We start from the raw sequence: 51755 nt of genomic DNA, 5'->3' as shown, positions 1-51755 counted from the left end.
GATTATTCGACTCTAACAATCAGTGGGACTATCAGACAAATAGGAATCTCGGATGCAAGCTTGACTGAAAGCTCTAAAGTCAAAGATGTCCATTACTCAATGGTTAGTATCTATCCTATAGTCGGAGTGCATTGGTATCAAGGCAAGTGGCAAGTAGCAGTACTCTATCGGTTTGGTAATTTCATCAAAGCTCAAGTAGAAAGAGGGAGCTATAAAACCTCCTCTTATGGTGGTATCAATGCTGTGTATCGTTTTTAATGGGGGGGGGGGGGGTAAAGTCCCCTCATCTGATTCAAGCTCTTTTTGGAGAGCTTGTTGATTATTATAAAACGCGCACAATCGTTTAGGTTTTGTGATCTTAAGTTCAGTTTTTGTGATTTTTGATAACCCCTTTTTGGGATTAGAGTTTTTAGCTTTTTAGGAAAGGGAAAATGCTGATTGACACAGATGGTTATCAAATACAAATCATTCAATACGCACAAATCGCCTGCTGTATGTTATTTGAATACAATTTATCAAACCCCCTACACTCCACCATCTCCATTTTCTTTTGCATATCATATTCTAAACATTGATACATTATTTTCCTCTAAAGCCATCTATTTTGTAAGTTTTTGTTTTGTTTTTTTGGATATTTTTTTGCATAATTTCTGCAAGCCCCTGATTTGTAAAATTTCCCCATATTCAAAAAGTGGTTCAACTGGTTGGTTTTAGATTTGCTCTATAGTCAAGATTTTTAATTTGTGTTGGACTGATTTTAATAAAAGGAATTGTTTGATGGGGGGGGATATGGGATTGGGTTAGGATTCAGGTTGCATACAAGGCTTGTAGCCATATGATATGAAGTCAAATCAAAATATCAATTTGGTAAAATCTATAAATAAGCAGTCAAAAAACTTGATAAAAATCTAAACTATTGATAAAGAAGCTAGAGAAGGTAAGAGCAGAAAGTTATGGTGCCGAAAGTCGGACTCGAACCGACACAGGGTTGCCCCTACCAGATTTTGAGTCTAGCGCGTCTACCAATTTCACCACTTCGGCATAACTAAAAAATATGGTGCGCTGAGCGAGACTTGAACTCGCACGAGTTGCCTCACCACCCCCTCAAGATGGCGTGTCTACCAGTTCCACCACCAGCGCACAAGCTCCTTGTAAAAAGGAGCGATTGGTTATCCTATAAAAGGATTAGCATAAATAGCAATGATAGCAAAAACCAAAGTATAGATAACTTGAGCTTCAATCAATGCAAGAGCGATAAACATCGTTGTGAGTAATTTCCCACCAATACCTGGATTTCTAGCTGTCCCAGAGATAGTAGCTGCTGCTGCGTGCCCCATACCGATAGCACCACCCAAAGCAGCGATTCCTAGACCGATAACACCCCCTGCGATAGAATATGATTTGATCATATCCATACCACTGATGGGATCACTAGCAAACGCAAAACCGACTAAGCCAAAAAATAATACCAACAAAGCTTTCATATCAACTCCTACAAAAATTAAGCCCGTTCGGATCTGTCCCCTACTTGAAGCTTTTGAAGTGTGATTATCTCTAAAAAATTATAAAGATAAGTTTAAATCAGCTTCTAACAAGGTCAAGTTCAACTTTTCCCTTGTTGTAACCAAGTATCTGGCAGCGAACTTGATCGCCCTCGTGCATATCTTCTTTGAGATGATAATCCCTGCCTTTGCCAAAGCGATTGATGTGCAATAAGCCATCACCCCCTCTTGGCAGCCCAATAAATGCCCCAAAATCAAGGACTTTTTTGACCACACCCACAAAGACTTCGCCCACTTCATATTTGCTCACATCGACCCTTTGACTCTCGATGAGATCTAAAATAAAGCCTTTTGCTCCCTCTGTGTTTTTTTGGCTTTCACCAGAGATTTTGACTTCGCCATTTTCGCGATTGAGATCGATACTGACCTTGAAGCGCTCGATGATTTCTTTGATAGTCTTGCCCCCTTGCCCAATGACTTCTACAACCTTGGCAGGAGGGATACTAAAGACCTCTAGGCTAGGGAGGATTTCTGTGTTGATTATGATGGATTCTCTTGCTTTTTGCATGATTGCAAGGATAGTGTTTCTGGCTTTTTGGGCTTGATAGAGGGCTTGTTTGAGTATCTCAAACGCCACGCCCTCAAGCTTTATATCCATCTGCATGGCTGTGATACCTTGCATGGAGCCTGCTACCTTGAAATCCATATCTCCATCGTGGTCTTCTAGCCCGTTGATATCACTGAGTATAGCATACCGCTCTTTATCGACAACTAGCCCCATCGCCACCCCTGCGATCAAGCCACTGACCTCTATGCCACTTGCACATAATGCTAGCGACCCTCCACACACACTCGCCATCGAGCTAGAGCCATTGGATTCAAGGATTTCAGATACGAGCCTGATTGTTTTGCTCCTATCAAGGATACTCGATTCTAATGCTCGTTTTGCTAGATTGCCATGGCCTAGCTCTCTTCTGTTGGGAGGTGAGATGATACTTGCCTCGCCCACGCTAAAGCCAGGGAAATTATAATGGAACATAAAACTTTCTTTGTTTGTGCTTTTCTCGCTCAAAGACTCTTGAATCTGTGCATCGCCATCAGCCCCTAATGTGCTCACAACCAAAGCCTGTGTCTGCCCTCTGGTGAATAATGCAGAGCCGTGTGCGTAAGGCAAAATATTGGTTTGAATATCGATATTGCGGATATCTTCATACCCTCTGCCATCTGAACGCACCTTTTGAGTGAGGATCTGCTCTCGAATCGATTGCTTTTTGTAGTCTTCTAGGGCAAGGGAGATGTCTTTGAGCGTCCAGCCTTGCTCGATTGATGTGGCTTGATAGATTTCTTGGGCGATTGTTTTGAGCCCAGAACTTCTCTCGCTCTTTGCCATTTGTGCGATGGCTGCAGCGATTGCTTGTGCGTAGTTTGCCTTGATATATGCTTGGATTTGGGGGTCTTTTTGCAAGGTATTTAGCGGCAATGTTAGGGGAGCTTTGATGTGTGCTCCAAAGGCTTGTTTGTATTGTTTGCAAGATGAAGTGATGGTTTTTTGGGCTAGTTCGAGGGCTTGGAGCAGCTCTTCTTCGGGGATTTCATTGGGTTGTTGGTGGGTGTTTAATGCACGCATTTCAATCATCAATAACGCCCCCTCACTCCCAGATACATACAAATCAAGGCTTGATTGGGTCAGCTCTTCTGGAGTCGGATTGATGATAAATTTCCCCTCTATCTGTCCGATTCTAAGCCCAGCTACAGGGTGATAAACAGGCAGACTAGAGAGATATAGGGCATTGGCAGCTGCGTTGAGTGCGCAGACTTGCAAGTCGGCTTGTTTGTCATAGCTAAGCACCATAATCGTAATTTGTGTCGGGTATGTATAGCCTTTAGGGAACAAGGGGCGCAGACTTCTATCGATGAGCCGAGAAGTGAGTGTTTCAAATTCACCGGGCTTGCCCTCGCGCTTGATAAACCCCCCTGGGAACTTGCCGATGGCATAGGATTTCTCGATATATTGCACCGTTAAGGGCAAAAAATCTTCTTCTACAGGCTTTGTATCAACGCACACACTCGCAAGGATCACGCACCCTCCACTCTGATACCAAACAGACCCTGCAGCCTGCTTGGCGACAAAGTCTATGGTATATTTTTCCTTGAGATTTTCCAAACATAACTCAATCGTATTCACATATCTTCCTTTTCCTTATTTTTGTTTCAAGCTTTTTTCTTCGATTTTTCCTAGCGATTTGTCAAGTATCTTTTCGACTTGCTCATCATCAATGGGGGGCAATGTCTTGTAATAATGTGCTGTAGATACAAAATGCTCTGGCTTGAACACACTGATGATACCATCGCAATTCTCTGCTAAAGAATTGGCGACATTTTTAGCAATCACTGGAGTGAGGACATAGACATTTTTTGCTCCCTTAGCGATACAAGTCTGTATAGCGACATTCATTGTCAGACCCGTTTCGACCCCTTGATCGACAATCAACACATCGCGTTGATTCAAAGAGCTAATCATCGAGCCTTTTCTGAACTTATAAATATCTGCCAAAATCACCTCTTCATAGGCTCTTTTGGCTTCACCATAGACATAATCGAGTGTGATTTCAAAAGAATCTATCAAAGCCTCGTTCATTATTATATCCATATTTTCGCTCACGATAGCAATTTCACACTCAGGATTCAAAGGAGCAAGGATAGGCACGGTGAATAAAAAATCTAGCGGGATACCTAGTTTTTGCGACATTTTCTCGCCAAATTCCACGCCAGCTAGGCTTGTGGCTAAAATGATGGAGTTTTTGATATCCAAATGCCACATCAACATCTCGTCCATCAAGCGCAAGAGGGCGTCATCTCGGCTTTCAAATTGTATGTTTTTATGATTTGTAGTCCCCATATTTTTCCTTATTTGTTGATTTTATCAAGCTTGTTGCTGACTCGGTAGGTCAGGGCAGTGTTGGTTAAGGGCGAAAAGCTAAATTCTAGCTTGATATAGGTATTTTTCAAAACACTCAAAGGATTGCCTGGGTCGTTGGTGAGAATCGGTCGCCTTTGATTGACAAATTTCAGTCCGATACCAAAACAACGGATATTTTTAAAAATCCCCACATCCCAATCAAGCAAAATATTGTTTTTGATATCATAGCCTGCTGAAGCGCTTAGACCAAAATAGCCAAAATCATTGCTAAAGCCCCCTTTGAGATAGTTTGCTGAATTTTCAATCACTTTATTGATACTATTGTCATTGAAATTTCTTTTGATGTAGTATGAAAGGTTTGCGACCATATAATTATGCTTGTAAGTCGCATTTAGGGCGATTTCATCGAGGCTATTGTAATAAAAAGAATAAAACACGCTCCCATACACATCAAGCCCTTTGAGGGGGGAGAAGCCGACTTTATTTTCCATAGGGATCCGTGCGATAGAGATGGCATCATCAAAGTTGAGTGTTTGGGAAAGTTTCCAATAAAACAGCTCTTTGCCCTCGAGTCCATAAAAATACTGGATCAGTTTCAAGTCCATCTTTCTGCCTAAGACATTGGAGCTCGTGATACTCAAAGGATCCCAAATATCGCTATAGGACTTACCATTGAGTGTGTAATAATCATAATCGTTGGGCTTGTGGTCTTTTCTGAGTTTGGCTGTGAGGGGATACATTTGTGTGTCTAGCAAGCCATTGGATACTTGAAAATAAGGATCGCTGAAGTCTATTTCAAGCTGTATAGTATGGAAGACTTTGTCATAGTCTTTGGCTAAATCTGTATTCAAAGAGATCATATACCCTGCTGATAAGATATTGCCAAATGCACGAGTGCTTTTCTTGCCTAAATCGGGGATAAAAGTTTCTTCGGGGTTGGTGATGGCTAGATTGCTCATATATAGATTGTTCCAGATACCCAAAGAAATGTATTTTTTGAATAAAGAAAATTGCATACCCACAGGGATACTCAAAGCATTTTGCACATAGCCATAGCCGATATCTCGCGCGGTGTTTTTGAACTGATAATCGATAGAATACAATAGATTTTTGAAAAAAAGCGTATTGAGATATTTATGGTATTGGAGGTTGGGGAGGGATTGGAAAGTCTTGGAGTTGTTGATTTTATTGAGGTTCAAAAAATACTTAAAATTGATACCATAGTAGTGGTTTTCAGTCTGTATGTAGTAGTTGCCTCGGGACATATGCGTGCCATCGGTGATGATTTTATTGATATTTTCAAATCTGACATAATCCAAGTCGTTCATATACAAAAAATCCAGATACAAGCCATTGTCAATAAAAGATTTTAGTCCTAGATATTTCTCAAGGGGGTTTCTGCTAGAGTGCAAAAATTCAAAACCATAGACATTTCTATTTCTCAAATTATATTTTGTGAAATAATCAGTTTCATTATGAAAAAAACGCGTGTTGAAGGTAAAAGTATCTTGCTCAGAGTCGATAAATCTCGCTTCGATATTCCCTCCATAGCCCCTAGAAGTCCTAATTTGGGGGGTAAAGGTCATATCCCAAAAGTCTTGCAATGCCAAATAAAAGGGCTGCATATACACAAAGCCCTCTGTGTTGGAGGCTGCAAACTCAGGGTATAAAAACCCTGAAGTTCTTTTGTTGCTTGTGGAGAGATAGAGATAGGGGAAGTAAAACACTGGCACATCACCGATATAGACTTTAGGATTCCAAAGCGAGAGGGCAGAGTTGCTAGAATTATACCCCCCAGAGGTCGCATCGATATGCCAAATGGGGTTTTCGATACTGCAGCCTGAAATCACAGCATTTTTGAAGCTATATTTTTTGTCTATATTTTCAGCGATATTTGCACTCACCCACATACCACTCACGCTCTCTTGCATATAAAAAGGCTCGATAGCCTCGTATTTTTCGTTCATATTCAAAACAATATGCTCAGCACGGACAAAAAAGCTCCCACCTTTATAGACCTTGATATCTCCATCAATAGTGGCAATGCGATTTTTGGTATCATAAGAGATTTTATCTGCGAGTATATAAATATCGTGATTGAGTAGCACAGCATTGCCAGAAGCGACTACGATACTGCCTTGTGCGCTCACATTATCGGCTAGGAGTTCAAAAATCTTGTTGTTGTTTTTATCAAATTTTTGCACAGCACTCTGACTCCCATAAGCCAAAACACAAAAAATAAATAAAAAAATCAATCGCAACAACGCATACCCTATCCACTTGAAACAACAATAGTTTTTAAGAATTTATCATAGACTGCACGCAAGAATCTATCATCAAAGACAAAAATAAAAGGCAAAAAAAAGGCTATTTCTCCCAAAGTTTTCATCAAAGACCGTGCTAAAAGTATCTTCAGACTCGGTCTATCCAAGCTAGCAAGTGAGAGAACTCGGAGCTTGAATATCACCTTGCCTAATGTAGAACCAAAAAAAAACATCAAAAAAAAGTCATATAAAATAAACAATATAAAATAAAAAAATACAAATCTTTGTATCCAAAAAATCTTAGCTTCTATTGTATTAAGCGTGGCAAGATGGGGATAAAACACACTCAAATACGACCAAGTCAGCCCAAGAACTAAAAAAATATCAAACAAAAAAGCTCCCGCACGATGGGAAAAAGAAGCGATGTGTAAATCCTCACGGAATAATAATGCCTCTATTTTCTCATCTGACCAATTCATAGATATTCCAAAGCCCTATATCCAATATCATCACGATATGCCATACCTTCAAATGCGACTTGCTTGATGAGGCCATAAGCGTGTTTTTGCGCAGCCTTCAAGCTCTCACCTCTTCCCACACACAGCAACACGCGCCCTCCAGAGCTCACAAGCCCCTCTTTTGTCTTGCTCACTCCAGCAAAAACCAGATGTGCATTAGGGGTGGGAGTTGGGGTGATATGGATGATTTGGGGCTGTGATTGGGTATAGGGATAATCCTTGCTTACAAGCACAACTCCCAAACAAAACCCATCAAAAAACTCCACCTTTAAAGTGCGCAAACGATGTTCAATCACCCCATAGCACAGATCTAGCAAGGGAGTTTTAAGCAATGGGAGCAAAACCTCGCATTCAGGATCGCCAAAACGCACATTGAATTCAAGCAAATAAGGCTCTAGCACACCATCTTTTTCTACAACCATCACGCCAGCAAACAGCACGCCCATAAAGGGATTGCCCTCTTGGAGCATTCCTTTGAGCGTGGGGGCGATGATTTTGTCTTTTATCTTTTGTTCTAGTGCGCTATCACACAAGGGCGTGGGAGTATAAGCTCCCATACCACCTGTATTAGGACCTTGATCGCCATTTAAGAGTCGTTTGTGATCTTGGCAAGCAGGCAGCAGCACAAATTCACTGCCATCACAAAGAGCAAAGACAGAGAGTTCATAACCCTCCAAAAACTCTTCAATCACCACGCATTTCCCTGCTTCACCAAAGCTCTCACCTTTTAGCATTTCTTGAAGGGCTTTGAGGGCTTCGTCTTTGCTAGAAGCGATGATAACGCCCTTGCCCGCACACAATCCATCGGCTTTGAGGACGATAGGAGGGGTGAGTGTGGCGATGAAATCTTGTGCTTTTTGTAAATCAGAAGTCTGGATATAGGCTGCTGTGGGGATTTTGAAGCGAGAAACAAAATCTTTCATAAAGGCTTTAGAGCCCTCTAGCTGTGCGGCCTTTTTGCTTGGACCAAAGACTTTGATTCCCGCTTGACTCAAGACATCGGCCAAGCCCTCTACAAGCGGCGTTTCAGGCCCTATAATCACAAGATCTATCTGATGGCTTTGGACAAAATCAATGATATCTTTATTTTCTTGACAGATGATATTTTCACCAATGAGTGCTGTCCCACCATTTCCAGGGCAAAAATAAACCTTTTGTATGCGCGTATCTTCAAGCAGCTTCTTTCCGATCGCATACTCTCTGCCACCACTCCCTATGACTAAGATCTTTTGTTCCATCATATTTCCATTTTTATTTTTACCCAAATGACCGCTACATATATGCGCAGCTCAAAAAAGCTACAAATAGACCAAGAGAGCCTTATTAGGCGGCAGATTCTCACCCTAAGGGCTGCAAGCGAAAATACCGAACACACAAAGACTGCTACAATCAGTCTTTAAAATACTTATCTAACGAACTCGCAAAATTAAGAAACACGAATCATTCAGGCAGTGTGATTATAGTATATCGAGCTTTAAATTACCATATATCCGCACATTAATACACGACTCGGCATAAATACAGACCATTGGGGCTTACAGGACAGCTAAAGACCCTTTTTTGCCCCTCTAGCTGCAGTGTGATATCTTCTAAACGCACTTCACCCCTAGAGTAAGCCAAAATGATTCCAACCATCAGCCGCACTTGTGAGCGCAAAAACCCTCTGCCTTCTAAATAGATGACTTGATAGGTCTGAGAAAATATCTTATGGGGATAGATTCTAGCAGATAAAATCTCGCGCACATCGCTTTTGGTGGGACTGCCTTGCTTTTTGAAATATCCAAAATGATGCACCCCCACAAAGAGCTTCAAAGCTTCTTGTATACGCATTGTATCGCCAAATTTTTCTTGAGAGATGTATTTGGAGATAAAAGGATTGATAAACTGACTCCCAAAGATATAGCGGTATCCCCTAGCTTTTGCGTCAAATCGGGGGTGGAAATCTAGGGGGACTTCTTGGAGATTTTTGATGTAAATATGTGGGTAGAGTTTTTGGTTGAGTAATGAGCGGATTTTGTCTGTTTTTATCTGTGTCAAAGCCTTAAATGAAATGACTTGCCCACTAGCGTGCACGCCTTTGTCTGTGCGTCCTGCTCCGATGATTGTATCATCAATGCCAATATTTTTGAGCACAGATTCGATAGCTTCTGTTACGCTCATGATCCCTGCTCGCCTCTGCCTAGCAAACCCGCTAAATACACTCCCATCATAGGCAATCACTGCTTTGAGTCGTTTCATCAGTAAAATCTAAAAATAAAATGTCTGTAAAGCCAATACGACCCCAAAAGCCACACCAAAGGCAGCAAGCCAATCCCCCAAAAAGGCGCATTTTGACTCATGATATGCATGATTAAAAAATAAATCCCCGTCCCAGCAAGGATATACACATAAGACATATTTTTATGGAATCGTGGGTTGGAGATACCAAATAAAGGGATCAGAAAAATACTCACCAATGGGAAAATCGAAGTAAGGATTGCTTGCGCTAAGCGCCTAGATTGTGAAGAATCGCCCTTAAAAGCACTCTGCCAATAATCAATCAAATCATAAGAACTCAGTTTCAAAGCCCCCGTTTCGTTTTTAAGGCTCATTTGCTTAAAATCAATTTTTTTGATTTCTTTATTTTCTGCAAAATACGCATCGCCATTATAGAGCTTGAGTTCAAAAATCCCTTTATCATTACTCACTGCGCCACTTTGAGCGACGATAAAACTCTCTTTTGAAAGCCCATCGCTTGAGAACAAGACTAGCCCTTCATAGTCGTTGTGATGGGCTTTATCGACATACACTAGCCAATCTCCGAGCTTTTGTCCAAATTCACCGGGTCTGATATTGATATCAACCTTACTTTTTTTCTCTGCGACAAAATCAGAATACGCGCTTTTAGATAAGGGGATCATCACTAAAGAAAACATCAGCAGCACCAAGCTCACAAGCAAAGTGATGGGGACAAAGATTTTTACGATATTTTTAGGGGAAACGCCCAGAGAGAAAAATACGAGCAATTCATAATCATAAGAGAGCCTTGAGAGTCCCAAGACACAAGAGGCAAAAAAAGTAATCGGTATGATAAAAAAGATAGTCCCTGGCAGTGAATACAAAAACAAAACCAAAAGATCCAAAAATCCCATTTTCACAACAAGTGTAACCCCAGCAATCCCAATGAGTAGCACAACAGAGGCGATAAAAAACAGCACCAAAAAAAATGGGAAAAAAATCTGTGAAATAGCCAAGAAAATATATTTTTTGATCATCATAAACCTCTAAAAAAGCCCACGCATAGTCCCAAAACAATAAAGGTAATCAAAGGGATTTGATAAGATTTCTTGCCCTTGAGTCTTAAAATCATCGCCCAAACCACGCCAAGCACACAACCCCAAAACACCCCAATCAAAGCATCTTGTATCCCAAATAAAAACCCACTAGAAGCCACAAAGACAATATCTCCCTCGCCAAGCACCTCGCGTCTAGCTATCATATCTCCAAAGATTCGCAATATCGCAAACAAGCCTGCTAAAGCCAGCCCACCTATGAATTTACTAGAAAATAGCCACGCATAGCCCTCAAAAAACACACTGCCTAAAATCACAAGGAAAAAAACTCCAAAATTTATCCAATCAGGCACGCTCAATAATTTAGCATCCAGTAAGGCCAAAAGCACCATCAAGGTCACAACCCCCATCAGCCAAAACTGAAACAATCCTTTATAAAAGCCCCCCAATACAACCCCCAAAGCAAGCAAAATCACTAGAGTCAAGACATTGAAAGATAGCGTTTTGAATCCATCTGCACAAGGCTTATCAAGCTTACACAGACCAAAAATCCCCCAGCCTAAAAGTATGACAATAAAAACGCTATTATCCCATCTGTGTGGTGTGAGGAAGAAATACAAGAGATTGTCTGGACTAAAAGCTAAATAACTCCAATCCATTAGCGTTTCAAGCCATCCATCACAGGCACAAATAAGCATTTTTCAAGGGTTTCAGGGGCACTCAATTGGTTATTTTTCTTATAAAAACGTTGGATCATCTGCACCCCTCCCTCTAAGACTGGCGCTACGAGCACGCCCCCTTCTTCGAGCTGGTCGATGATAGCAGGGGGGATAGTTTTAAGATAAGCAGAAAATAAGATTCTATCATAAGGGCCAAACGCCCCCCAGCCCTTTTGTCCATCATCTAGCTTGGTGTTGATATTACTCACACCGATTTTTCTGAATCGTTCTTTTGCCTCTAAAAGGAGTTTTTCAATTCGCTCAATAGAAAACACGCGGCGAAAGAGCTTGGAGAGCACCATCGCTTGATACCCACTCCCACAGCCTATCTCTAAGACGCTATCAGCCCCCTCTGGCTTGAGATATTGTGTCATTTTTGCCACGGTGAGTGGGGAGCTGATCCATTGGTCTGCGCCCATTGGGAGGGCTTCGAGGTTATAGGCCAGATGTTTGAGGGAATAGGGCACAAAAAGCTCTCTATCGATCTCAGATATTGCTTTGCGGATATTTTCTTTGAGAGGGAATTGTTTGGCGATTTCATCGCACATCAAATAGCTTTTGATCTTATACACACATCACCTCAAGCCATATAAATATATTTTCTCATTTTCCCCACCTCGCTCAAATCGGCATTGAGCGTGACTAACTCTTTTTTGTCATTGCGATATACCAGACCATAGGGAGTGATGATCCCGCTGCCTTTTGCCATTTGGTCATTGGCACTATTGCTAGCAACAACAAAGCTCTCTGAAGTGATGGCTAGGGCTTTAGAGAGCGTTTCATAGTGATCTTTCCTTGCCTTTGCCCATTGGGCAGGGACAAATATAATCTCTGCTTGATGGACTCTCTGCCATAATGTGATAAATCGCAACTCAAAGCAATTCAATGCTCCACAAGCGATCCCATCGATAAAAAACGGCACGATCTCTTCAACATCTCCAGCACTAAAATGCAAATGTTCTTCACCAAGCAAAAATAACTTGCACTTACTTTGCTTGTGTATCACCTCGCCTTTATGGAACACTTTGAGATTATTGAAAAAATGATTGCCATTTTTTTCTATCATCGTAGTGATGATACTTCGATCTCTTGAAATGGCTAAAAGACTCTCAGTAGCTCGCTTAGAAAACTCACTGGCCTCTTCCATACGCTGATAGCAAAAGCCTGTAAAAACCACCTCAGGTGTCAAGATGATTGCATCAAGGGCTGTCTTTTGGACAAGGGCAGCGACTGCTGAGAGGTTAGAGGCGAAATCTTGCTTGGTCTTAAGCTGCAAGGCACATAATTGTCTAGAAATCATCAAAATTCACACTCCCTTTGGCGTAGTTGGTCACTTTGGCTTCAAAAAAGTTAGTCTTTTGGTCATTGAAACTAGCAAACTGATCGACCCATTTGATCGGGTGGGTCACATGATAGAGCTTGGGGAGTCCTACTTTTGAGAGCCTATCATCAGCCAAATGGCAGATGTATTGATGGATAATATCAGCAGTCAAGCCTAAAATCTGCCCTTGTGTGATGTATTCTCCCCAGAGAGATTCGATTTCTACAGCTTTTTTAAACATTTCGATGACTTCTTCTTCTAAGTCTTTGGTGAAAAGATCAGGGCGCTCGCTTTTGAGGGAGTTGATCATATTTTGGAACAACACCAAATGCGTGACTTCATCGCGCTGGATAAAGCGAATCATCTGTGCAGACCCTAGCATTTTCCCACTGCGTGCGAGCGTATAAAAGAAGCTAAACCCACTATAAAAATAAATCCCCTCTAAAATCTGATTGGCAAACATTGCTTTGAGGAGATTTCTCTCTGTGGGGTTTTGAGCAAGTTCTAAATAGACATTGGCGATATGGTCGTTTTTGCTCCGAAGTTGCATATCACTCCGCCACATATCATAGATTTCATCAGTATTAGCAGAGATAGACTCCACCATCACTGCATAGCTTTGAGAGTGCAGGGCTTCTTCATAGGCTTGACGCACTAAGATGAGGTTGATCTCTGGGCTTGTGATATAGGGATTGACATTATCGATGAGATTGTTGGTTTGGAGGCTATCCATAAAAATGAGCTGCGCTAAAGCTCTGTCATAGCCCGCTTTTTCTTGCGGGGTGAGTCCGCCATTATAATCGCGCTTATCGGGATTCATATTGATTTCTTCAGGGAACCAAGTATTGGCTAACATCAGCTTCCAGAGGTTGTAAGCCCATTGGTATTTGATTTTATTGAGATCGAACATACTTGTGGGATTCCCACCAAATATTCTGCGGTCATTGACCCCCTCTGTGGAATTGGGGTTATAAATTTTCTTACGCTCAACAATATGACTAGGCACAGATATTCCTTACTGATAAATCTTAAAATGTGTTTTGAAACAATATCCAAAATATAATGTGATACACATAAATCCGAAAACTTTGACTCAATCCAAAATTTCACTCAGTCCAAAAAATTTGACTAAAGTTTAAAAATTCACTGAGTTCAAAAATTTTCTCTGCCCCAAGCTGCCTGCAAATTTTATTCCCTAAGTCTTTGTATGTTGTTTTTATGCGGGATAATTTGATTTTTAGACCATAAAAAATAAAAAAATGGCAAAATGAGAAAAAAGGGGAGGGGTTATTTTTGGGATTGCTTGATTGGATTTATTTGTTGGGTTTGTTGTGTTTTGGGAGCTTGTTGGGATTTAAAGATTGTTGCAATCCCCTATTTTTCAGTTGTTTTTAAAGATTATAGCGATAGAATACGGCTTCATTTGACTATTTTATCTCTATTTGAGTCCATCAAGATTTAGAGTGTTTGTTTGCTATTTATTGATAAATAATTTTATAGACACTTGGTTGGATACGCAAGATAGAGGATTCAATGCGGAAGTGGCGAAATTGGTAGACGCACCAGACTTAGGATCTGGCGCCGCAAGGTATGGAGGTTCAAGTCCTCTCTTCCGCACCATCAATTCATATATCTAACTATTCCTAAAACAAACTATCTCTATTGGGTTTTATTTTTTTCATTTTATGTCATTTTCGGAGCTACAAGTCCTTAAAATGTAGCTCCAAGTCTTATTTTGCTCTCTTGTTTTGATATTTTCTCTTACATTTTATTTTTGTGTTGTTGGGCTAGGTAAATCAATCCCAATAGACTGCCCTTGTGTCTTAAAAGTTTGTGTCTTAAAAGGCGAGGGGGTCATTGGAGGATTCCTGCCTCTTTGCTTGGGTGGAGGATTTGCTCGATTTGACTCTGGTCTAATTGCAATGAATAAAATTCCTTGAAATGCTCATAAAGTTCTTTAGAAATATCAATGCCAGCAAAGGTTTTGGGGTGATTGTGCTTAGCTAGCCATTTCAAAAACACCGAGAATTCTGCAGAGGGAGCAAACCATCGGTAAGTCCCTAGTGGGATTTTATAAACGCGTTTATTTTTGACAGCTTCAATACCACTCCAGAGCTTGGATTCTAGGATATCCTGGGGCATTGCTTGGGTGAAGTTGGTGATATAGATGACTTCTGGATTGAGTGCATATATTTCTTCTAAGCTCACTTTTCTGTTGGCTTTAAAGCTTGGGAATATGTTTTGTGCCCCTGAGGCTTGGAGCAAATAATTCGCAAACAGCCCATCAGCGATGATTTCATTTCCCTCGTATCGGTGCAATATGAGGGCTTTGGGTCTTTTTGGGACAGATTGCAAGATTTGGTGGATTTGGGATTCTGTGGCTTCGTTTTTATCAATGATTTTTTGGGCTAGGGCTTCTTTGCCCAAGACTTTTCCGATGATTTCTAGCCAATTTTTTAATGTGAGCTTATAATTATAGTTGCTGATATTGACTGAGAGCGTTATGGTGGGTATGCCTATGGTATTTAGGGCGTCGCAGAGCTTTTTGTTGGCTTGATGGCAAAAGGTGACATCGGGTTTGGCACGCAAAATTTCTTCGATATTGTCTGTGTTGCCATTATGGATTGTGAGTATTTTGGGATAAAAGCTTGCTAAAACGGAGGTTTTGAGGGCATTGGTGCTGGCTTTTGGGATTTGGATCAAGCGATTGGGCGTGCCATCAAGCAAGATAATGATAGAGGGCAAGGGCCACATCCCACCAACTACAGAGATTTTATCAACCTTGCCTTGGATATTGATGGTCTTGCCTAAAGAATCCTTGACACTCATAGCGCTGCTAAAGCCTATCAATAACGCAAACAAAATAAAAAATCGCATCATCACCCCTTGTTTTTGGACTGCACGATATCTTCGTGTATCCATTGCATGAATTGGTCAAAGAAAAACTCCGTTTTGGGCATGAAGCCAAAGCCAAAATGAAAATCTGGATCGAGTGAAGTGACATAAAGCGAGCCTGCAAAGCTCACATTGTCCTTGTAGATGATACTTTCTCCTAGTTCATTGACTAAGATATTTTCACTCCCCTCAGGTGGGTAGAAAACCCCGTGGTAGTGCCATTTAGCGTCTTCGGGCGATATTTTTTGGAATAAGGGGTGGTTTGGGTCTTGGGCGTATAAGGGCAAATCAGAGCCCTCAAAGACCCACCACCAGAAGTTTGTGGGATATTCACGCCATCGTATCCCTTGGATATAAGGCTTAGACATCTCTCCAAAGATAACGAGATTACCGCCATTTGCAAGGTAATCTTGGAATAAAAAAGTAGATTCGAGCAAAAAATCAGCATTGACCCTTGAGGCAATCACGACATAATCAAAGCGATTCAAATCCCAATTTTTCAATTCAGGCACATAAATGCGTGTGTTGAAAAAGTTAGCATATTTATTGTTTTTGTTGGTGAAAAATTTTTGATGGTAGCAGCTGCCCCCTGTGATGATTGCGTTGTTAAGCTCCATAGTCTTCCTTTAGCTTTTGGACTTCTTCTTGAATCCATAAAATCAGGGCTACGCCCATTTTGCGAGATGTGTTGGTATCAAAGATACCAAAGCCTAGCAGATCAGCCCCAGCAGTGCTGAGTATCACGCCATTGCTTGAAGTGCGATCGATATAAGCGACACATCGGTCTTGATTGTCTTTGAGGATAATTTGCGCTTGAGGTGGTGGGTTAAAATAACCACGATTGAAAAACCCCTTGACCCCGCGGCGATAATTCAAGTCATACTCACGCACCCCCTCAAAAATCTTGTGTTTGCAGATCAAGACCTCTCTGTCTTTGATAGGGACTTCGCTAGGGATATAAAACTGATTCCCCACTAACCAAGGGAGGAAATTCTGGGCAAAAGAGACGATGACTTTTCTTTTTGAGAGAAAATCTTTGATGATGGATTGGTGTTTACATAGATGGATTTCATCGATACTAGTAGGGATAATCGCAGCATCAAAGGCGTTCAAATCTCCCTTTTCAAGGCGTTTGTAAATATCGAAGTATTCTAGGTGCGGTGCGTATAAAAAATGGTTATAAAGTCCATTTTTTTCATCATAGCCCTGTGAATCCAAATAAGCGATAGAAATATTTTGTGGCATTGACTTGTCCGAATAGTTGATTTTTGAAAAGGGAGGCATTTTAATGGAAAGATTATTAAAATAATATTAATTATTGTTATTAATAAATATTTAAGTAATTTTTAACTACGATGTCGCACTTCATTCATCTCATACAGATATTAAAGTGAAATATTTTATCTAAGAACAAAAAAAGGATATATATGAAAGCATTGATAGTTATATCTCTGATTGTAGCAATTATTTATGCTCAAGAAACATCTTCAGACAATGAAAATACTCAAAAACAAGCTTACTCTCTAGAAAAGATTGTCACACAAGCAAGTATGTCAGAGCTCCCCTTAGAAGAGCAGAGCAAGAGTATCAGCGTGATTTCTCAAAAGCAAATATTGCAAAATATCAGCACAGGGGGCATACAAAGCCTTTTAGAGAGTGTGCCTGGTTTGGCGTATTCGCGATCGGGTGGTATCAATGGGCAGATGAGCGTGCGTGGTATGAACTCTAATGACAGCCGCTCTGTTGTCTTGCTTGATGGTGTGCGTATCCGAGGGCGCAATACTTTGGAGTTCAATACTTTTGACCCCAACTCTTTAGAATCCATCGAAGTGATCCGTGGCCCTGCGTCTTCACTTTGGGGTTCTGATGCAATGAACGGGATTATCAACTTAAGGAGTCGCAGGTTTTATGGCGATATCCACGCCCCTTTTAGTTTGGATGCTAAAATCAGGGCTTTGGATTTTGCTAGTGTGAATAGCTATGTTGGTGGGCGTTTGGAGCTTGTTGGTGGGGGTGATGGCTGGGATATACTCATTGGGGCAAATGCTAAAGGAGGCAAAGACTATGTCACACCCATTGGTATTGCTAAAAATAGCAGTTTTCAGACCTATGGCGGGGATTTTAATATCGGCTATACCCATACAAATTCTGTGAGATTTTATGCGCAAGGGCGATATGAAAACATCATCTCAAGACGCGCAGGAGGGCTAGGCGCTGCCCCGGGCTATCCTTATACAAATATGCGAGAAGACCCCCTCACAGAAACTTATTTACGCCTTGGCGCAGAGGCCTATGATATGGGCTTTGCTGATAAGTTGGATTCTTATGTGTATGTAAGGAAATATGACACAAATATTTATAATGATGTTTCTGGCACACTCCAACCTGTCATCAATAGCTATATTGTTGGGGGTAGGGTAGCAGCTGATAAGAAATTAGGGACACACTCCCTTGCTTATGGAGCTGATTTTTACACAGAGATAAGCCCACAAGTCAAAGTCTATAAACCCCAAAGGGCTACTGCTAGCAATGTGATAAAAACTCTCTATCGCCCCTCTACATTTACAGATATTGGCGTGTTTATCAAAGATGATTGGACGGCTTTAGAGTCTTGGATACTCTCAGGCTCAATTCGGGGGGATTATGTGCTCACGACCATTGCCAAACACCCGCATTTCTCCACAGAAACTGCTGTAGTGTCTAAAATCCTTGATGCAAACAGCACAATCAATAATGGTGCGCTCACAGGGGCTTTGGGCTCGGTGTATTTTTTTAATGAACTTTTTAGCAATGCCATTAATCTCAGCCATAACTTCCGTGTTGCTAGTGCAGGTGCTCGCATGAATTCAAGTGTAGCAGGGAGCTTAGGGCTAGAAACCATACCCAATCCAACACTCAAGCCCGAATATTCTGACACAGCAGAGATTAGCTTTCGTATGCATAATCCCAACCATTGGGTCGCGCTCACGGGGTATTTCACTTATTATACCGATCTCATCACGACAACAACAACGCAAGCAGGCAATGCCAATCGCTATGAAAACATCGGACAAGTTTATATCGCAGGTGCTGAGCTAGAGGGCAAGCATTTATTTTTGGATAGTCGTTTGCAGCTCTCATATAGTGCGACTTATACCTATGGGCAAGATGTCACACACAACAGACCTTATAAATATATCGCGCCACTTTATGGGAGGGTGTCGGTGGAATATTATGCGAGAAATTGGTTTTTTAGGTTTGTCGAACGCGCCTATTTGGGTAAATTCAAAGGCAGGATTGACCCAGCACAAGAGCGTCCGACAAAGTCATATGCGATGAGTGATATTTATATCGGTTGGGGTTTGGATTCATTATCTGCAAATCTCAAAAATATGCAAGTGATTGTGGGGGTTGAAAATCTTTTCAATGCCATAGGGCGCAATCCCACGACCGTGGAGAGTTTGAAATATCCTAATGATTTGGTGGGGAATCCACTTGTAGAGCCGGGGAGAAATCTAGTGCTCAAATATGCATATAAATATTGAGATTGATGATGATAAAAATGCTTTTTTTGTGGCTTTTTCTGATTGGGCTTTGTGTGTTTTCTTTGGGAGTGGGGAGGTATGCAATCAGTTGGGAGCAGATAGCTTGCTTTGTGATGCAATGGTTTGGTGCAAATCAGTGCATGCAAGGAGGGTTGGAGAATCAGATTATTTTGAATCTGCGTTTGCCTCGGATTGTGCTTGGGGTGTTTGTGGGGCTAGGGCTTGGGGCGAGTGGGGCGAGCTTTCAGTCGGTGTTTAAAAATCCTTTGGCGACACCTGATATTTTGGGCGTTACAAGTGGAGCAAGCTTTGGTGCGGTATTGGGGCTGTTGCTAGGCTTAGGCAAGCTCGGTATGATTGCTACTTCTTTGGGCTTTGGCTTTTTGGCTTTGGGGCTGGCTGTCTTGATTGCTAGGGGGAGTGAGGGGTATGGGACAATCATGCTTGTGCTTGGGGGGATTGTGGTTTCAGCACTTTTTCAGAGTTTTTTGTCGTTGATAAAATATGTAGCTGATCCTCAAGATGTCTTGCCTGCTATCACTTATTGGCTATTGGGGTCTTTGCAGGTGAGTGGATTGAGCGAGATTTATCTAGGGATTATAGGGATATGCGCAGGGAGTGTGCTGATTTATTTGTTTAGTTGGCGGCTCAATATATTGGCCCTAGATGATGATGAAGCTAGGAGTTTGGGAATTTGCTTGAGTGGTTATCGGGCGTTGTTTATTGGGGCTTCTACTTTGATTGTCGTGTTTGTGGTTTCAATGTGTGGGCTGATTGGCTGGGTGGGGCTTTTGATCCCCCATATTGCGCGTTTGCTTTGTGGGAGTAATAATGCTAAGGTGATCCCTTTGAGTTTGGTGCTTGGAGCGATTTTTATGGTGTTGATTGATTTGCTTGCACGCACATTGAGTGCTGAAGAGATCCCTGTTTCTATCTTGAGTGCACTTGTTGGAGCACCATTTTTTATCTATATACTCAAAATCAACAAAGGAATGCGATTGTGAGCTTGTTTTGTGTCGAAAATGCAGGGTATCACAGAGGGGAGAAAAATATCCTTGATGGCATTTCTTTGGGTCTTGAAAGGGGTGAGATTTTAGCAGTGCTTGGCTGTAATGGTGTGGGTAAGACGACATTTTTGAAATGCTGTATGGGGCTTCTTAGGTGGAGGGCAGGGCGTAGCTTGCTTTTAGGGCAGGATATTGCTTTGATAAGGGATTTTTGGAAAAAGGTTTCATATGTGCCCCAAGCTAAAAGTATGCATATAGGGATTAAGGTGCTAGATATGGTGGTGTTGGGTTGCAATCCTTTTTTGAAGTTAGCCCCCAAAAAGGAGCATTTCAAGCTAGCACTAGAGGCTTGTGAGCGTCTTGGGATTGAAAGGCTAGCAGATTCTTATTGCCATCTTTTGAGTGGGGGAGAGCTGCAGATGGTTTTGTTTGCTCGTGCGTTGGTGTCTAAGCCGTTGTTGTTGGTGCTTGATGAGCCTGAGTCCCATTTGGATATCAAAAACCAACTATTGATTTTGAATTTACTCAAAAATCTTTCTTTGGAGGGGACAGGGATTATTTTTAATACCCATTATCCCAACCACGCCTTTAAAATTGCTTCAAAATGTCTTTTGCTGTATCGAGAAAATCACACGCCCCAATATGTTTTTGGGGTTATGCAAGAGGTTTTATGCCAGAGCAATCTGAGCCAGATTTTTGATGTGCCTTTAGAGATGTTTGTGCATACGAGTCTTGATTTTTGATAGATTTTGCTAGAAAGGCTTTAAAAGTCTTGATTGTAAGCCCCCTCTCTCCCAAAAAGGCGAGGGGCAAGGGAGGCAAGAGAGAGGGGGGGGGCAAATTGATTTTGGAGTTGGTAGCAGGCGAGTTTTGTGTTTAAAACACATAGTTATAAGAAAAATAAATATCAAATATATTACGCATTGTGCTCTCATAAATCGCGTCTGCATCGCTGTGATCTACTTCTGCGTAATTGTATAGCGGGGCTTTGATACCTAGTTCTAGGCGATTGTGGTTGTCGATGAGTTTTGAAAAGCCTAAGTTGAGAAGAAAGCCCTTGTTTTGGATATACATATCAGACGTGGTTTTGGCTATTTCTTTGGCTTGTGTGAGTTCTTTGGATTGTATCCATTGATACCCCATACCGACAAAAAATCCCCACGGACTTGGGCTATCAGAAAAGTTCAAGAGATAATCGAGGTTGAGGCTGTATTTGAGTAGGTGGAGTGTTTGTGTGGATAGTGGAGGGCTGAAATCACTATAATCAAATGTGCCATAGGCTCTGAGTCCGTTGTAGGCGTTGAAATACTGCTGGTAGCCTGCTTGGAGTCCATACATCAGATTGGAGTTGGCTTTTCTTTTGGTGCTTTGAGAGATGGCAGTTCCTTGCGTGGTTTCTTTTAAGATAGAGGTATATCCTACCATAGTGCCCACGCCCACGCCGATAAATGCTCCTGATTGGTCTTTGGCACTTGAGTCATGCCCCCATACACTGCTTGTGCCTAAAAGAGTGAGGGCGATGGTAAGAGTTGTTTTGATATGGTGCATTTTTACTCCTTTTGCTTTGTCTAAGAGGTGGGACTCTTTGGGATTTTGAGAAAAGATTTTAAAAGAGCTTTTGGGATACTTTGTCAGATGAGGCTTATGGGGCTATGGTTTGATTCTCTAAAAAGCCCTTTGTCATAGCCCCTCCCTTTTTGGGAGCTTTTAGACTCTTAGGGGAAGGCGTTTAAAGTATAGATATAAAGGTGATTAAAGTGAATAGCTATAGGCAAAATAAACATCAACAAGGTTGCGTGTTGTGGCCTTTTCTGTGATACCTGGTGTGCTGAAATCTAGCTTGAAGTAGTTGTATAATGGGGTTTTTGCACCTAGCTCTAGGCGATGGTGGTTGTCGATGATTTTTGAAAAACCTGCATTGATGACAAAGCCATTTGTAGAGATACGCACATCAGGCATGGGAGCAGGGCCTTTGAGCACATCAAAATAAGAGGAGCCTACCCACTGATACCCCACTCCTACAAACAAGCCCCACGGACTTGGGCTGTCTGTGAAGTTGAGAAGATAATCAATATTTACACTATATTTGAGGAAGTTAAAGTTTTTATTTTTATCTGCAATCGGTGCTGTGAGGCTGGTGTAGTCAAATGTGCCATAGGCTCTGAGTCCGTTGTAGGCGTTGAAATACTGCTGGTAGCCTGCTTTGATTCCATAGAGCATATGGGTGTTGGTTTTTGATGTAAGCTCTGAGCTGCCTTTGCCTGTCGTGACACCTTGCAAATGGGAATAATAGCTCGAGGAAAACCCTAATCCTGCTCCGACAAACACCCCTGATTTATCTCTAGCACTTGAGTCATATCCCCACGCACTGCTGATACCTACGAGGGTAGAAAGGGCTGTTGTGATAAAGATTTTTTTGGTAGCTTGCATATTGACTCCTTGTTTTTCTTGTGTTACAAACTTACGAATTATAACACACAATCCCCCTGCCCAAGGAGTCTGTATAAAATATCAAATAATGAGAGGTATTATCAATCAAATTTATCCAAAATAATATATTTTTTTATTTTTTAAGTAAATTCTTGAGTAAATATAAATATTTTGCTATAACAAATCAAAGGAGTGTTTTTGATACATAGATTACTTGAACGATAAAGGATAGATTTTTGCAAGAAAAAATTTTAAAAGCTTTTTTTGAGTCTAAAAATCATTGAAATAGAAAAAAAAGGGGGGGTAAGAGGGTTTTGAGAATAAGGGAATAGGGGAATAGGGGGAGGGGAGCACAAGTTTTAGAGGGGTAGGTCTGATTTGAGATATAGCTCTCAAATCAGTCTTTTTGATTCCTCATAAAGGTAGGGATATCGAGGTTATATTCTCTGAAATCTTCACCATTGCTGACAATTTTTATCGCGTCTAAAGAAACTTGATGGACGCGAGATACGGGCTCTGTGGGTGAGGTATCTTTGGAGTTATTGATGACTTCTTTTTCAAATCCTGTGGCAATAACGGTCACACGCACTTCATCAAGAGGGAAATCTGCACCCGTCATTGTGCCAAATACAATATCGGCTTCACCTTGGCTTGTAGCTTCTTCTACCAAGCTCATTGCTTCATTGATCTCAAACAATGGGTATTGTGGGTTGAGCTCAAAATTCACCAAAACGCCCATTGCTCCATTGATAGATAGATTGTCAAATAAGGGCGATTCGATAGCGTTTTTGACAGCTTCTAAGGCCGCATTTTCTCCTATAGCTTCTCCTGTTCCCATCAGTGCCAACCCCTTATGGCTCATCACTGTGCGCACATCGGCAAAATCGACATTGATATCATTTTCTCCGTGGTTGAGAATCACCCCTGAGATACCATTGACTGCTCTAGCGAGTATGTTATCGACTTCTTTGAAGCTATCTTTGATACCTGCACTTTTAGATATGACTGAGAGTAGTTTGTCATTGGGGATAACAACAATCGTATCGCTGACTTTCTTGAGTTCTTTGATACCCTCTTCAGCGATTTTAGCACGTTTTCTTCCCTCAAATTTAAAGGGTTTACTCACCACAGAGATAGTCAGCGCACCTACTTCCTTGGCTATTTGGGCGATGATAGGGGCAGCACCTGTCCCAGTCCCTCCACCCATACCCGCAGAGATGAATACGATATCAGAGCCACTAAGGATTTCTTTGATAGCTTCAAAGCTTTCTTGCGCTGCTTGCATTCCCACTTCAGGCAACATACCCGCACCCAAGCCTTTTGTGAGCTTTTCTCCGAGCTTGATTTTGAGCTCTGCAGGCGAGCTTTGCAAATGCTGTAAATCAGTGTTGGCAGCAGCAAGCGTGATGTCTTTGTGTGTGCCAGAAGCGATCAAATGGGCTATCATATTGGAGCCTCCCCCACCCACACCTACGGCTACGATCCTCGCACCACCTGTGGTATGGACTTCCTGTATATCGATATTCAAATTGTCATTTCCCATTTTTAACCTTTCTTAGAAATACTTTGTCGCTATACGCGTGATAAAATTTGTAACCCTATTGCCCTTGCTATCTTTATCGTCAATTATATCTTTTTTTTGAGCTTTACGCTCATTATTTGTGGCTTCTTCTTTTAGATTTGTCAGATCAGCACCGATGAGATTTCTTTGGTGGGTGTAGATAGGGCTTGGATCGGAGCTGATTTTATCCTTTTTGTATCGGATATTTTTTTCAGAATCTTTTTCATAGTTTGTATATTTCCCTGCACCATACCAGATAAGTCCGATTGCTACAGAGTTTGATGGGTCTTTGAGATCATCAAAAAATCCATTAGTTTCAATGGGCTTGGCAATTCTGATGGGCATTCTTTGGAAAATAGCACTTGCAATTTCGCGCATACCAATCATATTGACCATACCTCCAGTGAGCACAACACCCGCACCCAACGAGTCTTTAAGACCACTTTTTGAGAGGGATTTTGCTAAGATACTCAAAGTTTCTACAACCCGAGAGTGGATAACTTGCTGGACTGTGTCTAAAAGTATGAAATGCGTTGTGTCATCAGCGCCAATAGATGGGACTTCAATGCGTTGGGGGCTTTCTTCTGCGGGGGCGAGATTACCATATTTGATTTTGACTGCTTCAGCAGCAGCGATATGGGTATTGAGCACCATTGCAAGATCCATCGTGATGTGATGGGAGCCGACTTTGAGAAAATCATTGTATCGCATTGAATGCCCATCATAAATCATCAACTCACAAGTGCTCCCCCCAATATCAATACAAGCCACACCCATTTCTTTCTCATCATCGCTCAAAACTGCAATCGAGGCAGCATAAGCTGAAAGCACGACATTTTCGATCTCTACACCTGCAAGCCGCACAGATTTTTTGAGGTTTTCTAAGCTAGTGCGCTGCACGGTGATGATATGCACAAAGACCTCCAACCTCGCACCATACATACCCATAGGGTCTTCGATAGAGTCTTGATCATCGAGCTTGAATTTATAAGGCAACACATGGATCACTTCATATTCAGAGGGAATACTGACATTATAAAGGGCAGTTTCTAAAACTCTACCGATCTCTTTGATACCGATTTCACTACCAGGGATATTGACAACACCTGAGCTATTGATACTTTTTGTGTAAGCCCCTGAAATGGATACAATGGCCTTATTGACATTATCAAGTCCAGCCATCCTTTTGGCATCGGCGATAGAACCCTTGATGGCTCGACTTGCTAATTCGATATTGCCGATTTCACCGCGCTTGATACCTTGGGATTTTTGTGTGCCAGTGCCGATGATTTGAGGGATACCATCTCTTACTTCAGCAATAATGGAGCAGATCTTGCTCGAACCGATATCTACCCCCAGAATTGTATGACTCAAATTAGCCTCCTCATATTAATATCGTTTGATGGTATATTTTTTCTTGAGCAAATCAATGAGGGTCTGATCCAGATAATATGTCTTGAGATTTTCTGCGGTGCTTAGCATTAAACTTGCGACATTTTCCTCAGGTTTGTTTTTGAAATTTTGATCGATCACTTTATACAAAACAGCTTTCCCATTAATTATAGCAAAATTTGCCTTTTGATTATCGGTAAATATTTTTCCTATCAATTCAAGGCTCTCTTTGGTATCAAGCCCTGCGATTTTGCCCTTAAAAGATGGCGAGATGAAGCCAATATCTTTGCCTTTAAAGGTGCTGAGTGTGTTTTGGGCTTGGATTTTTAAGAGCTTATTTTTTTCGATCGTTTCAAGCTCACTGAGTGCTTCAGATTTAGCTTCTGCAAAGCTTTTAGGCTCTTGGGGTTGTTTGGCTATGAGCTTGATGGTGATGTAACCATCTTTATAAGCTTCGGGCTTGAGTGTGTCATTGACTTTGGCTTGTTGGAGGGCTTGCATGATTTGAGGGGAGAAGGTATCTGCAGTGCTTAAAAGGCTTTGGGTCTGGGTATTTTTGCTATTGCCTTTTTTGAGGTCGATGTATTCTTTGAGGGCTTGGGCTTGGGCTTTTTGCATTTGTAAATCTTGTTTGGCTTTTTCTTGGGCTGCTTGGAAAGTTTCTAGCTCGCCTGAGTCATTGAGATAGAGGCTTTTGTTTTGTGCGTATTGGTTTTGGATTTCTGCAGGGGTGGAGGTTTGTGAGGCTGCGCTCACAAATATGGATTCAATTTTATACTGAGCAGGTTTTTGGTATTTTGCTTGATTTTTTTCCCAAAATTCCTTGAGCTGTGTATCAGAAATCTGGGGTTTGAGGTGTTTGCCATCTAAAATGGCGATTTCTAGTCTGTCTTGGAGCTTGAAGCCTGCTGAGATACTTTGGAGCTCTAGGGGAGTGATGGTGTTTGGGAGTAGGGCAGTGATTTTTTGCATTAAGAGTGCATTGGCGATATTTGTTTCAAATTCTGAGGGGCGATAGTGGTTGTCTTGAAGGATTCTTTTATAGAGATTTTCATCGAAATGACCATTGTTTTGGAATACTTCATTGTGCGTGATTTCATTGATAATCTCGCTATCTTGTGTGCGTAGTCCCAAATCAAGGGCAAAGTTTCTTATCAGTGCTTGATTGATCAAGAAATTTAAAGCGATGTGTTCTAGCCCTATTGCTTTGGCTTGTTCTGCATCAAAGTCAGGGATAGAGCTTGCATAGGCTTCATAGAGTCGGCGATATTCTTGAGCGAGCTCTTGGGCAGTGATTTTGACTTGCCCAACTTTAGCGACATTATCCCCTGAGATAGAAAAGTTGTATTGCCCCCAGCCAATCATACCCGCAGCGATAAAAGCGATCGTGCTGACCCATATGGTGATGACAAGATATTTTTTGTGTTTTTGCATCCATTCTATCATAGTTTGGCGATTCCCTCATAGTCAAATTATCAACGCAAGCACCAGCTAGCATCTAAAATCTCTAAAATACCAAAATCTCTAAAATACTTTAAGAGAGTATCCATCTCTTCAAAGAGCTATTATATTGGTTCTAAGAATTTGGGGTGATTATATTGAAAAATGGCTAAAATTAGGCTTTATTTTTCAGAAGAAATTCAAAAGAAAATAGGAGATATGATGGATACTCAAGAATTATTACAATTAGATAAAAAAAATATTTGGCACCCTTGCACGCAGATGAAAGACCACGAAAAGCTTCCAATAGTCCCTATTAAGCGAGGTAAGGGAGTGTATTTGTATGATTTTGATGGGCGAGAATATATCGATTGTGTGAGCAGTTGGTGGGTCAATCTCTTTGGGCATAGCAATGATTATATCAATGCCAAACTCAAAGAACAAATTGATGTGTTGGAGCATGTTATTTTTGCAGGATTTACCCACGAGGGTATCGTGCGTCTTTCTGAACGCTTGATAAAGCTGCTTCCAGAGGGATTGGATAAGTGTTTTTATGCTGATAATGGTTCTTCTTGTGTGGAGGTGGCTTTGAAGATGAGCCACCACGCCCATTTGCTCGATGGGCAAAATCGCCCTAAATTCCTCTCTTTAAGCAATGCCTATCACGGAGAAACGATCGGGGCACTTTCTGTGGGCGCTGTGGGGCTGTATAAAAGCACTTATGAGGGTATTTTGATTGAATGTCTGCAAACGCCTGTCCCTAAAGATATTCAAGATATTCCTTTGGCTTTGAGCGCCCTAGAAGAAATTTTAGATAAAGAGGGGCAAAATATCGCTGCATTTATTTTAGAGCCTTTGATCCAATGTGCAGGGAATATGCATATGTATGCCCCAGAATATATAACAAAAGCTTGCAAAATGTGCCGAGAAAGGGGGATTTATATTATTTTTGATGAGATTGCTGTGGGCTTTGGGAGGAGCGGGAGTTTGTTTGCGTTAGAGCAATGCGGGCTGACTCCTGATTTTTTGTGCTTATCTAAGGGCTTGAGTGGTGGGTATATGCCTTTATCGGTAGTTGTTACAAGTGATGGGATTTATGAGAAATTTTATGCCCCTTATGAAGAACAAAAGGCTTTTTTACACTCCCATAGCTATACAGGAAATGCCCTCGCCTGTGCGTGCGCTAACGCAGTGCTAGATATTTTTGAGCAAGAAAATGTCATCGAGAAAAATAAAATTTTAAGTGATATGATTGCCAAAGAAATGCAAGGGTTAGGGGAATTTGCCTTTGTCAAAAATATTCGCCATCAAGGTATGGTCTTTGCACTGGATATGGTGGGTTTTCAAGCAGGGCGCAGAGTGGGGCTTGAGGTCTTTGAGAGGGGGCTAGAAAATGGTCTTTTGCTCCGGCCTTTGGGGAATACGATTTATTTCATGCCACCTTATGTGATCACACAAGAGCAAGTGCGGTATGTTTTTGATATTTTGAAAACTATTTTCAAACAAATCCAATATTAAGTAAGATTTTTATACAATTCTGCTAGAAAAATCAGGGAAGGAATTTGTAATGGAAGCCAAAAAGAAACGCGTTTTGGTCAAATTTTCTGGTGAAGCGCTCGCTGGAGAAAATGGCTTTGGGATTGATAGCTCTATCCTTGCTTATATCGCCAAAGAAATCAAATCACTCGCACAAAACAATATCGAAGTGGGGATTGTCATTGGTGGGGGTAATATTATCCGAGGGGTGAGTGCTTCTGCAGGGGGTATTATCCGACGCACAAGCGGGGATTATATGGGAATGCTAGCGACTGTGATCAATGCTGTAGCCATGCAAGAAGCGCTTGAGCATATAGGTATTGATGTGCGGGTGCAGAGCGCTATTGAGATCAAAGAAATTTGTGAGAGTTATATCTATAGGAAAGCGATCAGACATCTTGAAAAGGAGAGGATTGTGATTTTTGGGGCAGGGACGGGGAATCCGTTTTTTACCACAGATACAGCAGCCACACTGCGAGCTGTGGAGATTGGGGCAGATATGATTGTCAAGGCGACAAAAGTAGATGGCGTTTATGACAAAGACCCGCAAAAATTCCCTGACGCTAAAAAGATTGATATTCTTAGCTATGATGAGGCTTTGAGAGATCATATCAAGGTGATGGACGATACAGCTATCGCACTTGCTAAGGACAATAAACTCCCTATTGTGGTGTGTAATATGTTTAAAGAGGGGAATTTGCTCCAAATCATAAAGGGCGACAATGGTGTTTGCTCTGTGGTAAAATAACAATAGAATTTATAAAATCTACAAAAAAGGACTGGAATTGAGAACTGAAGAAATCGTAGCAAAGGCATTAGAAAAAACAGGCGATGATAGATATTTGCTTTCTAACTTGGTGTTTTCTCGCGTGAAGCAGCTGAGTGCAGGGGCAAAACCTTTGGTGGATATGGATCTAAGACAAAACAAGCTTTCTGATATTGCGATGCGAGAGATTGCTGAGGGAAAAGTAAGTATTGAACGCATTGATGAGCGCAATATTTAAAGTGGAACACTCAAGGTTTGTTTGAGCTTGGAATTTTTCAATAATTTAAAAAAGATTCTTGACCCTCAAGACGCTATCACGACTCTTGGGAGCTTGACGCCGATTAGCCCAAAGATTTGCAATGCCTTAGATATTGCGACTCAATACCACGATGGGCAGAAAAGAAAAAGTGGTGAACCCTATGTTGTCCATCCTATTTGCGTGGCTTGTGTTGTGGCGTTTTATGGTGGTGATGAAGCCATGATTTGCTCAGCACTTTTGCACGATGTAGTCGAGGATACTTTATGTGATATCAATGTCATCAAGCAAGGGTTTGGCGAAGATGTAGCTGTTTTGGTGGATGCACTCACTAAAATCACAGAAATCCGCAAAGAAGAGCTAGCTTCTAGCCACTCTTCTCAACGGCTCATCATCTCTGCACTCTCTTTCAGAAAAATGCTCGTTGCTGCGATCAAAGACCCTAGGGCATTGGTGATAAAAATCAGCGATCGACTCCATAATATGCTCACTCTTGAAGCATTGAACGAAGAAAAACGTATTCGTATATCTGAAGAAACTCTAGTGGTATATGCTCCTATCGCCCATAGATTGGGGATTTCTTCTATCAAAAATGAACTAGAAGACAAGAGTTTTCATTATATTTTCCCTCAAGAATATGAAAAAATCCAGAATTTTTTTAAAGAAAATAGGCAGTCTTTAGCCCTCAAGCTCAATCATTTTATTGACAAACTCACAAAGATGTTTTTGAATCAAGGGCTTTCTGATACTGACTTTCGCATAGAAAGCAGGGTCAAGCGCCCTTATTCGATCTATCTAAAAATGCAGCGCAAGGGCGTGAGTATTGATGAAATCTTGGACTTGCTGGCTGTGCGCGTGATTGTCAAAACGCCTATTGATTGCTATAGGATTTTAGGTATTGTGCATTTGGATTTTAAGCCCATTGTAGCGAGGTTTAAAGATTATATCGCGCTGCCTAAGGAAAACGGCTATCAAACAATCCATACGACTATCTTTGATGAAGCTTCTGTCTATGAGGTGCAGATACGGACTTTTGATATGCATAAAAGTGCTGAATATGGTATCGCAGCCCATTGGAAATACAAAACTGGAGGCATGACCCCTAGCTTGGAGTGGCTGCATAACTTACAATACCAAAACAATACGATTGAAGAATTTTATGAGCTAGCAAAAAACGATTTGTATCAAGAGGATATTGTTGTGTTTTCTCCTGATGGGGATACTTATACCTTGCCTGTGGGGGCTGTGGCTCTTGATTTTGCTTATGCAATCCATAGTGATTTGGGTGATAATGCCAAAGAAGCTTATATCAACAATCAAAAAGTTTCCTTGCTCCAAACACTAAAAAGTGGGGATATTGTGAGGATTGTGACTGCTGAGCAAAGTATGCCTAAATGCACTTGGGTCGATGCTGTGAAGACTTCTAGGGCTAAAAGCCATCTGCGCTTACAGCGACAAACTCAAATCCGTGAAATCGAGAAAAAAAGTGCTGTGAATATCCTAGCAACTATTTTTGGTAAAAATCACAAGACTTTTGAACGTTATCTCTCGATCAAGGGCTTTGACACTTCGCTTTATAAGGTCACAAAAGACATAGGATTTTTGCAAGAACTCAAAAACAAAATCAAGCAAAGTTTCAATACAGAATCGAGTTTTTTTGCTAAAATCCGAATGAATTTACTCAAGCTCAAAAAGATAGAATTAGAAAATTTTGTGATCTATGCAAATCGCAATATCAATGAAGTTTTATTTGACTATTGCTGCCACCCTAAATATGGAGATGAGATTTTGGCTATAATCACAGGGCAAAAAGCAGTGGTGCATCACAAATTATGCGAGAAAGTCAGCGAAGATATCCACTCTGGCGTGCCGATGGTGTTTGTAGAGTGGGTCAAGAAAAACAAAATTGCTTACAAAGTGATTGTTGCCCTAGAGGACAAAAAGGGCACTTTGGCAAGCTTTTTGACTACTTTGGCAAAAAATGGCTGCAATGTCATTGGGGTGTCATATTTGGGATATAAGAGTCAGTTTTCTACGCATTGTGAAGTTTTGTTTGAAGCTGATTTGGGTGATGTCAAGTCATTTAAGGATTTGATCATGAGAAAATACAAGGTGATCGAGTTTTCGAGTTTGAAAGATGCCTATGAAAATTGGGGGATATAATGAATAGCAAAACACCATCGGGCTTGAGCCCTCAAAACGCACAAAAAGTCCAAGAGGCTATGGCTGAGATCCAAAGGGGGGCGAGTGAATTGATTGGTGCTGAATATATCGCTTCTTTGGTGGGGAAGTATTATCAAAGTGGGGAGCGATTCATTGTCAAAGCCGGCTTTGACCCTACAGCCCCTGATTTGCACTTAGGGCATACCGTTTTATTGCAGAAACTTGCGACTTTTCAGAGATATGGCGGAGATGTGAAGTTTTTGATTGGAGATTTTACAGCCACTATTGGCGATCCAAGCGGAAAGAGCGAAACCAGAAAGCAGCTCAGCCCTGAGGAGGTGCAAGCCAATGCACAGACTTATAAAGAGCAAGTTTTTAAGATTTTAGATCCCAAATATACAGAGGTTTGCTTCAATTCTAAATGGCTCCATGAGCTAGGTGTTGGTGGTTTGGTGCATTTGACTTCAAAATTTTCTGTAGCCAGAATGCTCGAGCGCGATGATTTTGAGAAACGTTATCAAGAAAATCGCCCGATTAGTATTATCGAATTTATTTACCCACTTTTGCAGGGCTATGATTCAGTGGCTCTCAATTGCGATATTGAGCTTGGAGGGAATGACCAAAAATTCAATCTTTTAGTTGGCAGGACACTCCAGAGGGCTTATGGACTTCCAAAAGAGCAGTCTGTGCTGACTGTGCCGCTTCTTGAGGGGCTTGATGGGGTTAATAAAATGAGTAAGAGTTTGGGAAACTATATTGGTGTAACCGAAAAACATTGTGCAATGTATGCTAAAATAATGAGCATTTCTGATGTGTTGATGTGGAAATATTATGATCTTTTGAGTTTAAAAAGTCTTAGCGAGATAGAAGCTCTCAAAAACGGCGTAGATAGCGGAGAGATCCACCCCAAAAAGGTCAAAGAAGACTTGGCTTTAGAGATCACTGCTAAATACCATAGCTTGCCTTTGGCCCATGAAGCAAAAAGAGAGTTTGATGCTGTCTTTTCAAAAGATGATACCCCATCAGATATCCCTGAAATGGAGTTTCAGAGTGGTATTTGGATTTGTGAGTTGCTCAAGCTTGCAGGGCTTTGCTCCTCGACTTCTCAAGCAAGGCGAGATATCCAAGGAGGGGGGGTAAAAATAGATAAGCAAAAAATTATAGATGAAAATTATAGATTTGAATCAGGAAGTTATGTGTTGCAAATAGGAAAGAGAAAATTTATAAAAGCAATAATTAAATAATTTAAGGGAAAATTATCGATGAACATAAAGCTGAAATCACTAAAGATCGGGAAACACACAATCAAATACCCCATATTCCAAGGAGGAATGGGCGTGGGGATTAGCTGGGATGAGCTTGCTGGAAATGTATCTAAAGAGGGAGCTTTGGGTATTATCAGTGCAGTGGGAACGGGGTATTATAAAAAAATGCACTTTGTTGAGAAAATCGTTTCTTCTAAGCCCTTTGAAGCGATCAATTTTTATTCCAAGCAAGCTTTGATTGAGATTTTTAAAAATGCTAGAAAAATTTGTGGCGCTAATCCGTTGGGTGCAAATATTTTGTATGCAATCAATGAATATGGCAGAGTGGTTAGAGATGCTTGTGAAGCAGGGGCGAATATCATCGTAACAGGCGCAGGTCTGCCTACAAATATGCCAGAATTTACAAAAAATTTCCCTGAAGTGGCATTGGTGCCGATTGTTTCTTCTGTCAAGGCCTTGCGTATTATTTGCAAACGTTGGGAGGAGCGCTATCAGAGGCTTCCAGATGCTGTGATTGTCGAGGGGCCTTTGAGCGGAGGACATCAGGGCTTTAAATATGAAGATTGTTTCAAAGAAGAATTTCAGTTAGAAAATCTCGTCCCCCAAATCGCTCAAGAAGCCCAAAAATGGGGCAATATCCCCGTGATTGCTGCAGGGGGGATATGGGATCGCAATGATATTGATAAAATGCTAGCGCTTGGGGCTAGTGGGGTGCAGATGGGGACGCGATTTTTAGGCACAAAAGAATGTGATGCCAAGGCTTATGCAGAGATTTTACCCCATGTCAAAAAAGAAGACATCAAGCTAGTCAAATCCCCTGTGGGCTATCCTGCTAGGGCGATCAATATCGGTGTTTTGAAACGGATTGAAGAGGGCACAGCGCCCAAGATCAAATGTATCAGCAATTGTGTTTCTCCTTGCCATCGGGGTATAGAAGCCAAGGCAGTGGGGTATTGTATCGCCGATAGTTTAGGCAAGGGGCATATGGGCGATAAGAGCGAGGGGCTTTATTTCAGTGGGGCTAATGGCTATAGGATAGAAAAAATAGTGAGCGTAAAAGAGTTGATTCACGAACTGACACAGGAGTGATCGTGTGCGCTCTATCCTGATGTTGTGTTTTGTTTTATTGGGATTTAGCTTTGGTTCTGGTTTGAAAATTCTTCAGATTATTCCCTTTGGCACAAGCAGTGTTCGGATTAGCTTCAATCAAGATATTTCAAAACTATCCTTTAAAGAACATAGCCTTAAGGATTTTAGGAGCTTTTTGGATATACAAGCAGTGCTTACTATCCCCAAAAAAGACTATCGTTTTTCCAATCAAACACAAGTTTCTATCGCCCAAAATACTCCCCAAATCGTGCGTGTTGTCATCAAAACTAGCAAAGATAGCACTTATCAGACGCGTATTGTCGAAAAACATCTATATATCAGTATCATCGACAAACTCCCCGAGCCCAAAATTAAGCCAAAAACTGAAGTTAGGGCTAAAACTGAAGTCAAGCCAAAAACTAGCGCCATCAAATCCACATCTAAAAGCCCTCCAGCACACATTACCCCTCCCCCCCCATCAAAACAAGCCAAGCAAACAAGCCAAACAAAACAAGCAAGCCAAGCCCCCTCCAAAGCCCATACGGCCTCAAAGGCAGCTCCCAAAGCCAAAGAAGGGGCCTTTAAATCCAAAACCTCTTCTGCACAAGTCTCTCAAAATCTTGCCAATAAAAAATCCCAAAGCTCTGCTGTGTCTAAAACACTCCCTCAAACCTCTACAAAATCTCTCCCCTCACAAGCCCCCCAAAAGCACAAAAAATATAAAATCGTGATCGATCCCGGCCATGGGGGCAAGGATTGTGGGGCGATGGGAGTGAGTAAGGTGTGTGAAAAAGTGATTGTTTTGAGTGTTTCAAAGTTTTTAGCCCAAGAGCTTAAAAAAAGGGGCTATATTGTCTATATGACGCGCGATAAAGATGTTTATATCAATCTCAAAGAGCGCACGGAGTTTGCCAATGCAAAAAATGCAGATTTGTTTGTTTCTATCCACGCTAATTCTGTGCCTAAAACCTCTAATGATAGCCCTCAAGGGGTCGAAACTTATTTTCTCTCTACAGCGCGGAGCGAGCGAGCTAGGAAAGTCGCTGAACTAGAAAATAAAGACGATATTGATATCATGAATTATTTTTCTAAATTTTCTTTTCTAAATTCTTTAAACTCCCATCGACTCATCGCTTCTAATAAACTAGCCATTGATATACAATTTGGGATTTTGCGCGAACTCCGTAAATCATATCAAGGTATTGTTGATGGGGGTGTGCGGGAGGGGCCTTTTTGGGTGTTGGCAGGGGCGTTGATGCCCTCAGTTTTGATTGAGATAGGCTATAATTCCAATCCCATTGAAGCGCGCAGGATCGATGATAAGCGCTATCAGAGATTTTTGGCAAAAGGGATAGCTGATGGGATTGATGGTTATTTTGCCAAAAACTATTGATAAGGAATTGCATGCGGCCTGATGTGTATAAAGTTATTTTTTCTTCTGTCTTTTTTTTGCTCTTTGTTTTTAGCGTTTTGACACTTTTGGTTTCACAATTTAGCAATACTTTTTCTCAATTATTTTTGATTTTAACCGATGAGGGCAGGGTGTATGATGGGCTGATTAGTTTTTTTTGTTTTTGTGGTGTGCTGCTTGCGTTGGGGTATGTGGTGGGGGCGTCTTATGCACGTCAAGATGTGCTTGTCCATAGACTCATAGCGATGGGGGTTTGTATTGTTTTGATTTTTGTTTTGATTTTACGGCTCACAATGCTAGAAACACTGGATTCACCTTTGCTAGGCTTGGGACATCAAGAGAATTTGATGGATTTGTCTTTTTGGGATTTGGTTAGGGTGAATTTTTCTTCTATTGTGATTTCGGGGTTTTTTTATATTTTTTTTCTGTTTGTGCCATTGGGTTTATGGGGGTTTGGCTATCAACTAGACACAAAGCATAAGCTAGGGAAATATCTAGATATGTTCTGCCCTTCTATCAATGTCTGTATCATCGCGCTATTTGCTTCAGGGCTTCAGGCTTATTATGACAAGGGCAATGCGTGGCTTTATCTTGATTTTTTTCTGTTTTGTCTGGCATTTGTGCTGCTGATACGCGTTTTTTTGCTGCATAAGGAGTTTTTTGGATTTTATGAGTATGCAAATATGTTGTTTTTGATTTTAGGTGTGCTTGTGTGCTTGTTTTGCTCTAATATCTTAGCCCAAGCCCAAGATTATTATCACATGCGTTTGGCATTTTATGTGCTCGCGTTTTTGGGCTGGTGTGGGGAGTGGATGTATGCGAGTTTTAGGCACTAGAAGCGAGCGGGCTTTTTGATTTTTTTGAGTAATAGTGCGTGGTAGAATCGCTGGAGTCCTAATTTTTCTTTAGGTCCCATTTTGTAGTAAATATGTTTGAGGTATTCAAGGATATATTGCTTGGAGATGGAGGTTTTTTGGGCATATTGCATTAAGATGTAATGGGGGATTTTGATTGGTTTTTGATTGAAGTGTGTGGAGATTTTTTGGTAAAAATCCCTGTGTGTATTGAAACAAAATCGGCCAAAGACAAAGGGCAAATGTGTCTTTGCATACCAAACTTCGCCCATATCAGTATGTGCCCCACCAAGATAGCGATAAGCAAGTGCACGATCGCCAATGAGCACTTCGCCTTGAAGCCCTAAGACCTTGCAAAGGGCGTTAGAAGTGGCTGATTGGTAGTCTTGTGCTTGTGGGGCAGGGATAACCATCACACTCCATACACTTCCTTTAGCGATGATAGCTGAGTTCGTGGCTTTATGCTTGCGGGCTGAAGAATAGCCTGCGATAGAAGAGATAAAGCCTGCATCGATCCTTTGGAATAAAAAATCTTTATTCAATCTAGCAGGATAGGACTTTTTGAGTTGTAAAAATTTCTTGAATCCAGAAGTGGCAGGATAAGCCTTGATAAAGACATCAAAGGGCAAGAGATTGATGTATTCTATTTTTCCAAAACGCATATAAGCTCCCTTGGGAATGGGTGAGAAAACTTTAACTAAAATTTTACAATGATCGCACAAAAATATAAAATTTTAGTAACTACCATCACATTTTGGATTTTAGTATAATTGCCTATATCAAATCAAGGGAAATCATGGCATTAGTGAGTTTGCTCAATATCAGCAAGCAGTATGATTATAAAGTGATCTTAAAAGATGTGAATTTTTCTATCTGCAAGGGCGAGAAAATCGCGATTGTGGGTAAAAATGGCAGCGGGAAAACGACCTTAGTCCAGATCCTTACAGGCCAGATAGAACAAGATGTGGGCGAGAGGATCACTCAAAATAATCTTAAGATTTTAAGTCTGGCACAAAATCCTGTGTTTGAACCTCTCATGAGCGTGAGGGAGGTGTGTGAGGAGAGTTTGAGTGAGCTAAAAAATGCACACAAAAGGCTAGAAGCTATCAATCTTGAGCTCAAAGACCACTCTCAGCCTGCAGCCCTCCTAGAAGAGCAAGGGCAGCTGATGGGATTTATCGAGGAGCATCGGGCGTGGGATTTGAGTGGTAAAGTTGAAGAGATTTTATTGCGTTTTGATATGCTTGATGTGGCCGATAGGCTAGCAAATACCTTAAGTGGGGGCGAGCAGAAGCGTTTGGCACTTGCAGGATTGCTATTAAAACAAGCTGATATACTCATACTCGATGAGCCGACCAACCATTTAGATGTCCAGAGTGTGGAGTTTTTAGAAGAGATGATTGGCTCTCTTGAGTGCAGTGTGGTTTTTATCAGCCACGATCGGTATTTTATCGAGAGTTTAGCCCACCGAGTTGTAGAAGTCGATGGAGGGAAGCTCACAAGCTTTGAGGGAGGGTATCGCAATTATTTGCAGAAAAAAGAAGAAATCTATCAGCGCTTATCCAAAGAACACGAACATCTACTCAAGCTCTTAAAAAGCGAGGAAGAGTGGCTGCAAAGAGGTGTGCAAGCAAGGCGAAAGCGCAATGAGGGGCGCAAAGCTAGGGTGCTGCAAATGCGTCAAATGGCAAAGAGCAATCCTAGCATTATCTCTAAAATGCGCCTAGAACTCCAGCGAGAGAAGCAACATTTCAATCGCGAGGAGGGGGTCAATGCTAGAAAAATGCTTTTTGAGTGTGAAAATATCACAAAAGCACTAGGGGATAAGGTTTTGATTAAAAATCTTACTTTGAGGGTCTTGCAAAAAGATAAAATCGCGATTGTGGGTAAAAATGGCAGTGGGAAATCGACCTTACTCAAGATACTTTTGGGTCATCTCAAGCCCGATAGTGGCACACTCAAACGCGGGGATATGCGTATTGGGTATTTTGACCAGCATAGAGCAATGCTTGATGAGGATAAAAATCTCCTTGAGATATTTTGCCCCAATGGTGGGGATCATATCGAAGTGGGCAATAAGAGTATGCATGTATTTGGGTATCTGAAGAATTTTTTATTCCCTAAAGAATTTTTGGATAAAAAAATCTCTTATTTGAGTGGTGGGGAGAAAAACAGAGTCGCATTAGCGCTTTTATTTACAAGAAAATATGACTGCTTGATTTTAGATGAACCCACTAATGATTTAGATATTGCAACCATCAATATTTTAGAAGAATATCTCCAAAACTTTGAGGGTGCAATCCTTTTTGTGAGCCACGATCGGTATTTTGTCGATAAAATTGCCCATAAACTCTTGGTGTTTAGGGGTGATGGGCTGTGTGAGGAGATTTATACAGATTATAGTGAATATCTTGATATGCAAAAAGAACTGAGCGAGTATGAAAATATACAAAAAGAACTCAAATCCACGCCCATACCCACGCCCAGACAAAAAAAGCCCACAAAACTCAGCTACAAAGAAGCCCAAGAGTTGGAGCATTTGCCCTTGGCTATTGAGCGCTTAGAGCAGCATATTTCAGATTTGGAAGCAGCTTTGAGTGATGTGAGTCGCTATGAAAATAGCAAGATTACGCAGATGGCATTAGAACTACAAGAAGCAAAAGATAAGCTAGAAGAAGATGTAGCAAGATATTTTGCACTCGAAGAAAAAGCCCAAGAGCTATTGGGATAGGGCTTTTGGGGAGATGTGGTATTTTGAGGTGGGGTCTGAAGAGTGGGGGAGTGTGTGGTGTTTAAATGGTGGGGGAAATGTAACAATTTGACACATAGCGACCACAATCAGTTGGTGGTAATTGCTTTATTGTTAAGCTAAGTTTGAATATTATATACTCTGTAATGATTATCGATAGGCAGAATATCGATCCAAACTACCTAAGGAGATTGTGATGCAAGAGTTTATCAGTGAATACAAACGTGTGCAAGAAACAAGGAAGCAAGAGGGTGTCCCCCCACTCCCATTAAATGCGAGTCAAGTGCAAGAAGTCATCAAGATCTTAACAGATACAGCCTGCTCTAAAAGTGATAGGGAGTTTGCTAAGGAGCTTTTGATCCATCGAGTGAGCCCTGGGGTCGATGAGGGGGCGAAGGTCAAGGCAGAGTTTTTGGGGAAAATCTCTCAAGGAGAATTGAAATGTGCTGATTTTTCGGCATTAGAAGCGATCAAATACCTAGGAACTATGCTAGGGGGCTATAATGTGGGCTATCTGATAGAGGGCATCAAACATCAAGACTCCTCCATCGCCCAAGAAGCAGCCAATGCGCTCAAGCATACTTTGCTTGTTTATGACGCTTTTGAAGTAGTTGCCAAACTCTCTGCTAGCAATCCTTTAGCAAAAGAAGTGATTGCATCGTGGGCAAATGCAGAGTGGTTTTTGAGCAGAGAAGCATTGCCTGAAAAGATACAAATGTGCGTGCTTAAAATCGATGGAGAAACCAATACTGATGACTTAAGCCCTGCATCTGATGCCTTCACACGCAGTGATATTCCCTTGCACGCTAAGGCAATGCTTAAAAGTCGCATAGAAAACTATGAAAAACGTCTTGAGAATATCAAATCAAAAAATATCCCTGTTGCTTATGTTGGCGATGTCGTGGGGACAGGGAGCTCTAGGAAGTCAGCTTGTAATTCTATTATGTGGCATTTTGGACATCCGATTCCTTATGTTCCCAATAAAAAAAGTGGAGGTGTTGTGATTGGTGGGGTGATCGCGCCGATATTTTTCAATACTTGTGAAGATAGCGGGGCATTGCCGATTATTGCTGATGTCAAGGACTTGAAAGAGGGCGATGTGATTGATATTTATCCCTATGAGGGGATCATCAAGTGCGATGGCAAGCAGGTCAGTTCTTTTAAACTCACGCCTTTGACGATTGTAGATGAAATGCGTGCAGGGGGACGTATCTCTTTGATTATCGGCAGGGGATTAACCAATCGAGCTAGGGAGTTTTTAGGATTGGGCGAGTCGGAAGTCTTTGCCAAACCTGAAGTTCCCAAGGATACAGGCAAGGGCTATACTTTAGCACAAAAGATCGTAGGGAGAGCTTGCGGGGTTGAGGGCATTAGAGCGGGGAGTTATTGTGAGCCAAAGGCTACGACTGTGGGGAGTCAAGATACTACAGGGGCAATGACTAGAGATGAGGTCAAAGAGCTAGCAAGCTTGAGTTTTAGCGCTGATTTTGTCTTGCAAAGCTTTTGCCATACAGCTGCTTATCCCAAGCCAGCTGATATTAGCTTACAGGCTACTTTGCCTGAATTCATGACAACAAGGGGCGGGGTGGCACTGCGACCTAAAGATGGGATTATCCACTCTTGGATCAATAGAATGTGCTTGCCAGATACTTTGGGGACAGGTGGAGATAGCCATACGCGATTCCCCATAGGTCTGAGCTTCCCTGCTGGGAGTGGGCTAGTGGCTTTTGCGGCTGTGACAGGTGCGATGCCTTTGAATATGCCCGAATCTGTGTTGGTGCGCTTTAAAGGGAGCTTGAATCCGGGCATTACTTTGAGGGATTTGGTCAATGCGATCCCTTATTATGCTATCAAGCAAGGGCTTTTGAGCGTGGAGAAAAAGGGCAAGAAAAATGTATTCAATGGGCGTATTTTAGAGATTGAGGGCTTGGGTGATATCAAAGTCGAACAAGCCTTTGAGCTCAGTGATGCGAGCGCAGAGAGGAGTGCAGCAGCGTGCAGTATTTTGTTGAATAAAGAGCCGATTATTGAATATTTGCAATCTAATATCGAGCTGATTGAAAAGATGATCCAAGATGGCTATGAAAACGCGCAGACCCTCAAGCGCCGAGCCGATAAAATGCGTGAGTGGATCAAAAACCCCACATTATTGCAGCCAGATAAGGATGCAGAGTATGCAGCTGTGATTGAGATTGATTTGGCTGATGTGAAGGAGCCGATTTTGGCTTGCCCCAATGATCCTGATGATGTAGCGACCTTGAGTGAGATTTTGCAAAATCCCAAGCGACCCCATCATATTGATGAAGTTTTTATCGGGAGTTGTATGACAAATATCGGGCATTTTAGGGCATTTGGCGAGATTGTCAAGGGAGCAGGGGCGTCGCCTGCTAGAGTTTGGATCGCCCCACCAACAAAGATGGACGAGAAGCAGCTCACTAAAGAGGGCTATTTATCGATATTTGGTGCTGCAGGGGCGAGAATGGAAATCCCTGGGTGCAGCTTGTGTATGGGGAATCAAGCCCGTGTGCGTGATAATGCCGTGGTGTTTTCGACTTCTACAAGGAATTTTGATAATCGCATGGGAAAAGGGGCGCAAGTTTATTTGGGGAGTGCTGAGCTTGGCGCTGTGTGTGCATTGCTAGGGAGATTGCCTAGCACAGAAGAATATTTGAAGCTTGTCCCAGAGAAACTTCAAGGCAAAAAAGAAAGTGTTTATCGATATTTGAACTTTGATAAAATGGAGGATTTTAGCTTGTAGATTGATTGTATCAAGGCTTTGGGCGTTTTAAGAGGAGGTGTGGGGATAGAGTAAAAGGGAGATATAATGCTTCAGGGGTCTTTGGTATTTTGGGAGAAGAGATTGGGCCAAGAGCTTGGTTGCAAGCCCTTTGTTTTGGGAGCTAAGGGGCAATTGAGTGCTGCTATTTGCCTGATGGGTCATCACTAAGAGGGGTTTGGGATTGATAGAAAAACTCAAAACACTTTCTTTGTTTGAAAATATTTGTGATGGACTTTTGAGCGAGATTTGTAGTTTTAGTAAAATAAAATCTTACTTTAAAGATGTGATTTTGTTTTATGAGGGCGAGAAGATGGAGCAGTTTTTGTTCTTGCTTTCTGGGGCTGTGAGTATTGATAAATTCGATCGTTTTGGTAATAAAAAATACCTCTATAGTATCCATCACACGCAAGAATATCAAGATGAATTGCTGCTTATCAATGATATTGGTTTGAGTGAAATCAAGACTTTTGGCAACGCCTCTATCTTGCAAGATAGCGAGATTGTCAGTATCGATCAGAAGAAATTGCTTGATTGGGGCAAAAGAGATGGTACATTATGGGAAAATCTCACCAAGCAAGTGATTTTAAAAAATCAAATCCTAGCCCAAATCATCAATCGAGATATTATTTTTGATGCGATGGCAAAGCTTGCTTATATGCTAGATAAACAGCTCTATCGCTTCAACTCGACCCAACGCCAAGAAGTCGCCTATCAGCTCAATATCCAGCCTGAAACGCTCTCAAGGATACTCAAAAAGCTCAAACAAGATGGAATCGTGGGGCTGGATACAAAAGGTGCATTGGTTGTCTTGAACCAAACAAAACTGCAAGAAATCTATAAAATATAATGAGGCAATATGAAGCTAGCTTTTAAAAAACCTATCTCTTCTAGACTTTTTGCAATCGCAACAGTGACTTTTGTGATGGTCTTTTTGGTGATTGCTATCAATATCTATCTGAATAAAAAAAACCTTGCCCTCACGCATATCCTCAATCAAATCAACGCACAAATCCGACTTTCTCAAGTGATGATCAAAGAAGTATTTTTGAGTAGTTATGCCTATAAACATAGCCCCAATCGTATCCAATCTGATGTCCAAAGCTTTGATCAGAAGTTCAATGTATTGTATTATCAAAATAATTTGTATGACTTTTTTTGGTTGGATAAAAAGGAAGCGCAAACGACCTTTGATAAGCTTTATTTCCAATGGAGCGTGCTAGCAAGTGGTATCAATGCCTATCAGATTGCCACACATTATTTGCATAAAAATCGCAGTTTTTTATCAGCAAACAATAAAAAGCTTTTGGATTTGAGCGATGGTATCGTCAAGGCAATGCTTAAAGCCCAGCGCTCCCAGCAAGAAATTGACACTGCAGGCAGGCAGCGTATGCTCAGCCAGCGCATATCTTATAAAATGCTTGTATATGCAGCCAGTCAAGATCGCAATGCCTATGAAGAGTTTTTAGAAGCCTTTGAAGCATACAATGCCACTATCGTTGCATTTTATACCCACGCTGATTATAAAAAATACCCTGCACTCTATGGCGCTATCAAAAGTAATTATAATTTTTGGCAAGAATATGCCACAAATATTCGGCAAGTCATTGCCAATCAAGAAGTTTTGTTTGATTCTTTTGTCAAAATCAATGAATATGGCACTTTGGTGAGTAAAAACCTTGAGATACTCTATGGGCTATACACAGAAGCGAGCAAGAAGATTGAGAGGACTTTTAATATCTTTCAATATATTGCTGTGGTGATGATTTCATTTGTGATTTTTGGGCTATTTTTCACGATTGCTTGGGTCAAAAGCCAGATCAAGAATTTTGTGAATTATTTCAAAGATATGAGAAAAAATAATATCTCTGATATCCAAATCGATGCCAATACAGAGCTAGCAAGGGCAAGAGATGAGATCGATGAATTTATCGAACGGATCCAAAAGACCAAGGGCTCTGCTTTGCTAGCTAAGCAGCTAGGCGAGCAGATACATAATGAAATCCTTGAAATCAGCGCTGATATCAAAACACATCTGCAAAAGAAAAATTTCACTCCAAGCGAGCAAGAAGAGATCCAAAAGCAAATCGATATGAGTGAATATATCGCTATCCAATCTAGCGATGAACTCATCAGTATCACTAGAAGATTAGAAAAACTCAAAGACTCTATCGATAAATCTGTCGATATTTATACCAATTGTTTAGCGTGCAGCAAAATCACAAGACCCAAGTCTTAAGGGGCTAGTCTTGAGATTGGCTTGTGCGTGAGTAAAAATCTTTTTTGTATGCAGCAAAATTACCTTTGAAAATAGCCTCTCTAGCGCCTTTTACAAGGTTGAGATAGAATTTTAGATTGTGGATACTCGCTAGTCTGTGGTAGGTGATTTCATTAGCTCTGAAAAGATGGTGGAGATAGGCTTTTGAGTAGTGCTGGCAAGTGTGGCAGTCACATTGCTTGTCTAAAGGCGTATCATCAGTTTTATAGCGAGCAGATTTGATATGGACTTTGCCTGTTGTGCTAAAGAGTGTGGCGTTTCTGGCATTGCGCGTAGGCATCACACAATCAAACATATCCACCCCCCTCTCAATGGCCTCTAAGATATTCTCAGGTGTGCCCACTCCCATCAAATAGCGGGGTTTATGGCTAGGAAGATATGTATTGACACAAGCGATCGTATCATACATTTCCTCTGCCTCCTCTCCTACAGCCAAGCCCCCTATAGCATATCCATCAAAGCCCTCAAGATCGCTCAAATCTTGCGCACTCTTTTGGCGTAAGCTCATATCAGTCCCTCCTTGCGTGATGGCAAATAATGCATTATGGAGTCCAATACCTAGTGATTTTTGTCGCAGGTGATGGGTTAAGCTTTCTTTTGCCCATTGTGTTGTTTTTTCGACAGAAAGGGTGATTCTATCCTTTGGGGCAGGCAGACCGATGAGATCATCTAAGACCATCATGATATCGCTGTTGAGTGCGTATTGGATATCGAGGACTTTTTGGGGGGTGAAAAAATGCTCACTCCCATCGATATGGGATTTAAAGGCAATCCCTCCATCGCATTTTTTCATATTTTTCCCCAGACTAAAGGCCTGAAATCCTCCACTATCGGTCAAAAAATTCCCATCATATTGGGTAAAATGGTGCAATCCACCGAGTGTTTGGATAGTCTTTTCTCCAGGGCGCAGATAGAGATGGTAGGTATTTGCTAGGATAATGCTCGTTTGCAAGAAGTTTTTGATATCCCAAGCATCCAGTCCTTTGACACACGCTTGTGTGCCTACGGGCATAAAAATAGGCGTCAAGACCTCGCCGTGGGCTAATGAGAGTCTGCCGGCTCTAGCTTGGGTATCGGTGGCTTCAATTCTGAAATTCATATTTTAAACCTTTTGGTATAATTATCGTATGCCTTGATGGGTCTTAAGGGAGAATATTTTAAAGGGGTATTTTGAAAAAAATCGTTTTGATTGCTGATGGAATTGTAGCAAAAAAGTTTTTGAATACAGTGCTTGAGAAGTATTTTAGTAATAATCTTTATATTGTCATCTCTAAAGATGCGAGTTTGGTGCCCATCAAAGTTCCTAGCACATTTAATTTTCAGATTTTTGATCCGACTTCTTCTTATAGGCTTTTGAGTGCGATGGACGAAGATGTCAGTGATGTGTTTATCATTATGGAAAGCCCCAGAGAAAGAGAGATTGTCTATGAAATCATCAAAAGTAGGTATAAAGCTATCCGTATTGTTGTGAGTGCCTATGAAGATGAGATTGCGCTGCCAAAATTGCTTGAAGATGAAAAAGTCGTTTTGATGGAAGAAGCCCAAATCATAGCAGGCAGGCTGCTAGCTAGACTGCCTAATGTGCCTTTGATCCCGCAAGGCTTTGGTCTTGAACAAGGGGAGGTGATGGAGATTGGTGTGCCTTTTGGGAGCGTGTTTGCTTATCGCCATATCGGTTCTATCCAGCAAAAAAACTACAAAATAGTGGGTATCTATCGCCATAGCGAATTTCTTTTGAGTAATTATTCGATGGTGATCCAACCTAGGGATATTTTGCTTGTTGCAGGCGATCCTAAGGTCTTAGACAATGTGTATCGCCAGATAAAAAGCGATATCGGTCAGTTTCCTGCTCCTTTTGGTCGGGATACTTATGTGTATGTGGATACATTGCTGCAGTCTGAAAAGGCTGTAATGCGGGATTTACATCAAGCTTTGTATGTCCATCGCCACACCAAAAGCCACAAGCTCTATATCCGAGTCTTAAACCCCGCAAATTTCCCCTTGCTCCAAAAGATAAAATCCCTAGACCAAAGCGATGTCAATGTGTCTTTGGATTATAGTGGAGCTGATTTTATCACCAAGCTCAAAGAAGATAGCGAAAAAAAAATCGGACTTGTTGTGATCGGTAAAGAGATTTTCAGCAGTAGGCACTCTCGCAAGGCTCTTTTTGATATTGCGACACCTGTTTTGAAAACAAGCCCTAGGGATATCAAAGAAGTCAAAGAAAGTATGGTCGTTTTGAACGAAGAGATGAATACAGGGGAAAATATTTCTTCGATTATCTTTGATATTTCTATCCAAATGGGCTTGGGCGTATTGTTGTATGATTTTGAGCCAGATGGGCATTATCAAGTCCAGATCACTCAAGATTATGAAAATCTCTCACGCATTTTTGATAAAAAAATCCGAGTCCATCGCACCAACTCCAAAAACCCTGTGTTGTTTTTGAAGGAAACCAAGCACCCTGTGTTGCAGTTTCTTCCCTTTGAAGAGTGTATCAGCAAGACGCGATTTTTTTGGTTTTTTTCTACCAAAGTAGAAAAAATATCGTTCATGCTTGATAATAATCCTCAGATTTTTATCCCCATTATGGAGTAGATACGCTATGGAAACAATCACAATCTGCACTTCTTGCGAACAATACCCCATATACATCGGGGCCTTGCAGCCTATCACCCATCGTAGCAAAGTCCTCATCATCACCAATCCCAAGGTCGCAGGGCTGTATCTCCCTAAGCTGCTTGCTAACTTGCAAGCCCAAGAAGTCCATATCAGCACAATTCCTGATGGCGAATCGTATAAAAATTTTCAATCAGTGGAGAAGATTTTAGAAGACGCCTTCAATGCTAAGCTCGATAGAAAATCTCTGATGATAGCCCTAGGTGGAGGGGTTATCAGTGATATCGTGGGTTTTGTGAGTGGGATCTATCAAAGGGGGATTGATTTTATCACGATCCCTACGACACTTTTAGCTCAAGTCGATGCTTCTGTGGGGGGCAAGAGTGGTATCAATAATCATTTTGGCAAAAATCTAGTCGGTTTGTTCCATCAGCCCCGTGCTGTTTATATCGATCCTAGTTTTTTATCGACATTGCCACAAAGGGAGCTAGGAGCAGGGATTGCTGAAATCATCAAGATGGCTGTTTGCTTTGATGGAGAGTTTTTCACTTGGCTAGAACACCATGACCTCAATACCCCAGATTTACTCACACAAGCCATCTCAAAAAGTATCCATATCAAATCTCAAGTCGTTTCTTTAGACGAAAAGGAAGAGGGCTTGCGCGCAGGCTTGAACTATGGCCATACCTTTGGGCATGTGATTGAAAATGAAACAAAATATTCAGTGTTTTTGCACGGAGAGGCAGTGGCTATAGGTATGCGTATGGCAAACCAACTCGCTCAAGCCCTAGGCTATATGAGTGCTGAAGAGGTCAATAGGATTGAAGCACTTTTGGGGCGCTATGGATTGGTGTTTGATTATCGTATCTGTGATGGAAATGCATTTTATGAAAAGTTTTTTTTAGACAAAAAATCTCGCGGCCAAAAGATTAAATTTATCTTGCCTAAAGGCATTGGAGGTATGATTATGCTTGATGATATTCCCAAAGAAGTCATCATATCTGTATTGAAAGGTTGGACAAAGATTTGAGGGTTATTTTTTTGTTGATTGCATTGCTTTGTTTGGCATACACACAGCCCAATAGCGAACGCATAACATCGTTGCATTTAGAGATTGAAGCCCTTGATAAAAAGCTTGTATCCAGCAATGATATTTGGCTCAAAAAATATGCAAATTTTGAAACTTATAACCAAATATACAAAGAAATTGGAGTGATCCAAAAAGACCTCAACCATCTCAAAAACACCAAAACTCCCGATTCTTTAAAAATCAGCCTACTCACGCATAAGCTCGAAACCCTCCAGCGCCAAAAAGAGCTGCTAGAAGAATACAAAACCAATCCCTTCAAAGAACTGATTGAAAAGCCCCAAATAGACAATATCCCCAGTGTCACCAACCCCATTGCTATCATCGGAGGTGTGTCATTTATCAAATCCCTAGAAGCCCAAAAGCTTGCCTTGAAGAAAAATCAAACCTCATTAGAAAATATCCTAGCAGATTTGGATAAAAAATACACACTTTTGAGCGAACTCAATCGTTTAGAAAAGTCTGAAGCCACCACCAAAGAGCTCTATCAGACCCAAACCCGAAGACTCGAACTCCAAAGCACCCAAAATATCTTAAAAACCACCATAGACATCTACAGCAAAGATAGTGATGAAGTGATCCAAAGGCTCTCTGCACAGATCAAATCACAACTTTTCAAGCTGATTTATATCGGTCTAGCGATTTTAATCAGTATTGGCATTGCATTGGCGTTAAAAATCTTTGTCCGCCGCTATATCCACGATAATGAACGCGCCTATACTGCAAGCAAGATCGTGAATTTTTTCAATATCAGCATTATTATTTTGATTCTTTTGTTTGCTTATTTGGAAAATGTGACTTATCTAGTGGCCGTGCTCGGATTTGCTTCTGCGGGACTAGCGATTGCGATGAAGGATTTGTTCATGAGTATTTTGGGCTGGTCTGTGATTATCATTGGGGGGAGTATCCATGTGGGTGATCGTATCCGTGTATGCAAAGATGGCAATGTCTATGTGGGCGATGTATTGGATATTTCAATGCTACGCATTACGATGTATGAAGATGTGACACTCACAACTTATATGGAAAATCGCCGCGCAGGCCGGATTGTGTTTGTGCCCAATAATTATATTTTCACTACAATGTTTTCTAACTACACACACGGGGGTATGAAAACGGTTTGGGACGGGATTGATTTTAGCATTACATTTGATTCTAACTACAAAAAAGCCCTGAAAATCGCCTCTGAAGCAGCGACCAAGTATTCACGGGGTTACACAGAAATCACCCGCAAGCAGCTCAATAAAATGCGGGATAAATATTCCTTGCGTAATAGCAGCGTAGAGCCCAAAACTTTCAGTATGATCGAACCCAATGGGATAAAAATCTCTGTTTGGTATCAGACCAATGCTTATGCAACTTTGAGTATCCGCAGCACCATCTCTACTGAAATCATTGAAAATTTACTCAAAGAGCCAGATATTTTCATCGCCTACACCACGACCAAACTCATCAAAGATGGCACAGATGGCTTTGCTAATAAACCAGGCAAACTCCAAGGGTTCATAGCCCCTGATGATGATAAGGACTAAAAATGAGGCAAAAGGTATTTTTTAAAACTTTTGGCTGTCGGACGAATCTTTTTGACACACAAGTCATGCGCGAAAATCTCAAGAATTTTGAATATGTTGATGATGAAGAGAGTGCTGATATTATCGTAGTCAATTCTTGCACGGTGACTAATGGGGCTGATAGCGGCTCAAGAAGCTATGTCAATCGCATGCACGCCAGTGGGAAAAGGATTTATTTTACAGGCTGTGGGGTCAAGACACAGGGGAAAAATCTGTTTGAAAAAGATTTGGCATTTGGAGTCTTTGGGCATAGTCAAAAAGAAAATATCGATACTTTTTTATCACAAGATCAAAAATTTTTTTATGATGATGCACTCAATGAAATGCATCTTGATACAACGATTGTGAGCGAGTTTGTCGGCAAATCCCGCGCATTTATCAAGATCCAAGAGGGCTGCGACTTTGCTTGCAGTTATTGTGTGATCCCCTCTGTGCGCGGGCGGGCTAGGAGTATGGATACACAGATGATTCTCAAGCAAGTGAGGGTGCTTGCTGATGGGGGGATTTCTGAAGTGGTGCTGACAGGGACAAATGTGGGGAGTTATGGGCGTGATAAGGGGAGTAATATCGCTAAGCTGATAAAATCTCTTGCTTGCATTGATGGAATCAAACGCATACGCGTAGGGAGCTTGGAGCCTGCGCAGATTGATGGGGAGTTTTTGGAGCTTTTAGATAGTGAGTTTTTAGAAAAACATCTCCATATTGCCTTGCAATACACAGAAAATTCAATGTTAGAGCGCATGAATCGGCACAATCGCTTTGAACAAGATTACAAGCTTTTAGAGTTTATCGCCCAAAAGGGCTTTGCGATAGGGACAGATTTTATCGTGGGACATCCTGGCGAGAGTGAGGGGGTGTGGGAAAGGGCATTTGCAAATGCTAAAACCTTGCCCTTGACCCATCTGCACCCTTTTATCTACAGCATTCGAGATAACACGCCCTCTGCAACAATGCAGCCTGTTGTCAATGGCGCTATAGCTAAAGAGCGCCTCCATCAGCTCAATGATTTGGTGGAAGAGAAAAATCTACATTTCAGAAAAGCGCTGCAAGCCAAACAAAAAGTGCTGCAAGTTTTGATTGAAGGACATCAAGAAAGCCCGCAAGGGAGTGTTTATAGTGGTTTAGATGAATATTTTAATAAAGTCAGAATCCACACACAAACGCCCTTGGAGAGTAAATGGCTGCAAATAAGGGATTATGAAGTATTAGATGGAGTGAATCGTGTTGAAATCTAAAAATCTGCTGATAGGGATTGTGGGGACTTTGGTCGTGATTGTGCTAGTAGTATTTTTGCTAGCTAAGGATAATGCAGAGCTCATCAGCCCCCAACAATTCAACTCATTGCTCCAAAGCCAGCCCATTAAGAGCGTTTCTATCGGCGATGATTATATCTATTTATACACAGATTCAAAGAGCTATAAGACTGCTAAGAGCGTGTTTTCTCCCTCAAATCTTCAAGATATAGCCATCAAGGTGCAAGGGCATATGGAGCTCGGAGAGATATTTGCTGGGATAGGGATTGTTGTGTTGGTTGTGTTGGGGGTGATGGTGCTTGGGAGGGCATTGTTTTTGACTTTTAAAAAACCTCTTCCATCAAGTTCTATCAAGCCATTTTATCAGACACAGACCTTTCAAGAAAATGCAAGCAGGCTTGAAGATACGCCCATGGCACCGCCAATCCACTCATCTGTGAGATTTAAGGATGTAGCAGGGATCAAAGAGGTCAAAGAAGAGCTTTTAGAGATTATTGACTATCTCAAAAATCCTAAAAAATATCAAGATTTGGGGATTTCCTTGCCTAAGGGCGTTTTACTCATAGGCCCTCCGGGTGTGGGGAAGACAATGATTGCTAAGGCAGTAGCTGGCGAGGCTGGCGTGCCGTTTTTTTATCAGAGTGGGAGTAGTTTTGTCCAGATTTATGTGGGTATGGGAGCAAAACGCGTGCGTGAGCTTTTTTCTAAAGCAAAGGCCACCACTCCCTCGATTGTCTTTATCGATGAAATCGATGCTGTAGGCAAGGCCAGAGGTGGGAATCGCAATGATGAACGCGAGGCCACGCTCAATCAGCTTTTGACAGAGATGGACGGGTTTGAGGAGAGTGGGGGGGTGATTGTGATTGGGGCGACAAACAAAATCGAAGTGATCGATGAAGCGCTTTTGCGTAGTGGTAGGTTTGATAGGCGCGTGTATGTGGGGTTTCCTGACTTAGAAGAGCGTATAGAGATACTCCAGATTTATCTGCAAGATAAGCAATACCATCTTGACTTATCTGAGGTCGCTAGAATGTGTGTGGGCTTTAGTGGGGCGATGATTGCTTCTTTGGTCAATGAGAGTGCTTTGAGTGCTTTGAGGCGAGAGAGCAAGCTCATAGAAATGCGGGATATTTTAGAGGTCAAAGACAAAGTCGCACTGGGTAAGAAAAAAATCCAAGCATTGAGTGAAAAAGAAAAAAATATCCTCGCACTCTATCAATCAGCCAAGGCCATCAGTGCGTATTGGCTCGATGTGGAGTTTGATAAGGTGACTTTGATGGGTGAGTTTATTTTAGATATTGACAAGGAAGTTTTGAG

At 41.4% G+C, this 51755-nt stretch carries 43 protein-coding genes and 3 tRNA genes (1 of these 46 running past the window's edge); 22 read left to right on the top strand and 24 right to left on the bottom strand.

What is annotated here, in order from left to right:
- Nucleotides 1-258 (top strand): hypothetical protein (locus tag BKH46_RS09425; RefSeq protein WP_172402517.1); only part of this gene is annotated, 258 nt, incomplete at its 5' end.
- Between the two features lie 696 nt (nucleotides 259-954).
- Here the strand turns inward: BKH46_RS09425 and BKH46_RS01375 are convergent.
- From BKH46_RS01375 to BKH46_RS01310, 14 genes are all read right to left on the bottom strand, one after another.
- Nucleotides 955-1041: transfer RNA gene (locus BKH46_RS01375), tRNA-Leu, on the bottom strand.
- 14 nt (nucleotides 1042-1055) lie between these two features.
- Nucleotides 1056-1140, bottom strand: a tRNA-Leu gene (locus tag BKH46_RS01370).
- A 29-nt stretch (nucleotides 1141-1169) separates the two neighbouring features.
- The gene (locus tag BKH46_RS01365; protein WP_095225014.1) at nucleotides 1170-1484 is read right to left on the bottom strand and encodes a F0F1 ATP synthase subunit C; all 315 of its coding nucleotides are present in this window, start codon (nucleotides 1482-1484) and stop codon (nucleotides 1170-1172) included.
- Nucleotides 1485-1581: 97 nt separating this feature from the next.
- A complete protein-coding gene (locus tag BKH46_RS01360; protein WP_095225013.1) occupies nucleotides 1582-3687 on the bottom strand; it encodes a polyribonucleotide nucleotidyltransferase in 2106 nt (701 codons plus the stop codon).
- A gap of 15 nt (nucleotides 3688-3702) precedes the next feature.
- Nucleotides 3703-4401: a phosphoribosyltransferase family protein gene (locus BKH46_RS01355; protein ID WP_095225012.1), complete on the bottom strand. Its 699-nt coding sequence runs from the start codon at nucleotides 4399-4401 to the stop codon at nucleotides 3703-3705.
- Between the two features lie 8 nt (nucleotides 4402-4409).
- Nucleotides 4410-6686 carry an LPS assembly protein LptD gene (lptD, locus tag BKH46_RS01350; RefSeq protein ID WP_095225011.1) on the bottom strand — a complete coding sequence of 759 codons (2277 nt, stop codon included), beginning with the start codon at nucleotides 6684-6686 and terminating at the stop codon, nucleotides 4410-4412.
- 8 nt (nucleotides 6687-6694) lie between these two features.
- Nucleotides 6695-7165 carry an RDD family protein gene (locus BKH46_RS01345; protein WP_095225010.1) on the bottom strand — a complete coding sequence of 157 codons (471 nt, stop codon included), beginning with the start codon at nucleotides 7163-7165 and terminating at the stop codon, nucleotides 6695-6697.
- On the bottom strand, nucleotides 7162-8442 hold the full coding sequence (gene purD, locus BKH46_RS01340) for a phosphoribosylamine--glycine ligase (protein WP_095225009.1): 1281 nt from the start codon (nucleotides 8440-8442) through the stop codon (nucleotides 7162-7164). The genes BKH46_RS01345 and purD overlap by 4 nt, the downstream gene beginning before the upstream one ends.
- Nucleotides 8443-8701: 259 nt before the next feature.
- Nucleotides 8702-9442: a tRNA pseudouridine(38-40) synthase TruA gene (gene truA / locus BKH46_RS01335; RefSeq protein ID WP_095225008.1), complete on the bottom strand. Its 741-nt coding sequence runs from the start codon at nucleotides 9440-9442 to the stop codon at nucleotides 8702-8704.
- Complete coding sequence (locus BKH46_RS01330; protein WP_095225007.1) at nucleotides 9442-10458, bottom strand: LptF/LptG family permease; 1017 nt, start codon at nucleotides 10456-10458, stop codon at nucleotides 9442-9444. Before BKH46_RS01330 ends, truA begins: the two co-directional genes overlap by 1 nt.
- The gene (locus BKH46_RS01325) at nucleotides 10458-11135 is read right to left on the bottom strand and encodes a prepilin peptidase (protein ID WP_172402516.1); all 678 of its coding nucleotides are present in this window, start codon (nucleotides 11133-11135) and stop codon (nucleotides 10458-10460) included. Before BKH46_RS01325 ends, BKH46_RS01330 begins: the two co-directional genes overlap by 1 nt.
- Nucleotides 11135-11767: a protein-L-isoaspartate(D-aspartate) O-methyltransferase gene (locus tag BKH46_RS01320; RefSeq protein ID WP_095225005.1), complete on the bottom strand. Its 633-nt coding sequence runs from the start codon at nucleotides 11765-11767 to the stop codon at nucleotides 11135-11137. Before BKH46_RS01320 ends, BKH46_RS01325 begins: the two co-directional genes overlap by 1 nt.
- 8 nt (nucleotides 11768-11775) lie before the next feature.
- A complete protein-coding gene (locus BKH46_RS01315; RefSeq protein WP_095225004.1) occupies nucleotides 11776-12495 on the bottom strand; it encodes a carbon-nitrogen hydrolase family protein in 720 nt (239 codons plus the stop codon).
- The gene (locus tag BKH46_RS01310; RefSeq protein ID WP_095225043.1) at nucleotides 12485-13510 is read right to left on the bottom strand and encodes a ribonucleotide-diphosphate reductase subunit beta; all 1026 of its coding nucleotides are present in this window, start codon (nucleotides 13508-13510) and stop codon (nucleotides 12485-12487) included. Before BKH46_RS01310 ends, BKH46_RS01315 begins: the two co-directional genes overlap by 11 nt.
- Nucleotides 13511-14051: 541 nt before the next feature.
- Here BKH46_RS01310 and BKH46_RS01305 point away from each other — a divergent pair.
- Nucleotides 14052-14136: transfer RNA gene (locus tag BKH46_RS01305), tRNA-Leu, on the top strand.
- A 234-nt stretch (nucleotides 14137-14370) separates the two neighbouring features.
- Here BKH46_RS01305 and BKH46_RS01300 read toward each other — a convergent pair.
- The 3 genes from BKH46_RS01300 to BKH46_RS01290 are packed head-to-tail and all read right to left on the bottom strand — an operon-like array spanning nucleotide 14371 to nucleotide 16656.
- Complete coding sequence (locus tag BKH46_RS01300) at nucleotides 14371-15393, bottom strand: ABC transporter substrate-binding protein (RefSeq protein ID WP_172402515.1); 1023 nt, start codon at nucleotides 15391-15393, stop codon at nucleotides 14371-14373.
- A 2-nt stretch (nucleotides 15394-15395) separates the two neighbouring features.
- Nucleotides 15396-16028, bottom strand: a complete 633-nt coding sequence (locus BKH46_RS01295; protein ID WP_095225002.1) for a hypothetical protein — start codon at nucleotides 16026-16028, stop codon at nucleotides 15396-15398.
- Nucleotides 16018-16656: an aspartate/tyrosine/aromatic aminotransferase gene (locus BKH46_RS01290; RefSeq protein WP_095225001.1), complete on the bottom strand. Its 639-nt coding sequence runs from the start codon at nucleotides 16654-16656 to the stop codon at nucleotides 16018-16020. Before BKH46_RS01290 ends, BKH46_RS01295 begins: the two co-directional genes overlap by 11 nt.
- Before the next feature lie 182 nt (nucleotides 16657-16838).
- Here BKH46_RS01290 and BKH46_RS01285 point away from each other — a divergent pair, with 182 nt between their 5' ends.
- The 3 genes from BKH46_RS01285 to BKH46_RS01275 are packed head-to-tail and all read left to right on the top strand — an operon-like array spanning nucleotide 16839 to nucleotide 20685.
- On the top strand, nucleotides 16839-18935 hold the full coding sequence (locus BKH46_RS01285) for a TonB-dependent receptor (RefSeq protein ID WP_095225000.1): 2097 nt from the start codon (nucleotides 16839-16841) through the stop codon (nucleotides 18933-18935).
- Between the two features lie 5 nt (nucleotides 18936-18940).
- Entirely contained in the window at nucleotides 18941-19939 is a 999-nt protein-coding gene (locus BKH46_RS01280) for an iron ABC transporter permease (RefSeq protein WP_095224999.1), read from the top strand.
- Nucleotides 19936-20685, top strand: coding sequence for an ABC transporter ATP-binding protein (locus BKH46_RS01275; RefSeq protein WP_253248266.1), 750 nt, complete (start codon nucleotides 19936-19938; stop codon nucleotides 20683-20685). The genes BKH46_RS01280 and BKH46_RS01275 overlap by 4 nt, the downstream gene beginning before the upstream one ends.
- A gap of 133 nt (nucleotides 20686-20818) precedes the next feature.
- Here the strand turns inward: BKH46_RS01275 and BKH46_RS01270 are convergent, their stop codons facing one another.
- The 5 genes from BKH46_RS01270 to BKH46_RS01250 form a co-directional block, all read right to left on the bottom strand.
- Nucleotides 20819-21490 (bottom strand): outer membrane beta-barrel protein, encoded by a 672-nt coding sequence (locus tag BKH46_RS01270; RefSeq protein WP_095224998.1) that lies wholly within the window; start codon nucleotides 21488-21490, stop codon nucleotides 20819-20821.
- Nucleotides 21491-21694: 204 nt separating this feature from the next.
- The gene (locus BKH46_RS01265; RefSeq protein WP_095224997.1) at nucleotides 21695-22372 is read right to left on the bottom strand and encodes an outer membrane beta-barrel protein; all 678 of its coding nucleotides are present in this window, start codon (nucleotides 22370-22372) and stop codon (nucleotides 21695-21697) included.
- A 397-nt stretch (nucleotides 22373-22769) separates the two neighbouring features.
- Nucleotides 22770-23915 (bottom strand): cell division protein FtsZ, encoded by a 1146-nt coding sequence (gene ftsZ, locus BKH46_RS01260; RefSeq protein WP_095224996.1) that lies wholly within the window; start codon nucleotides 23913-23915, stop codon nucleotides 22770-22772.
- 12 nt (nucleotides 23916-23927) lie between these two features.
- Nucleotides 23928-25307, bottom strand: coding sequence for a cell division protein FtsA (gene ftsA / locus BKH46_RS01255; RefSeq protein ID WP_095224995.1), 1380 nt, complete (start codon nucleotides 25305-25307; stop codon nucleotides 23928-23930).
- A gap of 15 nt (nucleotides 25308-25322) precedes the next feature.
- The gene (locus BKH46_RS01250) at nucleotides 25323-26771 is read right to left on the bottom strand and encodes a peptidylprolyl isomerase (RefSeq protein WP_095224994.1); all 1449 of its coding nucleotides are present in this window, start codon (nucleotides 26769-26771) and stop codon (nucleotides 25323-25325) included.
- Nucleotides 26772-26987: 216 nt separating this feature from the next.
- Here BKH46_RS01250 and BKH46_RS01245 point away from each other — a divergent pair, with 216 nt between their 5' ends.
- From BKH46_RS01245 to BKH46_RS01210, 8 genes are read left to right on the top strand one after another with little or no spacing between them, the layout of a single operon-like run.
- Nucleotides 26988-28283, top strand: coding sequence for an adenosylmethionine--8-amino-7-oxononanoate transaminase (locus BKH46_RS01245; RefSeq protein WP_095224993.1), 1296 nt, complete (start codon nucleotides 26988-26990; stop codon nucleotides 28281-28283).
- 49 nt (nucleotides 28284-28332) lie between these two features.
- The gene (gene pyrH, locus BKH46_RS01240; protein WP_095224992.1) at nucleotides 28333-29049 is read left to right on the top strand and encodes a UMP kinase; all 717 of its coding nucleotides are present in this window, start codon (nucleotides 28333-28335) and stop codon (nucleotides 29047-29049) included.
- Nucleotides 29050-29086: 37 nt separating this feature from the next.
- On the top strand, nucleotides 29087-29305 hold the full coding sequence (locus BKH46_RS01235; protein ID WP_095224991.1) for a DNA-directed RNA polymerase subunit omega: 219 nt from the start codon (nucleotides 29087-29089) through the stop codon (nucleotides 29303-29305).
- A 27-nt stretch (nucleotides 29306-29332) separates the two neighbouring features.
- Nucleotides 29333-31486 carry a RelA/SpoT family protein gene (locus tag BKH46_RS01230; RefSeq protein WP_095225041.1) on the top strand — a complete coding sequence of 718 codons (2154 nt, stop codon included), beginning with the start codon at nucleotides 29333-29335 and terminating at the stop codon, nucleotides 31484-31486.
- A complete protein-coding gene (tyrS, locus tag BKH46_RS01225; protein WP_095224990.1) occupies nucleotides 31486-32730 on the top strand; it encodes a tyrosine--tRNA ligase in 1245 nt (414 codons plus the stop codon). The genes BKH46_RS01230 and tyrS overlap by 1 nt, the downstream gene beginning before the upstream one ends.
- Nucleotides 32731-32748: 18 nt before the next feature.
- Nucleotides 32749-33840, top strand: coding sequence for a nitronate monooxygenase (locus tag BKH46_RS01220; protein ID WP_095224989.1), 1092 nt, complete (start codon nucleotides 32749-32751; stop codon nucleotides 33838-33840).
- A gap of 19 nt (nucleotides 33841-33859) precedes the next feature.
- Nucleotides 33860-35233, top strand: a complete 1374-nt coding sequence (locus BKH46_RS01215; RefSeq protein WP_095225040.1) for an N-acetylmuramoyl-L-alanine amidase — start codon at nucleotides 33860-33862, stop codon at nucleotides 35231-35233.
- 11 nt (nucleotides 35234-35244) lie between these two features.
- On the top strand, nucleotides 35245-36087 hold the full coding sequence (locus tag BKH46_RS01210) for a hypothetical protein (RefSeq protein ID WP_095224988.1): 843 nt from the start codon (nucleotides 35245-35247) through the stop codon (nucleotides 36085-36087).
- On the opposite strand, the gene BKH46_RS01205 is transcribed toward BKH46_RS01210, so the two are convergent.
- The gene (locus BKH46_RS01205) at nucleotides 36084-36767 is read right to left on the bottom strand and encodes an MqnA/MqnD/SBP family protein (RefSeq protein WP_095224987.1); all 684 of its coding nucleotides are present in this window, start codon (nucleotides 36765-36767) and stop codon (nucleotides 36084-36086) included. The genes BKH46_RS01210 and BKH46_RS01205 overlap by 4 nt on opposite strands.
- 134 nt (nucleotides 36768-36901) lie before the next feature.
- Here BKH46_RS01205 and abc-f point away from each other — a divergent pair, with 134 nt between their 5' ends.
- From abc-f to BKH46_RS01185, 4 genes are all read left to right on the top strand, one after another.
- The gene (gene abc-f, locus BKH46_RS01200) at nucleotides 36902-38836 is read left to right on the top strand and encodes a ribosomal protection-like ABC-F family protein (RefSeq protein WP_095224986.1); all 1935 of its coding nucleotides are present in this window, start codon (nucleotides 36902-36904) and stop codon (nucleotides 38834-38836) included.
- A 214-nt stretch (nucleotides 38837-39050) separates the two neighbouring features.
- Nucleotides 39051-41612 (top strand): bifunctional aconitate hydratase 2/2-methylisocitrate dehydratase, encoded by a 2562-nt coding sequence (gene acnB / locus BKH46_RS01195; RefSeq protein ID WP_172402514.1) that lies wholly within the window; start codon nucleotides 39051-39053, stop codon nucleotides 41610-41612.
- 202 nt (nucleotides 41613-41814) lie between these two features.
- Nucleotides 41815-42480 carry a Crp/Fnr family transcriptional regulator gene (locus tag BKH46_RS01190; protein ID WP_095224984.1) on the top strand — a complete coding sequence of 222 codons (666 nt, stop codon included), beginning with the start codon at nucleotides 41815-41817 and terminating at the stop codon, nucleotides 42478-42480.
- A 9-nt stretch (nucleotides 42481-42489) separates the two neighbouring features.
- Nucleotides 42490-43869 carry a type IV pili methyl-accepting chemotaxis transducer N-terminal domain-containing protein gene (locus tag BKH46_RS01185; protein WP_095224983.1) on the top strand — a complete coding sequence of 460 codons (1380 nt, stop codon included), beginning with the start codon at nucleotides 42490-42492 and terminating at the stop codon, nucleotides 43867-43869.
- Between the two features lie 4 nt (nucleotides 43870-43873).
- Here BKH46_RS01185 and tgt read toward each other — a convergent pair whose 3' ends face one another.
- Nucleotides 43874-45007: a tRNA guanosine(34) transglycosylase Tgt gene (gene tgt / locus BKH46_RS01180; protein ID WP_095224982.1), complete on the bottom strand. Its 1134-nt coding sequence runs from the start codon at nucleotides 45005-45007 to the stop codon at nucleotides 43874-43876.
- Between the two features lie 71 nt (nucleotides 45008-45078).
- Here tgt and BKH46_RS01175 point away from each other — a divergent pair, with 71 nt between their 5' ends.
- The 5 genes in view from BKH46_RS01175 to BKH46_RS01155 are tightly spaced (at most 7 nt apart) and all read left to right on the top strand, a layout consistent with a single transcriptional unit that may run on beyond the window.
- Nucleotides 45079-46506, top strand: coding sequence for a TrkA C-terminal domain-containing protein (locus BKH46_RS01175; protein ID WP_095224981.1), 1428 nt, complete (start codon nucleotides 45079-45081; stop codon nucleotides 46504-46506).
- Nucleotides 46507-46513: 7 nt separating this feature from the next.
- Nucleotides 46514-47557 carry a 3-dehydroquinate synthase gene (gene aroB / locus BKH46_RS01170; RefSeq protein ID WP_095224980.1) on the top strand — a complete coding sequence of 348 codons (1044 nt, stop codon included), beginning with the start codon at nucleotides 46514-46516 and terminating at the stop codon, nucleotides 47555-47557.
- A 5-nt stretch (nucleotides 47558-47562) separates the two neighbouring features.
- Nucleotides 47563-49146, top strand: a complete 1584-nt coding sequence (locus BKH46_RS01165; RefSeq protein ID WP_253248268.1) for a mechanosensitive ion channel domain-containing protein — start codon at nucleotides 47563-47565, stop codon at nucleotides 49144-49146.
- Between the two features lie 2 nt (nucleotides 49147-49148).
- The gene (gene mtaB / locus BKH46_RS01160; RefSeq protein WP_095224979.1) at nucleotides 49149-50420 is read left to right on the top strand and encodes a tRNA (N(6)-L-threonylcarbamoyladenosine(37)-C(2))-methylthiotransferase MtaB; all 1272 of its coding nucleotides are present in this window, start codon (nucleotides 49149-49151) and stop codon (nucleotides 50418-50420) included.
- Nucleotides 50407-51755, top strand: partial view of an AAA family ATPase gene (locus BKH46_RS01155; protein ID WP_095224978.1) — the 5' portion only. The gene runs 328 nt beyond the window's last position; the window shows 1349 of its 1677 coding nt (coding positions 1-1349); the start codon lies at nucleotides 50407-50409; the stop codon falls past the right edge of the window. The genes mtaB and BKH46_RS01155 overlap by 14 nt, the downstream gene beginning before the upstream one ends.

Source organism: Helicobacter sp. 12S02634-8, from assembly GCF_002272865.1.
Lineage (GTDB): Bacteria > Campylobacterota > Campylobacteria > Campylobacterales > Helicobacteraceae > Helicobacter_J.
Note: the sequence above shows the minus strand (reverse complement) of the source record. Positions and strands in the feature narration are given on the sequence as shown.

What these genes read in the sequence shown, in the direction of transcription:
- BKH46_RS01365 (WP_095225014.1), bottom strand. Translation starts at nt 1,484, where the DNA reads ATGAAAGCTTTGTTGGTATTATTTTTTGGCTTAGTCGGTTTTGCGTTT.
- BKH46_RS01355 (WP_095225012.1), bottom strand. Translation starts at nt 4,401, where the DNA reads ATGGGGACTACAAATCATAAAAACATACAATTTGAAAGCCGAGATGAC.
- BKH46_RS01345 (WP_095225010.1), bottom strand. Translation starts at nt 7,165, where the DNA reads ATGAATTGGTCAGATGAGAAAATAGAGGCATTATTATTCCGTGAGGAT.
- purD (WP_095225009.1), bottom strand. Translation starts at nt 8,442, where the DNA reads ATGGAACAAAAGATCTTAGTCATAGGGAGTGGTGGCAGAGAGTATGCG.
- truA (WP_095225008.1), bottom strand. Translation starts at nt 9,442, where the DNA reads ATGAAACGACTCAAAGCAGTGATTGCCTATGATGGGAGTGTATTTAGC.
- BKH46_RS01330 (WP_095225007.1), bottom strand. Translation starts at nt 10,458, where the DNA reads ATGATCAAAAAATATATTTTCTTGGCTATTTCACAGATTTTTTTCCCA.
- BKH46_RS01325 (WP_172402516.1), bottom strand. Translation starts at nt 11,135, where the DNA reads ATGGATTGGAGTTATTTAGCTTTTAGTCCAGACAATCTCTTGTATTTC.
- BKH46_RS01315 (WP_095225004.1), bottom strand. Translation starts at nt 12,495, where the DNA reads ATGATTTCTAGACAATTATGTGCCTTGCAGCTTAAGACCAAGCAAGAT.
- BKH46_RS01300 (WP_172402515.1), bottom strand. Translation starts at nt 15,393, where the DNA reads ATGCGATTTTTTATTTTGTTTGCGTTATTGATAGGCTTTAGCAGCGCT.
- BKH46_RS01295 (WP_095225002.1), bottom strand. Translation starts at nt 16,028, where the DNA reads ATGGAGCTTAACAACGCAATCATCACAGGGGGCAGCTGCTACCATCAA.
- BKH46_RS01290 (WP_095225001.1), bottom strand. Translation starts at nt 16,656, where the DNA reads ATGCCACAAAATATTTCTATCGCTTATTTGGATTCACAGGGCTATGAT.
- BKH46_RS01285 (WP_095225000.1), top strand. Translation starts at nt 16,839, where the DNA reads ATGAAAGCATTGATAGTTATATCTCTGATTGTAGCAATTATTTATGCT.
- BKH46_RS01280 (WP_095224999.1), top strand. Translation starts at nt 18,941, where the DNA reads ATGATGATAAAAATGCTTTTTTTGTGGCTTTTTCTGATTGGGCTTTGT.
- BKH46_RS01270 (WP_095224998.1), bottom strand. Translation starts at nt 21,490, where the DNA reads ATGCACCATATCAAAACAACTCTTACCATCGCCCTCACTCTTTTAGGC.
- BKH46_RS01265 (WP_095224997.1), bottom strand. Translation starts at nt 22,372, where the DNA reads ATGCAAGCTACCAAAAAAATCTTTATCACAACAGCCCTTTCTACCCTC.
- ftsZ (WP_095224996.1), bottom strand. Translation starts at nt 23,915, where the DNA reads ATGGGAAATGACAATTTGAATATCGATATACAGGAAGTCCATACCACA.
- BKH46_RS01250 (WP_095224994.1), bottom strand. Translation starts at nt 26,771, where the DNA reads ATGATAGAATGGATGCAAAAACACAAAAAATATCTTGTCATCACCATA.
- BKH46_RS01245 (WP_095224993.1), top strand. Translation starts at nt 26,988, where the DNA reads ATGGATACTCAAGAATTATTACAATTAGATAAAAAAAATATTTGGCAC.
- pyrH (WP_095224992.1), top strand. Translation starts at nt 28,333, where the DNA reads ATGGAAGCCAAAAAGAAACGCGTTTTGGTCAAATTTTCTGGTGAAGCG.
- tyrS (WP_095224990.1), top strand. Translation starts at nt 31,486, where the DNA reads ATGAATAGCAAAACACCATCGGGCTTGAGCCCTCAAAACGCACAAAAA.
- BKH46_RS01220 (WP_095224989.1), top strand. Translation starts at nt 32,749, where the DNA reads ATGAACATAAAGCTGAAATCACTAAAGATCGGGAAACACACAATCAAA.
- BKH46_RS01215 (WP_095225040.1), top strand. Translation starts at nt 33,860, where the DNA reads ATGTTGTGTTTTGTTTTATTGGGATTTAGCTTTGGTTCTGGTTTGAAA.
- BKH46_RS01210 (WP_095224988.1), top strand. Translation starts at nt 35,245, where the DNA reads ATGCGGCCTGATGTGTATAAAGTTATTTTTTCTTCTGTCTTTTTTTTG.
- BKH46_RS01205 (WP_095224987.1), bottom strand. Translation starts at nt 36,767, where the DNA reads ATGCGTTTTGGAAAAATAGAATACATCAATCTCTTGCCCTTTGATGTC.
- abc-f (WP_095224986.1), top strand. Translation starts at nt 36,902, where the DNA reads ATGGCATTAGTGAGTTTGCTCAATATCAGCAAGCAGTATGATTATAAA.
- acnB (WP_172402514.1), top strand. Translation starts at nt 39,051, where the DNA reads ATGCAAGAGTTTATCAGTGAATACAAACGTGTGCAAGAAACAAGGAAG.
- BKH46_RS01185 (WP_095224983.1), top strand. Translation starts at nt 42,490, where the DNA reads ATGAAGCTAGCTTTTAAAAAACCTATCTCTTCTAGACTTTTTGCAATC.
- tgt (WP_095224982.1), bottom strand. Translation starts at nt 45,007, where the DNA reads ATGAATTTCAGAATTGAAGCCACCGATACCCAAGCTAGAGCCGGCAGA.
- aroB (WP_095224980.1), top strand. Translation starts at nt 46,514, where the DNA reads ATGGAAACAATCACAATCTGCACTTCTTGCGAACAATACCCCATATAC.
- mtaB (WP_095224979.1), top strand. Translation starts at nt 49,149, where the DNA reads ATGAGGCAAAAGGTATTTTTTAAAACTTTTGGCTGTCGGACGAATCTT.